Below are 54,160 nucleotides of genomic sequence, written 5' to 3' on the forward strand. Positions count from 1 at the left end.
GGCTGTCGTATCCGGTGTTTCGACCATGCCCTTGATTCGGTTCCACGGCGGCATATTGCGGGTCGGCGATGACGCCGAAGCGGAGGAGAGGCTGTGTGTCTGCGTGCATGGCGCCTCTGCCTAGCGCCGGGCGATGACACTTTGGTGACGGCGGACCAGCCATGTCCAATGCCACCGCAAACGAAAAGACCCGGCGCAAGCGCCGGGTCTCGAAGTCGATTGTTGCGAAGGCTTACTTGGAAGCCGCTTCGTACATTTCGAGCACGTAATCCCAGTTGATCAGGCTATCGACGAACGCTTCGAGGTACTTCGGACGCGCGTTGCGATAGTCGATGTAGTAGGAGTGTTCCCAGACGTCGACGCCGAGGATCGGCGAAGCGCCGTGAACGAGCGGGTTCTCGCCGTTCGGGGTCTTGGAGATTTCGAGCTTGCCGTTCTTGACCGAAAGCCATGCCCAGCCCGAACCGAACTGGCCGGTGCCGGCCGCGATGAAATCGGCACGGAACTTGTCGTAGCTGCCGAGGTCCGACTTGATGGCTGCGTCGAGCTTGCCCGGCAGGCTGGTGCCGCCGCCGCCCTTCTTCATCCACTTCCAGAAGTGGATGTGGTTGTAATGCTGGCCGGCATTGTTGAACAGCGGCTGGTTGGTGCCGTAGGACTTCTTGACGACTTCCTCGAGCGAGAGGTCGGAGAGGCCGGCTTCCTCGGCAAGCTTGTTGCCGTTGGTCACGTAAGCGAGGTGGTGCTTGTCGTGGTGGTATTCGAGCGTCTCGCGCGACATGTAGGGCGCCAGCGCATCGTAGTCATAGGGAAGGTTCGGCAATTCGAAAGCCATGTGGGCATCTCCTCTTGGCATGGGATTTCGTCAGGGAAATCTGTGAGCGGGAACATAGGCACCGGCCTTGAAGGAGGCAACCGATGCAATGCCAATTTTTCCTCAACCCACGGAATATACTTTCAACATCATTTTGAAAGCGCGCGCCCCCCGAGCACATTCGCGCCACGTTTCGCGGGCAGCGTGAAGGTCAATGCAACCGTTTGAGAATAAGGACTGTCCATGCCGCATCGCCCGATCCTGACCCTTGCCCTTGTCGCTGCAACCGGATTTGTCGCGACCGGCGCCCATGCATCCTCCGGCGATGCCTGGGAAGAATTCCGGGCCGACGTTTCGGAGAAATGCATCTCGGCCGCCCCTTCGCTCGATAAGCCGATCGTTGTCGTCGACCCGTTCGGCTCCGAGAGCTTCGGGCTGGCGCTGGTCTCCGGCAAGCCGAAGGGCGCGGAAAATGCCGTGACCCAGATCTGCGTCTACGACAAGCAGAAGAAGACGGTGGAAATCGGCGGCGAGCTGGCGCCCGACACGGTCACGGTTGTGGCACCGGCAACGGACCAGTAGCCCAGCCGCGTGTCGACGATCGCAGATCGTCGACACGCGCGAGCCTTCGCGTACAAACGGTTTCCGGCTCCTGTCATCGAGCAATCGGCCGGAAACCATTCCACCCAGCGCCACAATGGGTTGCGAATCACAGCCGACCTGGGCCGCGACCGTGGCGCGGGCACCATGACCCGCACCGAGCGTTGACCTCCTCAGCCGTCCTGGCTGGAATGTGCCCAATCCATGTAGAGATCGCGCGCCTTGGCGGCGATCGGCCCGGCCTGCAGGTCGCGCTCGTCAAGGCGAGTGACCGGCAAGACCTTGGAGTAGTTGCCGGAGGTGAAGATCTCGTCGGCAGCTTCAAAATCGGCCATCGACAATGTCGCTTCGACAACTTCGAAACCGGCCTCGCGCAACAGCGTCATGACGCGGAAGCGGGTGATGCCGGCCAGGAAGGTGCGGTTAGCCGCCGGCGTGAACACGACGCCATCCTTGACCAGAAAGACGTTGGAGGAGCCGGTTTCGGCGATGTTGCCGAGCATGTCGCGCACCAGCGCATTGTCGAAGCCGCGCGACCGCGCCTCGGTCAGGATGCGGGCGTTGTTGGGATAAAGGCAGCCGGCCTTGGCATCGGTCGGCATGGATTCGAGCGTGGGCCTCCGGAACGGCGACAGCGTCAGCGATGAACCGCCATGGCCGTTGCCCATCGGCGCCTCGAACAGGCACAGCGCGAAGCGGGTCGATTCCGGATCGATCGCAACGACGCCGGCCGCGCCATGCTCGGCCCAGTACATCGGCTTGACGTAGAGTGCCGTCTGGCCGTCGAATTTCTTGGCGCCTTCCCAGCTCAGGGCCTCGATCTCTTCCGGCTTCATGGTCGGCTTCAGCCCGAGCGCCGTTGCCGAGCGGTTGACGCGCTGGCAATGCAGGTCGAGGTCCGGCGCGACGCCGTCGAAGAAGCGGGCACCGTCGAATACGGTCGAACCCAGCCACATGGCATGGGAGGTCGGACCGATCAGCGGCGGATTGCCGGACAGCCATTCGCCGTCGACAAAGGTCCAGGTCACTGAGCGGGGGGATGTATCGACGGCCATCGGCGTCTCCTTCACGTTTTGTCTTCCGTATCTGCCGCCATAGCTCGAAAAAGCAGCATGGGGGTGAATGGGTACATCAAAAAATGTCATGGCGTCCATTCTGGCACCGCAACGGCCTCTCGCGTAGTCTGTCGCGCAAGGGAAAAGGGGCAGACGTGCGCACCATCAGGCATCTTGATCAGGACGACGTGGAAATCTTCCGCCGCATACGGCTGGAGGCGCTGCACCGCGAGCCGCAGGCCTTCGCTTCCACCGCGGCGGATTGGGCGCGGCTTTCGACGGCGGAATGGCAGGCAAGGCTTGCCGCAAACACCGTCTTCGTCGCGCTCGACGGGCATGAGCCTGTCGGCATCATGGGGCTCATGCGGCAGCGCTCCAGCCGGATGGCGCACCGTGCCACCATCATCATGGTCTATGTGCGCCGCGAGGCGCGCGGTTCCGGCGTGGCGCGCGAGCTTCTCGCACATCTGACCGACCATGCCCGCTCGGCCGGCATCCGGATGCTGGAGCTCGTCGCCCGCGCCGACAATGAGACGGCCATCCGTTTCTACGAGCGCGAAGAGTTCCGCGAAATCGGGCGCGTTCCGGGCGGCCTCCTCGACGGCGAGGAAGAGGTCGACGAAATTCTGATGGCGCGGCACATAGACGGCCGCGCCGCACCGGCTCAGACATCGCAAGGAGTGCCCCGATGAAAGCCATGTACTACGACGCCTTCGAGAAGACGCCCGAGATCCGCACGCTTCCCGATCCGACGCCGACCGAAAACGGCGTGGTCGTCAAGGTCGAAGCGACGGGCCTGTGCCGCTCCGACTGGCATGGCTGGATGGGGCACGACGCCGATATTCGCCTGCCGCACGTGCCGGGCCATGAGCTCGCCGGCATCGTGACCGCCACCGGCCGCGGCGTGGTGCGCTACAAGGTCGGCGACCGGGTGACGGTACCCTTCGTTTCCGGATGCGGCCGCTGCGGCGAATGCCGCTCGGGCAACCAGCAGGTCTGCGAGGTGCAGTTCCAGCCGGGCTTCACGCATTGGGGCTCCTTTGCCGAATATGTTGCGCTCGATTTCGCCGACCAGAACCTGGTGCACCTGCCGGAAAACATGGACTTCAAGACGGCCGCCAGCCTCGGTTGCCGGTTTGCCACTTCGTTTCGCGCCGTCGCCGACCAGGCACGGGTCAAGGGCGGCGAGTGGGTCGCCGTCCACGGCTGCGGCGGTGTCGGCCTATCGGCAATCATGATTGCCGCCGCGCTCGGCGCGCATCCGATCGCGATCGACATTGCCGAAGACAAGCTCGCATTCGCCAAAAAACTCGGCGCGGTCGCCACGGTCAACGGCCGCGACACGGACGATGTCGCCGGCGCAGTCAAAGAAATTACCGGCGGCGGCGCCCATGTCTCGATCGATGCGCTCGGCCATCCCGTCACCTGCTTCAACTCGATCAAGAACCTGCGCCGGCGCGGCCGCCACGTGCAGGTCGGCCTGATGCTCGGCGACCATGCCACGCCTGAAATCCCGATGGCACAGGTGATCGGCCATGAGCTCGAAATCTACGGCAGCCACGGCATGCAGGCATGGCGATACGACGCCATGCTGTCGATGATCGCCAACGGCAAGCTGCAACCGCAGCAGTTGATCGGCCGCGAAGTCTCGCTCCAAGAGGCGATCCCTGCCCTTGTCTCAATGGACCGCGCGACCGACCTTGGCATCAGTGTGATTACCCGGTTCTGAACGGGCACGTCTCAAAGGCTGTTTGCTTTTGGTGGCGGATGCGATTTTGCCCTTAAGCCGGAACCGCTTTCAGGGCAAAATCATCACAGGAAGAATCACGACGAGGTCCTGTCATGGCGCTAGCGGCAGCTGCCACCGGGGAAGAACTCTACAGCCCTGCTCTCAATGCCAATCCGGCCCATCCGAACGGCTGGCCCATCCGGATGATCATCAGCTCTCAAACGGAAGCCCGGCACAATCGGGCGCTCTGGGCACCGACGCACCTGATCTCGATGCGGGCGCCGGCGAGCCGGTTGCTGTCGATGATCGAACTGCCACCGGAAAGGCACCTCGAACTCTATTTCGGCGACGCCACCGACCCCGATGCACCCGACGCCGCGCGGCCGGACGCGATCGAGGCAGCCTTCAATTTTGTCGACAGCCTGCCTGAGGACGCACATCTGCTGGTCCATTGTCTGCGCGGCATCGGTCGTGCGACGGCGCTGAGCCTCGGCATTCTTGCCCGATACATGTCGCCCGAAGAGGCGGCCGCCGCGTTGCATGCGCTGCGACCGGAGGCGAAGCCAAACCGGCATGTGGTCGGGCTCTGCGACACGGCCCTTGGGCTCAAGGGAAAGCTTGCCAGGCAGGCCCTGCGCTTCCCCGCGAAGGTCTGGAAACCCGGCAAAGGCTGACGGCTGACAGCGCAATGTCGTTGTGCAATGCACAAATCTTTGCCATGATCACGCAAAAGAACGGTGTTCGCGGCGTGCCTCCGCCGGCACAATGCGGTAAGTCTTTGTTTTCGGCCACGCTTTGACGAGATAAGATATCTTGTCCCGCCGTGCGGCCGGAGATGATGGACGGGAGGAAAGAATGTCCCACGCGGCTTATGTGTTCGATGCCTACGGCACACTTTTCGACGTGCATGCGGCGGTTCGGCGCCATGCTGCCGAGATCGGCCCGGACGGACAGGCCTTCTCCGAGCTCTGGCGGGCCAAGCAGCTCGAATATTCCTGGGTGCGTTCCCTGATGGGCGCCTATCAGGATTTCTGGCAGCTGACCGAGCAGTCGCTAGACTATGCCTTTTCCCGGTTCCCGTCCGCTGACCGCAAGCTGAGGAAACCACTGCTCGATGCCTATTGGACGCTCGATTGCTACCCCGAAGTCCCCGCCGTTCTGAAAGGGCTGAAGGAGCGCGGAGCGCGGCTCGCCATCCTTTCCAACGGTTCTCCTGATATGCTGGCCGCGGCCGTGCACAATGCAGCGCTCGAAATCGTCATTGACGACGTCTTCTCCGTCGACACGGTCAAGACCTACAAGGCGGCACCTGCGGTCTATGATATCGTCACCACCCGCTACCGGCTTTACCCGCATGCGGTTTCCTTCCAGTCGTCAAACCGCTGGGACATTGCAGGCGCGACGAAGTTCGGCTTCCGCACGGTCTGGATCAATCGGGCGGACATGCCCGACGAATATCGCGACCAGGGCCCGGCGTTGATCCTACCTTCGCTCGAAAGTCTGCAATTCGGTATCTGAGGGTTTGTCTCGATGGCTTGGTCGGCGTCGCAATACCTGAAATTCGAAGACGAGCGCACGCGGCCGGCCCGCGACCTGCTGGCGCAGGTTCCGGACCTGCCGTCGGGTCCTGCCTTCGACCTTGGCTGCGGTCCGGGAAATTCGACCGAACTGATCCATCAGCGATTTCCGGACGCGCCGCTTTCCGGCCTCGACAGCGACGAGAACATGCTGCTGGCCGCCGCCAAGCGGCTGCCGGGCCTGACCTTCGAGAAGGCCGATCTGGCGACCTGGGCACCGCCCAAGGGCGCCTCGCTGTTCTTCGCCAATGCCGTCTTCCAGTGGCTGCCCGGTCACCTCGCCGTCCTGGAAAGGCTGACCGCATCCCTTGCCGCCGGCGGCACGCTTGCGGTGCAGTTGCCCGACAATCTCGACCAGCCGACCCATCTGCTGATGGAAGAAACGGCCCGCAGCGCCAAGTTCGCCGACGCCTTCGAAGGCCGGACGATCCGCCGCAATCCGTTGCCGGCGCCGTCAGTCTATGTCGAGCGCCTGTCGCAGCATGCAGCCCAAATCGAGGTCTGGCATACCATCTACTATCACCGGCTGGCGAACGCCGAAGCGATCGTCGAATGGGTGAAGGGTACGGGACTCCGCCCCTATCTCGATGCGCTGCCGCCGGAGCGACGCGACGCCTTTTCCGCGGCCTATACCGACCGGATTCGTGACGCCTATCCGGCCCTGAGCGATGGCCGGGTGCTTTTGCGCTTTCCCAGATTCTTCGTCGTCGCCGTCAAGGCCGACTAAGACAGGTCAGACAGGATAGCGCCAGCGAAATTCGGGAGACAGGCATCAGATCCGTTCGACCAGGAAGTCGATGAAAGCACGGATGCGGGCAGCGAGATGTTCGTGGCCGGCATAGACGGCATAGACCGTTTCGATCTCGTCGGGCCGATAATCCTCCAGCAATGCGACCAGCCGACCCGCGGCCAGATCCGGCTCGGCGTGGAAGCGACCGATCCGGCCGATGCCGACACCGGCGAGACAGAGCTGCTGGACGATCGCGCCGCTCGAGACCTGCAGGTTTCCGAAGACGGACAGAAGCTCGACCGAGGCTTGCCCTGGCGCACGAAAGGCCCACTCGTCGACGCTGCGGCGGAAGTTGAAGCGAATGCAATTGTGATTTTCCAGGTCGGCCGGCGTCTGCGGCACGCCATGTCTGGCGAGATAGGCCGGGGACGCGATCACCACCGGCCGACTTTCCATCAGCTTGCGGGCCTTCAACGACGAATCGCGCAAGGGACCGGTCCGGATCGCCACGTCGGCCCGTTCGCCGACCACGTCGATCAAGCTGTCCGTCAGGGTCAGATCGAGGCGCACCTCCGGATAGCGCTCGAGAAACTCAGGCGCGAGCGGCAGGATGTAGCGTTCGCCGAAGCCGACCGATGCGTTGACGCGCAGAAGCCCGCGGGGAGAGAGCCGGCCACCGGCGGCAACCAGTTGCTCGGTCTCGGCGATCTCGGTCAGGATGCGCTGGGCGCGTTGTAGATAGACTTCGCCCTCCGGCGTCAATTGCAGGGTCCGGGTCGAGCGCACCAGCAGGCGCGTGCCCAGCCGATCCTCGATCCGGGTGACCAGCTTGCTGACGGCGGACGGCGATAGTCTCAGCCGCCGGCCGGCGGCAGAGAAGCTGCGCGTTTCGCAGACAGCAACAAAGACCTCCATCTCACCGGCGCGGTTGTCCATCATTCACCTTTGAATTTGGTTCACAGTCGTTTGTCCGATTATACGGATTATCGCGCAAGCTCTCCACCCTCATATTCCCCTCGAACACATCAACACCAAAACGCCCGGTTGCTCCCAACCAGGCGGGAAAGGGTCTTGTCATGCCCATTGCGCTCTTTGCACTGACGGTCGCGGCCTACGCGATCGGAACCACCGAATTCGTCATCGTCGGCCTTCTGCCGACGGTCGCGAGCGACCTCCACATCACCCTGCCGCTTGCCGGCCTCATCGTCAGCGTCTACGCGCTCGGCGTCACCTTCGGCGCGCCGATCCTGACCGCTCTTACCGGCCGGATCGAACGCAAGCCGCTGCTGGTCGGCCTGATGGCGCTGTTCATCGTCGGCAACGCCGCGGCGGCGCTGTCGCCAAGCTACGAGCCACTGCTGATTGCCCGCGTCATCTCCGCCTTCGCCCACGGCGTCTTCTTCTCCGTCGGCTCGACCATCGCCGCCGACCTCGTGCCCGAGGACCGTCGCGCCTCGGCGATCGCCATGATGTTCATGGGCCTGACGGTGGCGATCGTCACCGGCGTGCCGCTCGGTACCTGGATCGGCCAGACTTTTGGCTGGCGCGCCACCTTCTGGGCCGTCACCGGGCTTGGCGTCATCGCTCTTGCCGCGATTGCAGCTCTGCTGCCGAACACGCTGACCAAGGCGCCGCCGGCACGGCTGATCGACCAGGTGCGCGTTCTCGGCTCCGGCCGGCTGCTGATCGTCTTCGCCATGACCACCCTCGGCTACGGCGGCACCTTCGTCGCCTTCACCTTCCTGGCGCCGATCCTGCAGGAAATCACCGGCTTTTCCGAGGGTGCCGTCAGCCTGATCCTGGTGCTCTACGGCGTCGCGATCGCGATCGGCAACATCGCCGGCGGCAAGATCGCCAACCGCGATCCGGTGAAGGCTCTGGTTGGTCTGTTCCTTGCTCAAGCCATCGTCCTTGTGCTCTTCACCTTCACGGCTACTTCACAAGCCCTGACGCTGGTGACGTTGGCCACCCTCGGCTTCCTGTCCTTTGCCACCGTGCCCGGCCTGCAGCTCTATGTCGTGCAGCTTGCCAAACAGCATCGGCCGGGTGCCGTCGACGTCGCCTCGGCGCTCAACATTGCCGCCTTCAACCTCGGCATTGCCATCGGTGCCTGGCTCGGTGGCGTCATCGTCGCCTCGTCGCTCGGCCTCGGCATGACGCCGGTCGTCGGTTCCGTTCTGGTGGTGGGCGCCCTGCTGCTCACACTTCTGAGCGGCGCACTTGACCGCAAGGCAGAAACCGTCGCCCAACCGGCTTGAAGAAGCGCCTGTCAGGCCCACCTATATCCTCGTCTCTTTCCCGCCCGGCCGATGGCCGGGCGCTCTGCAAAAACAAGGAGTTCCCACATGCATTCGGTCAATTCCAACGGCGCCAACATCCCGGCGCTCGGCTTCGGTACCTTCCGCATGCCCGGTGCCGATGTGCTGCGCGTGCTGCCGGAAGCGTTGAAGCTCGGCTTCCACCACGTTGACACCGCCCAGATCTACGGCAACGAGGCCGAGGTCGGCGAGGCCATCCACAAATCAGGCATCGCGCGCGCGGACATCTTCCTCACCACCAAGGTCTGGGTCGACAAATATGCCCATCGCGACTTTCTCGCCTCGGTCGACGAAAGCCTGACGAAGCTCAAGACCGATCACGTCGACCTGCTCCTCCTGCATTGGCCGGGCGGTAGCGACGTGCCAATGGCCGAGCGCATCGGCGCGTTGAACGAAGTCCATAAGGCCGGCAAGGTTCGCCATATCGGCGTCAGCAACTTCAACACCGCGCAGATGGAAGCGGCGGCGAAGCTCAGCGACGCGCCGATCGCCACGAACCAGGTGGAATATCACCCCTATCTCGACCAGACGAGGGTGCTCGGCACCGCCCGCAAGCACGGCATGTCCATCACCGCCTACTACGCCATGGCCAACGGTAAGATCCCGAACGATCCGTTGCTCAAGGATATCGGCGCGCGCCACGGCAAGACGGCGGCGCAAGTGGCGTTGCGCTGGCTGGTGCAGCAGAAGGATGTGATCACCCTGTCGAAGACAGCGACGATCGAGCGACTGAAGGAAAACTTCGACATCTTCGACTTCGCGCTTGGCGACGGCGAGATGGCAGCGATTCATGCGCTTGCCCGTCCGGACGGCCGCATCGTCAGCCCCGAAGACCTGTCGCCGGTTTGGGACAAGGCCGCCTGACAATAGTTTGCCGATCCGCCGCCGGTCGAGTTCCAAACCGGCGGCGGATAATCTAAGCAGATCCCCAGGGGGATCGATGCCGATCTCCCGAGGGGACGCACTGTCGAAGGGAGGGGTCGATGACGTCGAAAACCGTTGAGGTGGGCGACATCGCTCCGGACTGGCCGGCCATCATTGCCGTCGTGCTTGGCGTTACCGCCTTTTCCGTCGCACAGGGCCTCACCTATCCCTTGATTTCGCTCTCACTCGAGGGCCGCGGCGTCTCGGCCGCCACGATCGGCCTCAACGCCATGGGCTTTGCTGCCGGCCTTGCCGCAGCGACCCTGCTGCTCGGGCACCTGACGCGGTGTGCCACTGCTGACAAGCTGATCATCGCCAGCCTCTGCGGCTGTTCGCTCTGCCTCGCAACGCTTGCAGCCACGTCCTCGCTGCCGATCTGGTTTGTCGCCCGCTTCGCGCTCGGCTTCTTCGTCAGCATGGTCTTCATGCTGGGCGAGGCCTGGCTCAATACCGCCTGTCCGGACCGGCTGCGTGGTAGGGTTTCCGGCCTATACGGCGCCGGCATGTGCGGCGGCTTTGCCGCCGGACCGCTGGCAATCCCGCTTCTCGGCACCAGCGGTGGCCTCGGCTTTGCACTGCTGGCGATCTATATCGCGCTCGTCGCCTTCCTGACCGGTCTTCTGACGATGGGCGCGCGGACCCGGCCGGAGCCATCATCGACGCGCGATCTCTTCGCCTTTTTCCGGCACGCGCCGATCCTGATCCTGATGGTTCTGATGTTCGGCTTTGCCGATATTGCGGCAATCTCGGCGATGCCGGTCTATTTCGTCAAGTCGGGTCATTCCCAGGCCTTTGCAGCGTTGAGCGTCACGGCGCTCGCGGTGCCGACGGCACTGGCGCAGCCCTTTATCGGCGTATTGCTCGACAAATTGCCCCGTCGACGGGTGGCGATCTCGGCAGCGGCGGTGGCGGCAACCGGCTATCTGCCATTCCGCTGGTTATATCGGCGCCGCTGCTGCTGGCGCTGTTCGCGCTGATCGGCGCTGCCAGCTTCGCGCTCTATACAGCGGCGCTGACCATGCTCGGCGAACAATATCGCGGCAGCATGCTGGTGGCTGGAAGTGCCGCCTTCTCGCTCGCCTATGCCGCCGGCAGCGTGGCCGGATCGGGCGCCACCGGGTTTCTCATGGCATTGATCAATCCCACCGCCGGTCCGCTTGGCGTCGGCATGGTGCTGGTCGTCTTCACGCTGATTTTCGCCGTCGCCGGTCGGCGATAGGCGCCGCCGTCAGCGCCCGCAAAGCCGAGCGAGCGCATCGCCAAAAACACGCGCCCAGGCCCGATAGCGCCCTATCGTCGCTCCAGGGCATGACGCCCGGACAACAAAAAACCCACCGGGCACAAGCGCCGGTGGGTTTTCTTTAAACGCGTCCGAAAGCGATCAGACGAACTGGCTGAGGCCCGGGACCGAGGCGACGACTTCGTCGACCACGTCGGCGCCAGCCTTTTCCTTGGCGAAAGCGATGGTTTCCTTGGCGAGCGAGGTGATCTCGCCCATGCCCAGGCCCTGGCTCATAAGCTGCTGACCGAGCGCCATGACACCGCCGCCGCCGATCGCCGCCATCAGGCCGCCGAGCAGACCGCCGCCGCCCGTGCCCTCGCCGTTGTACTGCGCGATCAGGTCGGTTGCGCCCGGGATCGATTCGATCATCTGGGCGACCGGGCCGTCGGCCGCTTCGCGCTGCAGGAAGCCGAGGATCATGCCGACAGCCTTTTCGGCCGTCGCAGGCTCAAGGCCGACATTCTCCGCTACGCGCGTGACCAGTTCATTCATGGAAAACTCCCTCGTTGAATTTTGACGTTGACGTCAAGGTAAATGATCGCTTGCGAAATAACAAGCGACTACGGATGGAATGCCGGGCAATCCACCAGCTTTCGGGCAGCCCGTCGTCCGTCTCATCGCAACCACGGCTCAGAACAATCGTTTCACGCTCGTGACCGGTTGGCAATGCGACCGATCGGCCGCCGCCAGCACCGCTGGTTTCGCGGTTGCGCGCCACAATCGCCTTGTTGCCGGGTGGAGCGGCACCGCCTATAACAGGGTCGAGCCACATTTCGATGGCGGGCCCCGGCAGCCAAGCCGCGAACCGCCCGCTTTCATTGATGAAACGGAGATGAAGCCCACATGGTGGAAGAAGGCAAGCTCTTTATCGGCGCCAGCCGCAAGCCGGACGACTCGATCAACAAAGGCGAATATCTCGAGCTGAAATTCGGCAACCGCCACGGGCTCATCACCGGCGCCACCGGCACCGGCAAGACCATCACCCTGCAGATCCTCGCCGAAGGGTTTTCGAATGCCGGCGTTCCAGTGTTCTGCGCCGACGTCAAGGGCGACCTCTCGGGCATCGGCGCGATCGGCGAGACCAAGGACTTCATCCTCAAGCGCGCCGAACAGATCGGCCTGCCGACCAACCCTTACGAGTTCCAGGAATTTCCCGTGATCTTCTGGGATCTCTACGGGGAAAAGGGCCACCGCGTCCGCACCACCATGTCGGAAATGGGTCCCCTCCTCCTGTCGCGGCTGATGAACGCGACGGATGCCCAGGAAGGCGTGCTCAACATCGCCTTCAAGATTGCCGACCAGGGCGGCCTGCCGTTGCTCGATCTGAAGGACCTGCAGGCGCTGCTCAACTACATGGGCGAGAACGCCACCCAGCTTTCCAACCAGTTCGGTTTCATCTCCAAGGCCTCGGTCGGCTCGATCCAGCGCGAACTGCTGATCCTGGAGCAGCAGGGCGCCGAACATTTCTTCGGCGAACCGGCGCTGAAGATCACCGATATCATGCGCACGACCAATGACGGCCGCGGCGCGATCTCGGTGCTTGCCGCCGACAAGCTGATGATGAACCCGCGCCTCTACGCGACCTTCCTTCTCTGGCTTTTGTCCGAGCTGTTCGAGGAGCTGCCCGAAGTCGGCGACCCCGAGAAGCCGAAGCTGGTGTTCTTCTTCGACGAGGCGCATCTGCTGTTCAACGATGCGCCAAAAGTGCTGACAGAGCGCGTCGAACAGGTCGTGCGCCTCATCCGCTCCAAGGGCGTCGGCGTCTATTTCGTGACACAAAATCCGCTCGACGTGCCGGAAACGATCCTCGGCCAACTTGGCAACCGCGTCCAGCATGCACTGCGCGCCTATACGCCGCGCGACCAGAAGGCGGTGAAGACCGCCGCCGACACCTTCCGTCCGAACCCGGAGTTCGACTGCGCCACCGTCATCACCAATCTCGGCACCGGCGAGGCCCTGGTCTCGACGCTTGAAGGCAAGGGTGCGCCGACGATGGTGGAGCGCACCTTGGTGCGCCCGCCGCAGTCCCGCGTCGGCCCGCTGACGGCGGACGAGCGGCAGAAGGTCATGGATGTCAGTCCCGTTCGTGGCCAGTACGACGAAGATTTCGACCGTGATTCGGCCTATGAAATGCTGACGGCACGGGCCAGGAAAGCGGCGGAAGCGCAGCAGCAAGCCGAGCAGGAACCGGTGGAGGCCAATACTGGCGGGAGCCGCTGGACGCTTCCGGGCTTCGGCGACGACGAGCCGGTGGCGCCTGCCGGAAAGCAGGCCCGTCCACGTTCCTCCGGATATCAACGGGAGACCGTGGTGGAGGCGGCGATGAAATCGGTTGCCCGCACCGTTGCGACCCAGGTTGGTCGCGCTTTGGTTCGCGGCATCCTCGGCAGCCTCAGCAGGCGCTAAAGTATTTCCAGGAAAGGTGCGAAGCGGTTTTCCGTCAGGAAATACGTAAAACCAAGAGATGGAGCGTTTCCGTGAGTCCGTCTAAAGCGGAAACGCTCTAACGCAAAGAGGCGGACTTGATCCGCCAAGACGATACGAATGACGATTTCTGCACGTCCTGATCCACCGGATCGGGGCGTGCCCTGCGTCTTGAAAGGAACAGTCCATGGACGTGAAAGATTCGAACGGCGCCATCCTCAACGACGGCGACAACGTGACCCTGATCAAGGACCTGAAGGTCAAGGGCACGTCGACGACGCTGAAGCGCGGCACGGTGGTCAAGGGCATCCGCCTCACCGACAACCCCGATGAAGTCGAGTGCAGGGTCGAAAAGATCAAGGGCCTGGTGCTTCGTACCGAGTTCTTGAAGAAAGCCTGATGCTGCCGCGGGCAGGCGCAGAAACTGCCTTCGCCGTCAATGGCACTACATCTCACGATGAAGACAAACAAAAGCCCGGCGGGAGCCATCTCGCCGGGCTTTCTTGTTTCCTGAGGAAGATAGGATTTTCAGGCGACCGTCAGCGTGACGTCGATATTGCCCTTGGTCGCATGGCTGTAGGGGCAAACGATATGCGCCTTCTGGACAAGATCTTCGAGAACCGCCTTGTCGACGCCTGGCGACGAGATTTCGAGCGCGGCGTCGATGCCGAAGCCCGTGCCGTCATCACGCGGGCCGATGCCGACCGTGCCCGTCACCTTGGTGTCTTCGGGAAGCTTTACCTTCTCCTTGCCGGCGACGAACTTGAGCGCACCAAGGAAGCAGGCGGAATAGCCAGCTGCGAAAAGCTGCTCGGGATTGGTGCCGCGGGCGCCGTCACCGCCCAGTTCCTTCGGCACGGTCAGCGTGACGTCGAGAACGCCATCGGTGCTCTTGGCCTGGCCTGCGCGGCCACCGGTTGCGGATGCAGTGGTACGATAGAGAATGGGCATTGGCGGGGTCTCCTTTGCGGTTTCGATGTCAATGCAGATTACATATTGCAAAATTAAATTGCATGCAAATTAATTTTGCAAATTGCATTTTCGACCTAAATTTGCAACAATGCCGGAATGACGACCAAAGCGGCACAATTCGACATGCTCCCGGACGAGGCGCTGACGCTCGGCAAACAACTCTGTTTCGCCGTCTACTCTGCTGCGCATGCCTTCAACCGCGCGTACAAGCCGCTGCTCGATCGTTTCGGCCTCACCTACCCGCAATATCTCGTGCTGCTGGCGCTCTGGCAACAGGACGGCATGACGGTCAAGCGTATCGGCGAGGAAATCGGGCTCGATTCGGGAACGCTGTCCCCTCTCTTGAAGCGGTTGGAGGCGGGAGGCTATGTCGGTCGCCAACGCGATCCCGGCGACGAACGGCAGGTGATCGTCAGTCTGACCGCGAAAGGTCGCGACCTCAAGACAGAGGCCTTCGGCATTCTTTCAGATATCGGCAAGGCGTCGGGATGCAGCCTGGAGGAAGCCGGTGAAATCAGGGAAACCCTGCACCAGTTGACGCGACGGCTCTCCTCGGGCGAGAGCGAAAGCTGATCGTCGCCGTCGCACCGACGGCAACGTCGAAACTTCAACACGTGAGAAGCTTGCCGAGCGCGCAGTGACCGCGCCGATTTGCGCGGAACAAGAACCGGGCGCCATGGTGCGGGCACGCGGACTATTTAGACGCGCAAAGGTCGCTGTAACACTTTGAGTTGCTGCATAATTTTGTCCATAAATCGATTCCGATTTAAGGAATTATGCAGTAAGGCAGGTCAGACGACGAGGATCGGCGCCTTGCCGCGCACACGGTCATAGAGATCCATGACATCCTGGTTGAGCATGCGCACGCAACCCGACGAAACAGCCTTGCCGATCGACTTCCACTCGGGCGAGCCATGGACGCGGTAAAGCGTATCCTGCCCGTTCTGGAAGATGTAGAGCGCGCGGGCGCCCAGCGGGTTATCGATACCAGGTGCCATACCGCCATTGCCGGCGGAATACTTCGCCAGTTGCGGCTGACGTGCGATCATCGAATCGGGCGGCGTCCAGCGCGGCCACTTCTTCTTCCACTGAATGACGCCGCGGCCGGACCAGGCAAAGCCCTCGCGGCCGAGACCGACGCCGTAGCGCAGTGCGCTGCCACCGGGCTGGATCAGATAGAGGAACCGGTCGCCGGTATCGACGACGATCGTACCTGGGCGCTCGCCAAAGGGATCGCTGACTTCCTGGCGATAGAAACGCGCGTCGATCTGACGGTAGGGCACCGCCGGAATCTGATAACCGCCATCGTCGATAGCAGCGTAAATGTCGCCGTAATAGGCACTCTGCGGCGGCAGGCCCGTCGGCAGCGGCCCTTCATCAATGGGGCCCTCCAGAATGCCCTCGGCACGCGGATCGACCCAACGCCCTTCAAGAGCAGGATTACGGAAGACCGGCGCGGTTTCCATGCGGAAACGGTCGGTGTTCATCGAGGACGTGCAGCTTGCAAGGCCTGCCGAGGCAAGCGCAATGCCTGATGTGCGCAGGAACTGGCGGCGGGAGAAAATGACTGAAGAGGACATCGAACTCTGAAAGGCTTGAGTGCGGCGACGAACTGGAGTGCTGCACGAAATTGATTAATGAAACGATTCGCGCAGACCCGCTCAATTTGAGAATGCTGGCATCTACGGCTGGAACGAGGCTTGTGCCAATAAACGTCGGATCACATTTCCGACAGCCTGATACTGCATGTTTCCTTAAATCGCATCCGATTTAAGGAAACATGCAGTAATTTAAAGTGCTACATCGACCTTTGCGCGTCTGATAAGACGCGCGGCGCTGTAGCGGATGCGACGGCACAAATCAGATGCCGTCGGCGTTCAGCCCGGGCTGGCGCAACAGCGCAGCGAAATCCGCGGACGCGAGCGGCCGGCTGAAGAAGTAGCCCTGGATCTCGTTGCAACCACTGTGCCGCAGGAATTCCACTTGCGCCTGGGTTTCGACCCCTTCGGCAATCACCCTCAGGCCGAGATTCTGCGCCAGCGATATGATCGCCGCGGTGATGGCCTTATCGTCGACACTGGCCGGAATGTCCTCGACGAAGGAGCGGTCGATCTTCAGGCGACGCACGGGAAACCGCTTCAATGCACTGAGGCTCGAATATCCCGTGCCGAAATCGTCGATCGCCAGGTGCACACCGATCGCCTCCAGCTCGTGCATGGTCGCCAATGCGCCAGGCACATCCTGCATGATCAGGCTCTCCGTCAGCTCCAGCTCCAGGTACTGCGGATCGAGTCCGATCTCCGCGAGAACGGCAGCGACATGCGCTGCCCAGTTTCGCTCACGGAACTGCCGTGCGGAAACATTGACGCTGACGATCAGCAACGGCAGCCCGGCCTCATGCCAGGCCTTGCACTGTCGGCAGGCGGCACGCAGCACCCAGTCGCCGATCGGCACGATCAGCCCGGTCTCCTCGGCCAGCGGAATGAAATCCGCCGGCGAAACCATGCCGCGCTCGGGATGGCGCCAGCGAAGCAGCGCTTCGGCGGCAAAGACCCGGCCGGTTTCAAGATTCATCTGCGCCTGGAAATGCAGCAGGAATTCCTCGCGAGAGATCGCTTCCCGCAACTCCGCCTGTTTCAGCAGCTTTTCGTGTGCCTTGCCGGCCATCTCCTCGGTAAAGACCTGCAGATTGTTGCGACCGAGTTCCTTGGCCCGATACATCGCCATGTCGGCATTGGCGAGCAACTCGCCGACGGTCTTGCCCTGGTTGGGGAAACAGGCAACGCCCATGCTGCAGGATATCTGCAGGCTGCGGCCGTTGATCTGCATGGGAGCAGCGATAGCCGCGCGAATATCCTCGAGACGGGCGAGCACGACATCGCGCTCGCAGGGCAGGCCGTTCAGAAGAAGGATGAATTCGTCGCCGCCGACGCGGACGACCATGTCGGACTTGCGCACCGATGCGCGCATGCGCGTGGCGGTCATCTTGAGCAGTTCGTCGCCCGCCGCATGGCCGAGCGTGTCGTTGACGAGCTTGAAGTTGTCGAGATCGAGGAAAGCGAGCACCGCCCAATGCCCCGTCCCGCGTAACGCCTCCAGGGCTTCGGCGACCTGCTCTTCGAACAGGGCCCGGTTCGGCAGGCCGGTCAGCGGGTCGTGGTGAGCCATGAAGCTGATGCGGTCTTCAGCCTGCTTGCGCTCGATCGCAATGCCCGCCAGATGAGCGGCCATGGCGATCAGTTCTTTCTGGGGCTCGTCAGGAACGCACACCGCCTCGGAATAGAGGGCAAAGGTGCCGAGTACCTTTCGTTCCCGAGAGTGGATCGGCGTCGACCAACAGGCCCTGAACTCGTAGGGCCGAACGATCTCGCGATGATCCTCCCAGAGCGGATCGGTGAAGATATCGGCAACGATCACCTGTTCGCCCCGCCAGGCAGCCGTCCCGCAGGAGCCGGCCTTCGGCCCGATCTCGACGCCATGGATGATACCGCAATAGCTTTCGTCGAGGCTCGGGGCCGCTCCATGCAGCAGGTGACGGCCATCGGCCGACAGCAGCAGGATCGAGCCGCGGATCCGCGGCACCAGCGCCTCGATCAGCAGGATCAGTTCGCGAAAAAACTCTTCGAGTGGCCGGCCGTTGGCGATCATCTCCAGAAGATGCGCCTGCCCTTCAAGCAATCGTTCGGCCGCCTTTCGGTCGGAGATGTCGCGCGACACGCCGACGATGCCGACAATCTTGCCGCACTTGTTGCGCAATGGCACCTTGGATGTCATCAGCCAGCGATCGCGGCCCTTGGTGACCATCGCGCGCTCTTCGATGCCGAAGATCGGTTCGCCCGTCTCGATCACGCGGCGTTCCACGTCGGCGATGACTTTGGCCAGATGCCGTGGATGCAGGTCGAAATCGGTCTTGCCGATGATGTCGCCAAGCGATTCCAGCCCGTTGTCGGCGACAGTGACCTGGTTGGCGATGAGGAAACGGCCCTCGATATCCTTGGCGTAGATATAGTCGGGAACGTGGTTGATGATCGTTTCCAACCAGTAATGCCGGTCGGCAATGTCAGGGTCGGCCGGAAAAATCCGGCTCATCTCTTCGGCCAGACGATTGCTCGCGTCGATCAGGCGGCGCGTATCCTCGTTGCCACCCGCATTGAGGGCCGCATAACGCGGATTGCAGGACGTGTTCTTCGCCAAGCAAGGCCTCCGGAAGCACAGTGTCGAGATCGGTCTGACTTTCCCCAACCCAAGATAGGCGACCAAAAGTTAGCCTTCCCTAAATAAGACAGGGAAAATCGTGCAGAGGTTGCATTTTGGTGTCCAGTATAGCCGGAAAGATGGGGCAGCGCGAGCCGCCCCATGCCAAATCAGGACAGAACCCTGCGCAATGGCGGAACCAGCATCAGTGCCTGGTCCGCGACGATCATCACGACGATCGCGATACCGGTCAGCGGAAAGGCCAGCCCGAACAGCAACGCCATCAGCCACAACCCCGCATAGATGCTGCGGCGCGGCGGCATCGGCGGCACGCCGACGCGTCCGGCCGGACGCCGCTTCCACCACATCACGACCGCCGAAACCGACACGAGCATGATCGCCGCGCAGGTCGCGAGCATCAGGAGCTGGTTGAGCAGCCCCCATTCCTGTCCTTTATGAACGTTGATGCTCCATTCGATCGCCTTGCCGAGCGGCGGGTACTGGCCAAAGGCGATGTCGACCAGCGGCTCGCCGGAATATTGATCGATGTGCATCGTGCGTTCGCGTGAAAGGTCGGCCGGAAAGATCGCCGCGGTGTAGACGCCGGTCGTATCACCGGGCAGTGCCAGCTCATAGCCCGGCAACATGCCGGCCCTGTCGGCAATCGCGACGGCCCTGTCGACCCCTATGGACGGAACCGATCCACCATCCCTGGACGATGTCGGAACCGGCGCGTTCTCCACCAGCCAGCCGGCCTTCGTGAGCACGTCGGTCGACACCTGTGTCGAGGTCGGCACATCGTCCCAGAGTTCGGCCGGGTAGCCCATGCCGGCAGCCGTCAGCTTGCCATTGACGGTCGAACCCCAATAGCCGGACCAAAGCAGGCCGGAAAAGGCGAGAAAGACGATGAGCAGCGCCGAGGCGATGCCTGTAACCGCATGCAGGTCGCGCCAGAACACTCGCCGCGCCGGCGTACCCCGAACCGTGATGACGCCGCCAGTCTGCTGTCGCGGCCACCAGAGATAAATGCCGGTGAAGACGAGCAGGATCGCAAACCCCGCGACGATCTCGATGATCGTTTCGACACGCTTGCCGAAATAGTCGAGGCTGTGCAGGTCCTCGACCACCTGGTTGAACTCCTCATTGGGAGCGACCATGTCGAGAATGTCGGCGGTATAGGGGTCGACGTAGACCATCAGGCGCCCTGCGCCTACGCCCACCGTCACGCGTGCCGATCGATTGGCGCCGGCCGGCGTGCGATAGGCGACTGCCGCGCTGCCCGGCACCGCCTCGACGGCATTGGCAACGATTGCAGAGGGCTGCAGCCGCGCTTCTCCGACTGGAACGATATTGCGGTAGGCAAAGAGCGTGTCGTCGATCTCGTCGTTGAAGAGATAAAGCCCACCGGTCACGGCCAGGCTGATCATGAATGGAATGACCAGAAGCCCGGCGAAGAAGTGCCAGCGCCATATGGCGCGGTAAAGCGAAATGCCGCGCGCGGCGACATCAGGCAGTCGCGCCGCGCCGGAAAGAGATGCAGTCGTCATGGGTGTCCCCCGCGGGAAAAGCCCGGCGATGATCAGCCGGCGGCTTACCCTTGCTTGAAGTCTGGATGTCGTGGTTGTGCCGGGTCTCGAAGTGAACGTGCCGGCCGAGACGCTCTCGTCGGCGGTCTCCCCCGCTCTGGCATTCAACCCTTAGCGGCAGATCAGGCGGCAAGCCGCGGAGGCGCGCGGGGTCCGGAGCCGGTCAAAAGGACCGGGCGGGCAAGCAGGAGCTCCGCTGCGGGCGACGAGAGCGCCAGGAAAGCGGGCGAAGTCTTGGTGTGAACCGCCTGTGGCGCAGGCAGCACTACCGGCCCTGCAAGGCAGCAGGACTGGCATCCATGCGCTTTCGTGCCGCCCTTGCCATCCGGATCGTCATGACCGGTCAGGCAGAGGTCGGAAAGCGAGCCGTCGGGCAGGACATAGGCTGCCATCTCCGGCGAGGCCCGCATCGCGGCGCCGGCAGGCAGTTGCACCAGGGCGAAAACGGCAAATGCCAGCGCGCAAAAAATGCGCACTGCCAGGTCCAGCCTGCTCCGTTCTCGCCGCCGTCGCGCCAATCAAGCCCCCAAATCGATGCTGGGATTGCTAGAGTGCGAAGGCTTGAAAGACAAGCGGCCTTGCCGTCGCAGCGATTGTTTCATCAAAAGATTTCATGCGGGGTATCAACGCGCGCCACTTCTTGTACGCCCCGTGATTGCCTATGACGAGGACACGCAAATCGCAGGAGGAAGCCGGACATGCTGACGATCTATGGCGTCTATCGCTCGCGCGCATCGCGCAATTACTGGATGGCGGGAGAACTCGGCATTCCCTTCACATCCGTACCTGTCATCCAGGCGAGGCGGCTGGCGGATCCGTTGGCAGACGACGCCCCTATCAACACCAAGTCGGCAAGTTTCCTCGCCGTCAATCCGATGGGCTTGATCCCGGCGATCGAAGACGATGGTCTCGTTCTGACGGAATCGCTTGCCAACAATCTCTATCTCGCCCGCAAATATGGCGGACCGCTTGCACCGAGCGACGTCCGCGAAGAGGGCATGATGAGCAATTGGACGATGTGGGCAGCCACGGAAGTCGAGCCGCACGCCGCGCGCATCATTCTCACCTATGACGCCGGCACCGAAAACACCGATGAGGGCAAGGCCAAGATCGCGGCCGCCGTCGCGGCATTGGGCAAGGCCTTTGCCCATCTCGAAAAGCATCTCGCCAGCCGTGACCACATCGTCGGAGATCGTTTCACCGTTGCCGATCTCAACCTGGCGGAAGTTTTCCGCTATGCCATGAGCCAGGCGGAACTGTTCGACCGGCATCAGAAGGTCAAGGCGTGGCTTGCACGCTGCCAGTCGCGTCCGGCTTTCAAGGCGATGATGGAGGTGCGGTCGAAGGAAGCCGAATAGGTTTTTGCCATCGAACGCAGGACCGCCGAGGCGACACTACTGCATAATTCCTTAAATCGGATCCGATTTAGGGACAAAATTATGCAGCAAGTTTAATGCGTTACAGCGTCCTTTGCGCGTCATATTTGACGCGCGGCGCTGTAGTCGCTCGCGAGCGATGGCTTGAAACGGGTGCGTGGCGCTTTGAGGTCGAGCAGCCGCATGCCCTCTTCGACCTCGTCGCGAACCCAACGTTTGAAGGCTGTCGTGGCTTTGCTCTCCCGCCTTGCGGGCGAACTGACGAAGTAGTGGCCGTAGCCGGTTCTTGCACGGATACCGAAGGGTACGACGAGACCGCCCTCGGTCACGGCAAAACCGGCAAGCGTCTGCCAGGCGAGCATCACGCCCTGGCCGGCAATCGCGGCATCGAGCACGAGCGAGGCCTCGTTGAAGGTATGGCGCACGCCCAATTCGGCGCCGGAAAGCCCGACCTCGCGCAGCCAGACCTCCCAGGTGAACATGGAATGGCCGTCGATCACCGCCGGCATCTTTAGAATATCTGCAGGCTCACGCAGGTTTTCAGCCATCGCCGGCGAGCAGACGGGGAAAACCTCCTGCTCCAGCAACAGTTCCGATTTAACGCCCGGCCAACGCCCCTCGCCAACGCGAATGCCGACGTCGACATCCGAAGTATCGAGATTGACGAGCCGGGTGGTCGCGTCGATGCGCAGCCTGATGTCCGGATGGCGCTCGGCGAAACGGTTGAGCCTATAGACCAGCCAGCGGGCGGCAAAGACCGGGGCGACGGAGATCGTCAGGACCGATTCATCCCGCCGGCGCGCCGAGGCAACCGCCTCGGCCAGCTCGCCAAACGCATTGCTCAGCCGCGCCAGGAACAGCCGGCCGAAATCCGTGGCCACCAATCCGCGCGATGTGCGCTCGAACAGGATGCGGCCGAGCTGCGCCTCGGCCTTGGCGATCTGCTGGCTGACCGCGCCAGGTGTCACCCCCAGCTCGCCGGAAGCCGCCGCCAGCGAGCCAAGGCGACCGACCGCCTCAACCGCCCGCAAGCCGTTCAGGTGAATGGCGTTCAAATCTCTCATATAGTTTTTCTAAACCTGCCGTTCGGCAATCTCAATTGAAATCGTGACCAAACAGGCAGATGCTCTCAAGCATCGAAAGGATGGTCCGCCATGCTGAAGATTTTCTCCTTGCTGAAGCCGACACGATCTCTGACAGACGCCCGGCAGGACGCCTCGCTCTCCTGGGCGCGCGACCCGCTGCAGCATCCCGATCTCGAACGGATGGACGGGCGCGAACTCGGCGACCTGCCTTTCCCCGGCTGGCCGTGGCCGAAGGCGGCCGAGTGCGGCTGCGATTGCTTGCCGGCAGGTGGGCGATGAACCACCCGCCGGCCGCACATAGCGACCGCTCAAGCGAAGACCTCGACGGCCGTTTTGCCCGCGTCGTGAAGCTGACTGACGCCGCCGGCCTGCCGGAGGTTTCGCTCGGCACTTCCTATGGTACGCCGGCGCTGCTGGTGAAGGGCAAGAGCTTCGCGCGCATGAAGGATGCCGAAACCCTGGTGGTGATGTGTGCGCTTGAAGAAAAGGAAATGCTGCTGGAACTCGACCCGGCACTCTTCTTCGAAACCGATCACTACAAGGGATGGCCGGCGATGCTGGTGCGTCTTGGCGCGATCGACGACGCCAGCCTGACCCAAAGGCTGATCGCCGCCTGGCGCGAGAAGGCGCCGAGGAAGCTGTCGGCCGGCTTTTCGGTGTAAGGACGCTCGCGATCGGCAACACCGACCTGTGCTGCTCGAACCACGGCGGGCAGTTCAATCAATTGCCGACGCTGTACACGAGACTGACAGTGCCGTCCGGGCGCGACCTCGCTTCGTTGAGTTGGAGACGATGCCGCTGCGCGATCGTTGCAAACAGCGCCTTGCCCTCCCCCACCACCAGGGGGTGGATTGTCAGGCGCAGTTCATCGATGAAACCCCGGTCGAGCAGGCCGGAAACCGTCTGCGCGCCACCGACGATATAGATCGTCTTGCCCGGTCGCTGCCGCAAAGCGTCGACTCCCGCTGCGTCGCGCAGCACCGTCGTATTTGCCCAGCGTACGCCGTCGAGCTTCTTGGACAGCAGATAATGCGGCGTGTTCAGGGCAAAGTCGGCGTATTCGATTTCCTCCGCAGTCGGCAGTTTGCCGCTCAATTCGAGCGGGCTATGCGGGTCGGCCTTGATCGCGCTCCAATATTGCTCGTAGCCCGAATACATGCCGCTTCCGAGCACGCAGGCATCTATTTCGGGCAACAGGTCGAACGTATCCGACCAGGAATCCACCCAGTCGGCATATCCATCGGGACCATCGATCTTGCCATCGATGGACATTTGCATGCCAGCAACAACCTTGCGCATTTCCGTCTCCTCTTCGATCCTCTCATCAAGGACGAGCGGGACGCCCGCGTGCCGACAGGCTGTCTGAAATATTGTCGGGGGCCGGTGCAGCCGCGCCGATCGCGATAACGACGGGCGGCGGGCAGACCACCGACTCCCATGGCCGGTTGTACCGCGGGGGCGGATCAGAACGCTGATCGCCATCGCGCGCTCTTCCAATTTTCGCGCCCCGCCTATACCGATGCTAAATCCTTGCCGCACAGGTAGCCGTCGATGATCGTTCGTGACCGCCCCAGCCTTCTCAAGCTCTTCTTCATCCTGCGCGGCTCGGTCATCCAGCGGATCTTTCCACAAGTGCTGTTCGTCTTCGCCCTGTCTGGAGGCGTCGTCTGGGCCCACCAGGCCTTTCCCGCGATGGTGCCGAGCGTCAACAGCGGGCCGTTCGCGCTGCTGGGCATCGCCCTTTCCGTGTTTCTCGGCTTTCGCAATAACGCCTGCTACGACCGCTGGTGGGAGGCCCGCAAGGATTGGGGACAGCTGATTTTCGTCTCCCGCGATTTTGCCCGCCAGACGTTGATCCTCGGCGCGAGTGGTGCGGAGGGCATGGACAACGCGCGCGCACGCCTGCTCAATCTGGTGATCACCTTTGCACAGACCTTGGTCTGCCACCTGCGGCCGGGCAGTCAGCAAGACAAGGCCTTGCGGAGATTGCCGGTAGATCTTCTGCCGGCCTACAAGGTCAGCCGCAATGCCCCCGACCTGCTGCTGCGCGAAATCGGCGCCACGCTTGCCAGCCTGCGTGCCGCCGACAGGATCAGCGATATTCAGTACATGATGCTGGACGGCACCGTCGGGCGGATGTCGGCGGTGCTTGCCGCCTGCGAGCGCATCCGCAACACGCCGGTTCCGTTCGGCTACACGCTGCTGCTGCACCGCACCGCCTATCTCTTCTGCTTCCTCCTGCCCTTTGGCTTTGCCGACGCGCTGGGGTGGGCGACGCCGTTCGTAACCGCGCTCGTCGCCTACACCTTCTTCGGCCTCGACGCGCTGGGCGACGAACTGGAGGAACCGTTCGGTACCCTGCCGAACGACCTGCCGATCGTGGCGCTCGCCGATACGATCGAGATCAACCTGCGCGAGGCGCTCGGGGAGACGGACCTGCCTCAGCTGCCGCAACCGCAGAACTACATACTGATGTAGCCGCGCGGCTCAGACTTATCGGTGCGGCCGGCGGAGACCCCGGCCGACGACTGCTTGCCTGACGCACGGGCGCTTGAGCCGGTGCCGAACCTAGGCCTTCAGAACCGCCAGAACCCGGGCGACCGCTGGCCGCTGCGCCATGCGGTTGCGGTGGTCCAGAATTCTGGGAAAGCGTGTCGGGTCGACGCCATCGGGCTCGAGCCAGCCAGCGATGGTGAAGAGGTAGGGGTCGGCGATCGAATAGGTATCGCCCGTGACGAAAGGACCGGCGAGCATCCTGGTTTCGATCAGCTCGAAGCAATCCGCCATGTTCGAAGCAACCTTGGCTCTCATTGCCTCGTGTGCGGCCGGGTCGTCAGCCCAACGCGAACCGCGCCGGCCGTGGGCATGGGCGACATGCACGGTCGAGCAGAGGTAGCTCAGAAATGACTGGATCCGTGCAAACTCGAAGGCATCGTCGAGCGGTGCCAACTTGGCCTGCGGAACGCTTTGGGCGATGTAGGTGAGGATCGCCGGCGTCTCCGTAATGGTGCCGCGATCGGTAACGAGTGCCGGGACACGTCCCTTCGGGTTGACCGCGAGATAGTCAGGTTTGGTCTGTTCCGCCTTGGAAAAATCGACCCGTACGGCCGTGTAATCGACGCCTGCCTCCTCCAGCGCGATGTGCGAGGCCAGCGAGCAGGTTCCCGGGGTGTAGAACAATTTCAGCACGTTACTCTCCTTGCCATTCAAGGGCGGCGCTGGCGCCGCCTTTCGGGCCGCAGAAGAAATGAAGTCTCCACGATTGACAAGCCAAATCCATATTCAATACAACGTGAACGTTACGTTATAACATATTTTCGGAGTCACGCATGAAAACCTTCATTTCCTCCCTGCTTGCCGCCGGTCTGCTGGCCACCGCAGCCACGCCGGCATCTGCGCATGGCGCCTGGATCGGCGAGCGCTGGGGCGACCTTGCCGTGATCTACGGCCATGGCCCCGCCGACGAGGCCTATGATCCGGCAAAGGTGAAATCCGTTTCGGCACTCGGCGAGGATGGTAAGGCACTGCCTGTCACGATCAAACCGGCCGGCACCCATGCGCTGCTGAAGCTTGATGGTGAGCCGGCGCTGCTCGCGCTCGAATTCGACAATGGCTACTGGACCGAAGGCGCCGACGGCAAATGGGTGAACAAGCCGAAGAGCGAGGTCCCCGATGCCAAGCAGGCGAGCCACTCGGTGAAGTACAGCATCGCGCTTGTCCATGTGCATGGCGACATGCCTGCTTTTCCGGCCCAGCCACTGCAGATCGTGCCACTCGACAATCCGATCGGGCTGAAGCCCGGCGAGAAGTTTCGCGTCCGCGTGCTGCTTGATGGAAAGCCGCTCGAAGGCAAGGAAATCACCATCGACTACACCGGACTGCCGGAACTCATTTCCGAAAAAACGGACGCGAAGGGCGAAGCCGAAGTGACCCTGCGCAATGCCGGCGTCAACATTCTTGCCGTCAGCCATGCAATTCCGCTCGAGAACGACACCGCTGCCGACAAGAAGGGCCTGACGGCAACGCTGACCTTCGTCGCCGAGCCGCACGTGCACGAGTAAGGTCACGCCTTTTCGCGCAGCGGAACGGGCATGACCAAGGTGTACAGAGGCATGCTTCGCGGCATGCCGCCAGCGATCGACAGCCCCGGCGGACCATACCCGCCGGGGCTGCTTTGGCTCAGGCGACCCGCGCCTGGCCGCAGCCGGGCACATCTTCGAGGTTGTAATAGACCGGTATGCCGCGCTCCCGGGCGATGCGCACATCGTTGTCCGCTCCCTTGCTGTCGCCCGGCAGCCGCAGCACGGCGTCGCAAAGCGCCAGCAAGCGGCCGGCGACGGGATGGAAGATCTCCTCGTAGAGCTCGTCGCCGATCTTGGCGCCGCCGGCCGCATGCCAGACCGGTAGCGCCACCCACTCCCCAATCATCGGCACATGACCTGCCCTGAACAGGGCATAGGACGGCTCTTCCAACCGCTTCAGATTTGCTGCCATCTTGGCTGGATCGTCGCCAGTACCCGAGCGATAGGGACCCGCAATCAGGATCAGCATGATTCTCTCCTTATTATTGCACGATATATCCAGATTATACTGGAGTACTCACGATATTTCGTGCAATATCTTGAAGAGTCAAGGAGCAAAATTATGCTGACCACACAGAGACGGGCGTTGATCTCGGCACGGCTAAGCCGCGATGGCGAGATCATCGCCAAGCGTCTGGCGGGTGAATTGGAGCTTTCCGAAGACACGATCCGCCGAGATCTCAGGGAAATGGCGGCCGAGGGTCTGCTGCAGCGGGTGCATGGCGGTGCGCTGCCGCTCGTGCCTCCTCTACCGGATTTTGCCGCACGGCAGGAGATTGCCGGTGACGTCAAGCGCAGGCTCGGACGCAAGGCGGCCGGGCTTGTCATTCCCGGGCAGACGATCTTTCTCGACGGCGGCACAAGCAACGCCGAAATCGCCAGAGCGCTTCCGCGCGAAATGCGGCTGACGATCGTGACCCACAGCCCGACCATTGCGGCGGAACTCGAAAGGCATGAGGCGGATGTGATCCTGATCGGCGGTCGACTTTACAAGCACTCGATGGTGGCAACGGGCTCCGCTGCAGTGGCGGCCATTGCAGGCATCCGCGTCGACATCTTCTTCCTTGGCGTCACCGCAATCCATCCGGTTCACGGATTTTCGACCGGCGACTACGAGGAGGCTGCCGTCAAGCGGGCGATCCTCGGCCAGGCGGCGGACACTTTCGTCGTCGCCACGGCCGAAAAGTTCGGTGCCACCTCGCCGCATCACGTCGCCGACGCCGACGACATTGCCGGCCTCATCGTGCCCGAGGACATGAACGGCTATGCTCTCGGCCCCTATCGCGATAAGGGCATGACGCTCCTCTCCGCCTGAGGAAGCGGAACCGATCGATGCAAGCGTCTTCAAAAGCGCGGGCCGGATTCCGGCCCGCGCGTTCTTCCGATGATATCAGGCGGTGAAGGCTTCCGTCACCCTGATGTCGCCGACCGGGATGCCGTTCCAGTTCTTCATCGTGTGGTTCGCCTGTGCCATCAGGGCCGCGTGCACATCAGGCTCGTCCCGGAAGAAGCGGGCAAGTGTGGCGGTGACCATCGCCTCGGCGGCACGGGTGGCGCCATCTTCGCACTTGACGGCAATGGCGATGCCCTTTTCCGGGATCGCCGCGCAGAACACGCCTTCGGCGCCGGTCTTGGCAAAGATCCGGCCAGGTGCCGTTTCCATCAGCCGGGTGCAGCCGCGCTTCGTGCCGGCGACGTAAAAGGGCTCGGCCATGCAGGCCTCGACCAGCCGCTTCGACGCCCGGGCGCGCTCCGGCGCGAGACCGACGCCGGTCGCCATTTTGGCAAAGCCATGTGCCAAGCCCTTGAGCGGCACCGCATAGGTCGGGATCGAGCAGCCATCGACGCCGCAATTGTCGCGGCCGAGGATCGCGCCGGTGAGGCTCTCCATGGCACCGCGGATTTCCTGCTGCAGCGGGTGGTCATAGCCGACATAGCCCTTCACCTCGGTGCCGGAATGGCAGCAGGCGCAAATGAAGCCGGAATGCTTGCCGGAACAATTGTTGTGAAGCGCGCTCGGCGCCTCCATCGACCGGGCCTGAGCGATCAGCGTCTTCTGGTCGGACGACCAGTGGGCGCCGCATTCGAGCGCCGAAACGTCGCGGCCGGCAGCAGCCAGCATCTTTGTGGCAAGCGCGACATGCTCCGGCTCGCCCGAATGGGAGGAGCAGGCGAGCGCCAGTTCCTTGTTGCCGAAGCCGTAAGCATCGGCCGCGCCGCTTTCCATCAGCGGCAGCGCCTGCATCGCCTTGCAGGCCGATCGCGGGAACACACCGCTGTCGGTATCGCCCAACGAAAAGATCGTCCGGCCTTCGCCGTCGACGGCAACAACCATGCCGCGGTGACGGCTTTCGACCAGATTGCCGCGCGTGACTTCGACGAGAACGGGATTCGACATGCCTTGCCCTCAAATTTCCTAGATTGGTGCATGCATTTAGCAGGAATCGGACAACAGGAAACCGGCACTTTCATGAAATTCATCCGCAGGCTCGTTGCCGCCTTTCTGGTCATCTACCTCTTGCCGGCTCTGGCCTCTGCCGGATGGTGGTACGTGAAGGAGCGCCCCGAGAGCTGGCGCGATGCCGATTGGTCATCGGCGGGCATCCTGCCAAAGCCGGCGCAAAGCCCGGATGCGGCCGTCTACATCTTTTCCGCCACGACGGGCGGCATGAAAGGTGCCGTCGCGAGCCACGCCTGGATCGTCACCAAGGAAAAGGGCGCCCAGGCCTATAATCGCTACGACAAGGTCGGCTGGGGCAAGCCGATCCGCAGGAACGCCTATCAGGCGGACGCCCGCTGGTATTCGAACGAGCCGCGGCTGGTCGCGACCGTCAGCGGTGCTGAGGCAAGCAGACTGATCCCGAAGATCGAAGCGGCGATCGCTGCCTATCCCTATTCCGCGGCCGGCGGCTACCGGATCTGGCCGGGGCCGAACTCCAATACTTTCGTTGCCCATGTGCTGCGCTCGGTGCCGGAACTCGATGCGGTGTTGCCGCCGGATGCGGTCGGGCGTGACTATCTGCCGGAGGGAAAACTGTTTCAGGTCGACGCTGATGGGCGCGACCTGCATGCGACGCTCTATGGCCTGGCGGGCATTTCCGCAGGGGTGCGCAGCGGCCTGGAGCTGCATTTCTTCGGCCTCGTCGCCGGTTTCGATATCGCCAATCCGGGCATCAAGATTCCGGCGATCGGGCGTTTCGGTATTTGACGTGAGCCAGTCATCATGGAGCGACAGCGAACGCTAATGCATAATTTAAAGTGTTACAGCGACCTTGGCGCGTCTTAAAAGACGCGCGGCGCTGTAGAAAATCAGGCGGGGTAAAAATCGAAAAGGGCCGCACGAGGCGACCCTTCCCATGAGTTCTAGCCAAGTGGCCGGCCCGGGCTTGGGACCCGAAGGAAGGCGGGGATCAGGCCGAAGGTTGCCTCGACGTGTTCACCTCTCCCATGCCTGTCACGACGACCGAAATCTCATTAGACATTGGATCACCTTCCTTCCTGTTCGTTACCGATCGTTCGAAGGTAGGTGTTTTTCCTGATATTGCAAGGCCGACGAAGGTCGTAGCTCACGCCATCTTCACGATGAATTTCGCGTGGTCACGACGATCTTGCCGATGTGGTCGCCCTCTTCCATCATCCGATGTCCGTCTGCCACCCGCTCGAACGGCAGCACCGCGTGGATGACCGGAGCCACTTTTCCCGCCTCGAGCAAGGGCCAGGCAGTTGCCAGCAGCCCGTCACGGATGGCCTGCTTCTCCGCCGCGGTGCGCGGGCGGAGTGCCGAACCCATGACATGCAGGCGCTTCGACAGGATCGGGGCGATGTTGGCTGCCTCGACCCTGGTACCGCCGAGAAAGGCGATGATCGAGAGCCGGCCATCCTTGGCAAGCGAACCGATATTGCGGTCGAAGTAGCGGCCGCCAACCATGTCGAGGATGACGTCAACGCCACGGCCGCCGGTTTCCTCAAGCACGACCGACTTGAAGTCCTCGTCGCGATAGTTGATCGCCCGTTTCGCGCCGAGCGCCTCGCAGGCCCAGCACTTCTCAGTGCTGCCGGCGGTAACGAATACCTCTGCGCCCAGCGCTTTTGCCAGCTGGATTGCCGTCGTGCCGATGCCGCTCGATCCGCCGTGGATGAGGATCGTCTCCCCGGTCTTCAGCCCCGCCATGTCGAAGACATTGGCCCAGACGGTAAAAAACGTCTCCGGCAGCGCTGCCGCTTTCACCGCGTCATAACCTTTCGGCCAGCCAAGCGCCTGCGTCGCCGGCACTGCCGCATACTCGGCATAACCGCCGCCGTTGGCGAGCGCGCAGACCTTGTCGCCGATCGAAAAACCTTGCGCCCCTTCGCCGAGCGCCACCACTTCGCCGGCAACCTCCAGCCCGAGAATGGGGCTGGCACCGGGCGGCGGCGGGTAGTCCCCCTTGCGCTGGAGCACATCGGGCCGATTGATGCCTGCCGCTTCGACGCGCACCAGAATGTCGCCCGGCTTGAGCGTCGGCAACGGCCCCTTCGACAGCACCATATTTTCCGCACCGCCCGGGGACGGAAGATCGATGAAGGTCATTTCAACGGGAAGGGACATGGCTTTACCTCAAGGACTCTCAAGCGCCATACCTAGCGCCGTACCCGTTCCTCGAAAAGACCATTCTAGAGCCTGGCTGCGTCGCGCCGCCCGTCAGCGACTGGGCGCCGGGCGGTCAGACGCCCAGTGCCTCCAGAACAAGGCCGCTGGCGCTGGTCTTGGCACGAGACTTGATCTCGGCGATGCGGGCGCTGACGGCCTGGGTATCGGAGAAGACGAAGCCTTCCGGCAACCCGAGAACGGCGATCGAGCAGCGCATCAGCGGAAAATCCTTGGCCGTGCCATCGCGGCCATGACCGCTGATGCGCCCCTCTGCCTGATGCTCCGGCAGATAGAGCTGGCGGACATCGGAGGCGAAATCGTCAAGCAGACGGTGAAGAACGATCTGCAGCTCATCGACGGTGCAGCCGCTGATGCCGACAAAAAAATCGTCGCCGCCGACATGACCGAGGAACTTCTCTTCGCCGATGAAATGCCGCCGCAGCAATGCCGCGAAAAGCGAGATCGCCAGATCGCCTTTCTGGAAACCGTAGGTATCGTTGAACGGCTTGAAATTGTCGAAGTCGCAGTAGCAGAAATAACGCGGCTGGTCGCCGTCGAGGATGGCGTCCTGAACGTAGTCGCGGATGGCGCGATTGCCGGGCAGCCCGGTCAACGGGTTCTGCTCCTGCGCCGTCTTCAGCTGCTTCTCGTTGATGATCTTTAGGAGGGAGGATGCCGACAGGATGCCGGCGTAACGCATATTCTCGGTCAGGATCACGCAGTCGCTGCCGTCCATGCCGGCAAAGATCTTCAACATCTCGTCGGCCGGCGTATCGAGATCGGCGATCGGTGCCGGGCTTGCGAAATGCGAGATGCGGCGCTGGTAGAGCCGGTTCTTGAGCAGATCGCGGCCGAAGGGATGATAGATCATCTCCTTGAGGTGGTATTCGTGCAGAATGCCGCGCGGCTCACCATTGGCGTTGAGCACCGGAAAGAAGGCCTGGCGTGGGTTGAGCCGGAAGAGATCGAACACGGATTCGAGCTCGTCGCTTTCGCGCACCGCCGGCAACTGTTCGATCTGCTTGCGGATAAGAATGCTGTCGAGCGTCGCTGAAGACCGGTGACCGCCGCTATTCACGGCCAGGTGCGGATAGGCCGGCTGCAACTCGCTCAGATGCGTCGTCGGCCGGGCGATGAAATAGCCCTGCACGAGGTCACAGCCGAGATCGCGACAGGTCTGGAACTCCGCCTCGGTCTCGACGCCTTCGGCGATGACCCGGGTGCCGAGCACATGGGCGGTGTTGACGGTATGGCGAACGAGGTGGCGCTTGCGCGCATCGGCGTCGATGCCGGAAATGAAGTGCCGGTCGATCTTCACATAATCGACGGGCTGATCGCAGAGCAGCTTGAGGCCGTTGAAGCCGGCGCCGAAATCATCGATGGCCAGCTTGAAGCCGGCCAGCCGGAGTTCGCGGACGAGCGCAGAGAAATCCGGCATCTTGCCGCTGTCGAAGCGCTCGGACAGCTCGAAACACAGCGAGGACGGCGCGATGTTGGCGCGTTTCAGGTGGTTGACGAGGCGCTCGACGATCGTGTTTTCGCCGCCGACGAGGCGGGAATCGAAATTCAGGAACAGCGTGCGGGTGGAGAACTCCGGCAACGTCGCGAATGCGGCGACGGCGCGGCTGTTGACCATATGCTCGAGCGCCAGAAGCTGGCCGGCCTCCTCGGCCTTGTCGAGCAATTCCAGCGGTGAGGCAAAGCCCAGCTTTTGAAAGCCGCGCATCAGCGACTCGTAGCCGAAGACGGCACCGGTTGCCGCTTCGACGATCGGCTGGAAGGCGCTTTCGATCACAAGCTTTGCAAGCGTTACGATCTGGTCGTCGCCGAACCGGCGAAGCGAGAGAATTTCGGCGGGGGCGGCGGACATGCCGGGCTCCAGAAACTTGAGAACGGACGATCGGACGGCCACAGGATGGCGGCCAAGAGTCAACGAAGTCTTTCCCCTGTATGAAGCTTTGATGAAAGCTATATGACAGCTCCGCCCGCGCTGATCACTGTCGAACTTTCTAATAAAATCAGCAGTTTCATCTAATTTTTCGAAACTGCGGATAATGTGTCGCTGCAGGTTCAGGCGAGAGCAAGAACGAGGACATAGCCGATACCGATAACCAGGCACAAAGGCCCATAGAAACGCCGGTCGAGAGTGGCGAAAGGCTGCTGCGGATGGCGGCCACGGAAAATCGGTGTGAACGCAAGGACGCCGCGGACAAGAAAGATAGCGGCGAGCAGCACCATTCCCATCCACACCAAGCTCGCCGGCAAGATCGATGGCACACCAGAAACGAATATCAGTGGCAACAGGCCTGCAACGAAGATCAGGATTGCGACCAACACCGTCAAGCCGGCGGGCGGCATGGTTTCCAAGCCGGAGGCGCCGACGACGGTTTTCGCCAGGGACGCTTCATCGTGACCCGGCCAGAGGCCACCCCAAGCCCAATAGGCGTGAAGGACGGCAATCACCGAAAGAACAAGGCAAATTGCCGAAGCAGACACAAGTGATACCAACTTATCCTCCGTCGCAAGGTTCTGGCCGCTGCGCTCACGCGGCCAACTTGCGCAGCTTCAAAGGCGTTGAACGCGACCCCACCAGAGCCAGAGCGGAGATCAGCAGGAACACGATCCATTGCGGCGTCTGCCAGAGGGTGCCGACATAGACGAGCCCGTAGCCGATAAAGAGGCCGGCATAGGCGAGATACTGCGCCACCACGGCACCGACGAGCGCCTGCCGATGCCGGTGGGCGGCCGATGCCCAAAGCAAGGCGACGCTGTAGACGGCAAGGACGGCGGTCGTCGCATGCCAAAGCAGCGACACATAGACCTTGAGGACGGGCGAAATGTCAGCCGCAAGCAACGGATCGTGCACGTCGGGCCCACCTGCCAGCACATGAATGCCTGTGGTCAAAAATGAAAGTGCCGCTGCCGAAAGGAGCCAAAGGTTCATGGTCTCATCTCCAAAACTCACCATACGGTAGCGTATGTACGCACACCTGTTGCGTGAGTCAATACGGTGGCGTATGGATGCGACATGGCGACGAAAACCTCACTTTCGAGTGATGACTGGATCAAGGCGGCCTTCCGTGCGCTGTCGAGCGGAGGCGTGCAGGCAATCAGGGCCGAAGCGATCGCGCGCGACCTGAAGGTCAGCAAGGGGTCGTTCTACTGGCATTTCAAGGATGTGCCGGATCTCAAGGCGCAGATGCTCGCGCATTGGTCCAGCCAAGCCACGGATGCGATCATCGCGGCTATCGAAGCGAACGACGGGTCGGGGCGCGAACAGCTGAGGCTGCTGGTTGAGGCTGCCACCGACGATCGCAACCTCGCCTATGGTGGCGTCCGTACGGAAGGTGCAATCCGCGAATGGGCGCGTTACGACAGCGCCGCTGCAGCGGCGCTCAAGGCGGTCGACCAGCGGCGGCTCGCCTATGTCGCCGAACTGTTTGAGCGATGCGGCTTTTGCACCGCCTTTAGCCGAAGCGGCGCAAACATTCTCTATGGCGCCCTGATCGGGCTGGAGGCGCTCGCCTCAGGCGAGCTCGCCGATCTGCGCGCTGACATGCTTGCGCTGCTGGCAGCACTTCTCCAGGGTGGCGACAGCTCACAAGCCTAGCGGCTCAGCCCTTCGCCAAAACCCCGAAGGCGATCAGCGACAGTCCCTGCATCACCAGATCGACCGCCAGGAACAGGCCGAGGATCCACAGGCTGTTGACCGGCCAACCGGCAGCAATGATCAGGCCGGCGGCGAGCGTGACCAGACCGCCGAGCGCGACCCATCCCCAGCCCTGGATCGGCCGCAGCTTGAAGCTGACCCAGATGCGGAAGCAACCGGCAACGATCAGCGCGATGGCCATCAGGAAGGTGAGGACGGACGAGGCCAGCACCGGATTGATGAAGGCGAAAAGCCCGGCAACGGCGTAGCAGGCGCCGCTCAGCACCCAATAGAGCACGCTATCCCAGCCTTTGACCTGGAAGGCATGGGCAAGATTGAACAGGCCGCCGATCAGCATGATCAGCCCGACATAATAGACCGAGGCCACCGTCGCCATCAGCAGGTTGCCGAAGGCAAGACCGCCGCACATGATCAAGAGCACGCCGAGCGCGACGAACCATCCCCATTTGCCGGCAACCGCCGCCTTGCCAGCCGGATCGAATGCATCGGTCATTTCAACCTCCAGTCCTTCGAGTATCCAGAACGCTACCAGCGGATTGAGCCGGATTTCTCTGCAAAAAGAAAGAGAAAACATCGCATATTTTTATTGATTGATGAGTCAATCAAAAATAAACTGATCATCGTCAAGGGAGAGACGGATGCCCAAGGTCGGAATGGAACCCGTGCGTCGCAAGGCGCTGGTGGATGCGGCGCTGCGCGTGATCGGCGATCAGGGCACGCTGGCCGTCACCATGTCCGAGATTGCCCGCAGTGCCGGCGTCTCCCCGGCGCTTGCCCATCACTATTTCGGCAGCAAGGAGCAATTGCTGATCGAGACAGTCCGCAGCCTTCTAAGACAGCTGCGCGACGACACGGTGACGGCGCTGAGCGTAGCGGCAACACCGCGCGAGAAGCTTAGCGCATTGATCCGCGTCTCGTTCCAGGCAAGCCAGTTTGCGCCCGATACCATCGCCGCGTGGCTTGCCTTCTATTCCGAAGCGCAGCGCTCAGAAGACGTGCGCCGCTTCCTCGTCGTCTATGCCCGCCGGCTACGCTCCAACCTGATGGCGAGCCTCAAGGCGCTTTGCCCTGTCGATGACGCGGAACGCATCGCGGAAGGCGCAGCTGCGATGATCGACGGGCTCTACATCCGCCAGAGTCTGCGCTCCGCGCCGATCGGCATCGAGGCCTCGATCGCGTTGACGGAAGACTACGTCACCTCGCATCTTGACCAGCTCCACCGCCAAGGACGGGCCATATGACCGCCAGACCGAATATCCTGATCATCATGGTCGATCAGCTGAACGGAAAGCTCTTTCCCGACGGCCCGGCGGAATTCCTGCATGCGCCGAACCTGAAGAACCTTGCCGCCCGCTCCGCCCGCTTTCGCAACAACTACACCTCGTCGCCGCTCTGCGCGCCGGCCCGCGCCTCGTTCATGGCCGGTCAGTTGCCGAGCCGCACCCGCGTCTACGACAATGCCGCCGAATACCAGTCCTCGATCCCGACTTACGCGCACCATCTGCGCCGCGCCGGCTATTACACGGCGCTGTCGGGCAAGATGCATTTCGTCGGCCCGGACCAATTGCACGGCTTCGAGGAGCGCCTGACCACCGACATCTATCCCGCCGATTTCGGCTGGACGCCGGATTATCGCAAGCCGGGCGAGCGCATCGACTGGTGGTACCACAATCTCGGATCGGTCACAGGCGCCGGCGTTGCCGAGATCACCAACCAGATGGAGTATGACGACGAGGTCGCCTTCCTCGCCAACCAGAAGCTCTACCAGCTGTCGCGCGAGAACGACGATGACAGCCGCCGCCCCTGGTGCCTGACCGTGTCCTTCACTCACCCGCACGACCCCTATGTCGCACGCAAGATATTTTGGGACCTGTACGAAAATTGCGAGCATCTGCTCCCCGAAGTCGGCATGTTGCCGGACGAAGAGCAGGACCCGCATTCCAAACGCATCATGCATTCCTGTGACTACGTCAATTTCGACCTCACGGAAGACAACATCCGCCGCTCGCGTCGCGCCTATTTCGCCAATATTTCCTACCTCGACGAGAAGGTCGGCGAACTCATTGACACGCTGACGCGCACCCGGATGCTCGACAACACGCTGATCCTCTTCTGCTCAGACCATGGCGACATGCTCGGCGAGCGCGGCCTGTGGTTCAAGATGAACTTCTTCGAAGGCTCGGCGCGCGTGCCCCTGATGGTCGCCGGCCCCGGCGTCGCGCCCGGCCTGCACTTGGCACCGACATCGAACCTCGACGTGACGCCGTCGCTTTGCGACCTTGCCGGCATCTCGATGGACGAGGTGAAGCCCTGGACGGACGGCATCAGCCTCGTGCCTGTCATCAACGGCGAGGAGCGCTCGGAACCGGTGTTGATGGAGTATGCGGCGGAAGCCTCCTACGCGCCACTGGTCGCCATTCGCGAGGGGAAATGGAAATTTATCCACTGCGCGCTCGACCCGGATCAGCTCTATGATCTCGAAACCGATCCGCTGGAGCTGAAGAACCTGGCCGCTAGCCCAGAAACGCCGGTGCTGGCGGCGACGCTCAATGCGTTTCGCGACATGTGCGCCGCCCACTGGGACATGGAGGCCTTCGATGCCGCCGTGCGTGAAAACCAGGCACGGCGCTGGGTGGTCTACGAGGCGCTGCGGAACGGCGCCTACTATCCGTGGGACCACCAGCCGCTGCAAAAGGCATCCGAGCGCTACATGCGCAACCACATGAACCTCGACAATCTCGAGGAATCGAAACGCTATCCGCGGGGAGAATGACATGAGAGCCCAACCGCAAGCCTCGCACTTCATCGACGGCGAGTATGTCGAGGACATCGCCGGCACCGTCATCGAGAGCATCTATCCGGCAACCGGCGAGGTGATCGCCCGGCTGCACGCGGCAACGCCCGCCATCGTCGAAAGGGCGATCGCCGCTGCCAAGCGCGCACAGCCGGAGTGGGCCGCCATGAGCCCGACCGCCCGTGGTCGCATCTTGAAGCGTGCCGCCGAGATCATGCGCGAGCGCAACCGCGAGCTTTCCGAGCTTGAGACGCTCGACACCGGCAAGCCGATCCAGGAGACCATCGTCGCCGACCCAACCTCAGGCGCCGACTCGTTCGAGTTCTTCGGCGGCGTCATCGCCACCGCGCTCAACGGCGACTACATCCCGCTCGGCGGCGACTTCGCCTATACCAAGCGGGTGGCCCTCGGCGTCTGCGTCGGTATCGGCGCCTGGAACTATCCGCAGCAGATCGCCTGCTGGAAGGGCGCACCGGCGCTTGCTGCCGGCAATGCCATGGTCTTCAAGCCATCGGAAAACACCCCGCTCGGCGCCCTGAAGATCGCCGAGATCCTGATCGAGGCCGGTCTTCCCAAGGGTCTCTACAACGTCATCCAGGGCGATCGGACGACCGGTCCGCTGCTCGTCAATCACCCTGACGTCGCCAAGGTCTCGCTTACCGGCTCGGTGCCGACCGGCCGCAAGGTCTACGAGGCCGCCGCTGCCGGCCTTCGCCACGTGACGATGGAGCTTGGCGGCAAGTCGCCGCTGATCGTCTTCGACGACGCCGACCTCGAAAGCGCCATCGGCGGCGCCATGCTCGGTAACTTCTATTCCACCGGCCAGGTCTGCTCGAATGGCACCCGCGTTTTCGTGCAGAAGGGCATCAAGGATCAATTCCTTGATCGCCTTAAGGCGCGCACCGAAGCGATCGTCATCGGCGATCCGATGGACGAGGCAACCCAGCTCGGTCCGATGGTGTCAGGAGCGCAACGCGACAAGGTCTTCTCCTATATCGAAAAGGGCAAGTCAGAGGGTGCGCGTCTCGTCACCGGCGGCGGCATTCCGAATGCGGTCAGCGCCGACGGCACCTATATCCAGCCGACGGTCTTTGCCGACGTCACCGACGACATGACCATCGCGCGCGAAGAAATCTTCGGCCCCGTCATGTGCGTACTCGACTTCGAAGACGAGGCGGACGTCGTCGCGCGCGCCAATGCCACCGAGTTCGGCCTGTCGGCCGGCGTCTTCACCGCCGACATCACCCGCGCCCACCGTGTGGTCGACCAACTCGAAGCCGGCACGCTGTGGATCAATACCTATAACCTCGCTCCTGTCGAAATTCCCTTTGGCGGCTCGAAGCAATCCGGCTTCGGACGCGAGAATTCCGTGGCTGCGCTCAACCACTATAGCGAATTGAAGACCGTCTATGTCGGCATGAGCCCGGTGCAGGCGCCGTATTGAGACAGGGCTGCCCCTCACCCTAGCCCTCTCCCCGCGCGCGGGGAGAGGGGACGTGGCCGATCGATACGCCCGGCCGGGACGCCAGAGAGGGAACGGGCGTGACTACAAAGTCCCTTCTCCCCGCACGCGGGGAGAAGGTGGCGGCAGCCGGATGAGGGGCATGCCGAGGGCATTCAGCTAGAAGAAAGACCACGCTTATGCAGGCAGATTACATCATCATCGGCTCCGGCTCCGCCGGTTCGGCGCTCGCCTACCGCCTCTCCGAAGACGGCAAGCACACGGTGCTGGTGCTGGAGTTCGGTGGATCGGATATCGGCCCCTTCATCCAGATGCCGGCGGCACTTGCCTGGCCGATGAGCATGAAGCGTTACAACTGGGGCTATCTGTCCGAACCAGAGGCGAACCTCAACAACCGGCGCATCACCGCGCCGCGCGGCAAGGTGATCGGCGGCTCGTCGTCGATCAACGGCCTCGTCTATGTGCGCGGCCATGCGGAAGACTTCAACCGCTGGGAGGAACTCGGCGCGCGCGGCTGGGCCTATGCGGACGTCCTTCCCTATTTCAAGCGCATGGAACATTCGCATGGCGGCGAGGCCGGCTGGCGCGGCACTGACGGGCCGCTGCACGTCAAGCGCGGCCCGGTTCACAACCCGCTGTTCCACGCCTTCATCGAAGCGGGCAAGCAGGCGGGCTTCGAACTTACCGACGACTACAACGGTTCGAAGCAGGAAGGCTTCGGGCTGATGGAGCAGACCGTCTGGCAGGGCCGGCGCTGGTCGGCGGCCAACGCCTATCTGAAGCCGGCGCTCAAACGCCGGAACGTCTCGCTCACGCGCTGTTTCGCCCGCCGCATCATCATCGAGAACGGCCGGGCGACCGGCGTCGAGATCGAGCGCGGCGGCAAGATCGAGATCGTCAAGGCGAATCGCGAGGTGATCGTCTCGGCTTCGTCGTTCAACTCGCCGAAGCTCCTGATGCTCTCCGGCATCGGCCCGGCCCAGCACTTGAAGGACATGGGTATAGAGGTCAAGGTCGACCGACCGGGCGTCGGGCAGAACCTGCAGGACCATATGGAATTCTACTTCCAGCAGATCTCGACCAAGCCCGTCTCGCTCTATTCCTGGCTGCCCTGGTTCTGGCAGGGGGTCGCCGGCGCGCAGTGGCTGATCTTCAAGAAGGGCCTCGGCATCTCCAACCAGTTCGAGGCCTGCGCCTTCCTGCGCTCCGCACCCGGCGTCAAGCAACCGGATATCCAGTACCATTTCCTGCCGGTGGCGATCAGCTATGACGGCAAGGCGGCCGCCAACACGCACGGTTTCCAGGTGCATGTCGGCTACAATCTCTCGAAGTCGCGCGGCAACGTCACGCTGCGCTCCTCCGACCCGATGGTCGATCCGGCCATCCGCTTCAACTATATGAGCCACCCGGAGGACTGGGAGAAGTTCCGTCACTGCGTGCGCCTCACCCGCGAGATCTTCGGCCAGAAGGCCTTCGATCACTATCGCGGCCCGGAAATCCAGCCGGGTGAAAATGTCCAGAGCGACGACCAGATCGACGAATTCCTGCGCGAGCATCTCGAAAGCGCCTACCATCCCTGCGGCACCTGCAAGATGGGCGCGAAGGACGATCCGATGGCGGTCGTCGATCCGGAAACCCGTGTCATCGGCGTCGACGGCCTTCGCGTCGCCGATAGCTCGATCTTCCCGCACGTGACCTACGGCAACTTGAACAGCCCCTCGATCATGACCGGCGAAAAGGCGGCCGACCACATTCTCGGCAAGCAACCCCTCGCCCGATCGAACCAGGAACCGTGGATCAACCCGCGCTGGCAGGTCAGCGACAGATAGAGTCGCCTGATAGCCCCGCCAGCTTGACGACGATCGGAAGACGCCGGGCTGCCGTTGGTACATGGTGGGACCGGCAGAGCAAGGACGCGTGATTGCAGAACATCGAGGTGCAGACGACGGCCAGCGGCAGTTTCAGAGGAAGCCGATCCAGCGCCCGGCCAGAACCGCGCTCGGCCACACGATGAGGGAGACGCCGGCTGACAGCCGGACAGAGTTTGCCACCGGGCCGCCGCGCGCGACGGCCCGCCAGGCGCCGCCCATATGCACACTGGCGGCGTTGGCGGCGCCGATCCCAAGCAGACCAATCTTTGCGAGGAAGGCAGCATTCGTGACATAGGCCGACGGCCGCACGCTGAAGAGGCAGAAACCGGTCACGATCGCCAGGGCCAGACCGACCGCGGCTGCGCGCGAAAGAAACGGCGCGAGCACCTCAAGCGACGTGTTGCCGAAGAAACCGAGCAGCCGCAGATCCAGAGGCACGATCGCGCCAACCAGAAGGCCAATCGCCAGAATATGGGTCGCGTTGACGACGAGGTAGAAGGTCGCAGATCGCCGCATGGCCGAAGCTACGGGCCAGGCGGCGAGCCACTCCAGCAGCTCCGCCGCGCTCATCCACCGGTCCGGATACGGTCCGGATAGATGTCGAATGTCTTGCCGGCCACCGTGACGCGAACCGCCTTCATGCGCTTCTCGTTCGGATCGAGCGAGCGATTGCCGAGAGCCACGATCCGATCGCCGACCTTGGCGACACCTTCGACAAAGCCGGACCGCTCCGTCTGTCTGGGATTGCCCAGCTCGACGCGCCAGAGCCCGTCCTTTTCGGTTTCGACCTGAAGCGTTGGATGTGGCGGCGCCATCGAAATCTCGCGGATCGTGCCGGCAAGTTCGATCTGGTCCGCCTCGGCCCAGGACCACCCGTGATGGGCATAGGCGCCAGTGACCAGAAGCATTGCAACCATGCTTCCGGCAAAAGCGCGGCGAGGAAAGGACGCGAACATCTTCCACTCCTTCATTTGCCTTGGAGCCCGCAGATTGAACTCGAAGCGCCGGATGGGAAAGCGTCTGCCATTCAACAATTCTTGAGCAACCCCGGTCATCAGACAATTGACGCGCCGTCATTTTCCGCAGCTCTCGAACTGAAGGTTGCATTATTCTTGTTCAGCAGCTTAAAATTTAGCCATTTTTAATCTCCGGTTGTTATGTCTATATGAGACGGAGCGAACGCTTGGCGAATGTGCCATGACGGCAATTTGCTGCATGTTTTTGCGTGCTCCATCGGACCATCGTCATCTCCCTTGCCAAGGCAAGCACGCCAACTGATGTCCTCGCGGCGCGTCCGCAGTCATCGGACGCGGACGAATTTGCCTTGCGGGCAACCGAAGAGCGTTCCCATGACAATCAAATCGCGCCTGCTCGTGTGTTTGTCGCTGCTCGCCGTGGCCATGCTGGTCATGATCGTCACGGCATTCAATGCGATGACTTCGATTTCCAAACGCACGGAATCCATCGTTGCCGATCGGTTGGTACCGGTCGACCAGTTGAAGACGGTGTCGGACATGTATGCCGTCGAAATCGTCGATTCGACCCACAAGGTGCGAAGCGCCGCCCTCGGTTGGGCGGCGGGCAAGGAGGCGATCACTGCTGCGCTTTCCACTATAGACACGCAATGGCGCGCCTACGAGGCGACCAGATTGACGCCTGAGGAGAAGGAGCTCGCGGAGAGCTTCGACAGCGCTCGCGCGGCCAGCGATGCTTCGATCCGCGATCTCATGCAGATCCTGGATCGCCAGGACAAGGCGGAACTCGAGCGCTTCGTCGATACCCGGCTCTACGCCGCGGTCGATCCCCTCGCCGTACCGATCAGCGAGTTGATCAAGCTGCAGCTTTCCGAAGCGAACAACGAACTCAAGGCTGCCAAGGCCGAAAAGGACAATCTGACCCTCTGGCAAACCGTCATCGCCGGATTCGCACTGGCAATACTCGCGGCAACGGTGTGGTTCGTCATCTCGGGCCTTTTCCGGCCGTTGACAAACCTGCGCGAGGCCATGCGCCAGCTGGCCGCCGGCAATCTCAAGGCGGCGATATCAGGTGAAGGGCGCCGGGACGAGATCGGCCAGATGGCCGGCGCCGTCGCCGTCTTCCGCGACAACGGGCTTGAACGGCAAAGACTGGAGCAGGAAGCGGAGGCAAACCGCTTGCTTTCGGAGCGCGAACGCGAACAGCGCGAGGCACAAAAGGCCCGGGAAACAGCAGAAGTCCAGGCGGCCGTCGAAGCGCTGGCCTTCGGCCTAGGTCGCCTTGCCGAAGGCGACCTTACCTATCGCATCGGCGCAGCACTTGCCGATCGGCTGGACGCGCTTCGCACCAACTTCAACAGTTCGGTCGCCAATCTCGAGGATGCCCTGCGCTCCGTCGGCGACAACGCCCGCAGCATCAATGCCGGCGCCGGCGAGATCCGCTCGGCGGCAGGCGACCTGTCGAAACGGACCGAACAGCAGGCGGCCTCCGTCGAAGAGACGGCCGCAGCACTCGACCAGATCGCAACGACCGTGGCGGATGCCAGCCGGCGCGCGCAGGAGGCCGGAAGCCTGGTGGCCAGAACCCGCGGCGCGGCGGAAAAATCCGGCGAAATCGTCGGCAATGCCGTCACCGCCATGAGCGGGATCGAGGCCTCCTCCCGTGAGATCTCCGGCATCATCGGCGTCATCGACGACATTGCCTTCCAGACCAACCTGCTGGCGCTCAATGCCGGCGTCGAAGCGGCCCGCGCCGGTGAGGCCGGCAAAGGGTTTGCCGTTGTTGCGCAGGAGGTGCGCGAACTCGCCCAACGCTCCGCGCAGGCCGCCAAGGAGATCAAGGTCCTCATTGCCACCTCCGGCGCCCAGGTCAAATCCGGCGTCAGCCTGGTTCGCGAGACCGGAGCGGCGCTTGAGGGCATCATTGCCGAGGTGCAGGAAATCAGCGCGCATGTGACGGCCATCGTCGAAAGCGCCCGCGAACAGGCGGCCGGCATCCAGCAGATCAACACGGCCGTCAATTCGATCGACCAGGGCACCCAGCAGAATGCGGCGATGGTGGAGCAGTCGACGGCGGCAAGCCACAGCCTCGCCCGCGAGGCCGGTGCGCTCAACGATCTGCTGATGCGCTTCAAGACCGGCAGCGAGCGCCAGGCACCCACGTCTGTCACAGCCACCACGACCATGCGGGAGGCCGCGCACTCCCCTGTCCATGCTCTCGGCCGTAAACTGGCGGGCACCTTCGGCGGCAAGGTGCAGCAGGCCGCCAACTGGACCGAATTCTGAGTGCTACCCCGGGGGCGCCGAGCAAGCGCGTCCCCGGGGTAGAGCTGCAAATGACAGCGGATGCGGCTCAAAGGCTGGACATCAGCGACCGCGAATTGAAGTATAAAATCTAGTATTTTACTAGCTTATCTTGTGTTTTTCACCGCTTTTCGATCTGAGAGGCAGATTTGCTCCAAACGCGCAGCATTAGAAACCGCTATTTCTGTTCCTTGTCACACGCGGCTGCGATATTCCGGTGAAGTTGGAACAGGACGCAGCCATGACCACGTCACCCCTCGACGCCACCGCAAAAGCTCTGAACGAAGCGCTTGAACGCCTGGATCTCGCAGGGCGTCTGGCGCTCGTTGCCGGCCTTGAAGGTCGCACCGTCTTTACGACGTCGCTCGGCATCGAAGATCAGGTGATCACGGCCGTCATCGGCAAGAACAAGCTGGCGGTCGATGTTGCCACGCTTCAAACCGGTCGCCTCTTCAATGAGACCGTGGCGCTGATCGACGAGACGGAAGAGACCTACGGCATCCTGATCAAGCGTTACCATCCGGAAAAGGCCGACGTCGACGCCTATGCGGCGCAGTATGGCCTCAACGGCTTTTACGACAGCGTCGAGGCCAGGCATGCCTGTTGTGACGTGCGCAAGCTGAAGCCGCTTGCGCGCGCACTCGAGGGTGCCAGCTACTGGGTGACGGGACTTCGCCGCGGCCAGTCCGGCAACCGGGCAGCGACCCCCTTTGCCGAAGCGGATACTGAGCGCGGCCTGATCAAGATCAATCCGCTGGCCGACTGGGACATCGAAACCATTCGCACCTACGTCGCCGCCAACGCGGTCCCGGTAAACCCGCTGCATGCGCGCGGTTACCCCTCGATCGGCTGCGAGCCCTGTACCCGCGCCATCAAGCCGGGCGAGCCCGAACGGGCCGGCCGCTGGTGGTGGGAAAACGACGAGAAGCGCGAATGCGGGCTTCACGTCCCGGAGACTGCCAGCTCCACCATCCCGACTTCGAGCAGCGCCGCCTGAGGGCTGGCGCGCTCCTCCCAAGACAAAGATCCTCCCGGAGACTGAAATGCCTCATACCCATCCGGAAACGGAACTGCACAATCCGCAGAGCACCAAGCCGCCGCTTGACCCGCATCTGAAGGCGCTCGAAAACGAAGCGATCCACATCTTCCGCGAAGTGGCCGCCGAGTTCGAGAGGCCGGTGATGCTTTATTCGATCGGCAAGGATTCCTCGGTGCTGCTGCATCTGGCACGCAAGGCCTTCTATCCCGGCCGCGTCCCCTTTCCGCTGCTGCACGTCAACACCGGCTGGAAATTTGCCGAGATGATCGCGTTTCGCGACGAGATCGTGAAGCGCTACGACCTCGACCTGATCGAGCACGTCAACCCGCGCGGTGCCGCCGAGAGCGTCACGCCATTCAGCCACGGTTCGGCGCTCTATACCGACATCATGAAGACCGAGGCGCTGCGCCAGGCGCTCGACGCCGGCCAGTACGACGCTGCCTTCGGCGGCGCGCGCCGCGACGAAGAGGCCTCGCGCGCCAAGGAGCGCATCTACTCCTTCCGCACCCCCGACCATCGCTGGGATCCGCGCAACCAGCGCCCGGAGCTTTGGAACGTCTATAACGGCATGGTGCGCAAGGGCGAGAGCGTGCGCGCCTTCCCGCTGTCGAACTGGACCGAAGTCGACATCTGGCGTTACATCCAGGCCGAAGACATTCCGATCGTGCCGCTTTATTTCGCCAAGAAGCGCCCGGTCGTCGAGCGCGACGGCATGATGATCCTTGCCGAAGATCAGCGTCTCGAACTGCTGCCGGGTGAAACCAAGCGCGACGAAGTGATCCGCTTCCGCACGCTCGGATGCTTCCCGCTGACCGGCGCCATCCGCTCCGGCGCCACGTCGCTCGACGACATCATCTCCGAACTTGAAACCGCGACCGTATCCGAACGCCAGGGCCGCGCCATCGACCGCGACCAATCCGGCTCGATGGAAAAGAAGAAACGCGAAGGATATTTCTGATGACCGCACCAGCAACCGCGAATGCCGTTCAGGATGACGCAGCCGGCCAGCTTCTGGCGTTTCCGGCCCCCGAAACGGCACGCGCAACGCGCGACAGCCGCCCCCTTCGCCTCATCACCTGCGGTTCGGTCGACGACGGGAAATCGACGCTGATCGGCCGGCTGCTTTGGGACACCAAGGCGGTCAAGGAAGACCAGGCGGCCACGCTGCGGCGTGATTCCAGCGGCAAGCAGAACGATCTGGGTCTGCCGGATTTTGCACTTCTGCTCGACGGCCTCCAGGCCGAGCGCGAACAGGGCATCACCATCGACGTCGCCTATCGCTATTTCTCCACTGACAAGCGCTCCTTCATCGTCGCCGACACGCCCGGCCACGAGCAGTACACGCGCAACATGGCAACCGGCGCCTCAACGGCCGACCTCGCGGTGTTGCTGGTCGACGCCCGCGTCGGCCTGCTCGAACAGACCCGGCGGCACGCCACGATCGCGACCCTGATGGGCATCAAGCAGTTCGTTCTGGCGGTCAACAAGATCGATCTGACGGACTACGACCGCGCCCGGTTCGAGCAGATCAGTCACGAGTTTCGCGAACTGGCGCTGTCGCTCGGCGTGCGCCAGGTGACGGCAATTCCGCTTTCGGCGCTGAAGGGCGAGAACGTCGTTTATGACGGCCGCGCTTCGATGCCCTGGTACGATGGCCCGACACTGGTCGAGGTGCTTGAGCTGGCGACGACACGCTCCGCCCAGACCGTCGGCTTCCGCCTGCCGGTGCAGCGCGTCTCGCGCCCGGGCGAAAGCTTCCGCGGCTACCAGGGAACGGTTGCCGGCGGCTCGGTCAAGCCGGGCGACAGCGTGGTGATCCTGCCCTCGGGCATGGTCGCCAACGTCACCAAGATCGTTACCTTCGACCTCGTGCGCAACGCGGCGGTTGCCGGCGATGCCATCACGCTGGTGCTCGACCGCCAGGTCGACGTTTCGCGCGGCGACATGATCGTCGCCATCGACAGCCAGCCGCTGACGGGCCTTGCCTTCGACGCGCAGATCGTTGCGCTGCAGCCGGACGGCATCCAGCCGGGCAAGCGCTACTGGCTGAAGAGCGGCAGCCGCCGCCAGCGTGTCCAGGTGCAGCCGGCAAGCCAGCTGGACCTGAAGACGGGCAAATGGGAACACGCCGAGCAGTTGTCGATGAACGCGATCGGCAAGGTTCACCTTGCCTTCGACGAACAGGCGATTTTCGATCCCTACGAGCAGAACCGGACGACGGGCGCCTTCATCCTGATCGACCCCGACACCAACAACACGGTGGCCGGCGGCATGATCACGGCCAAGCGCTCAGCGCTCGGCGGCATCCATACGGAAGACGCCCGCGTGATCCTGTCGCTGCCGGCCGATCTCGCCGATCAGCTGATGGCGACCGAACTGTTTGCAGGTCGTCGCGAGGACGCCGAAGTGCGTCGCGTCAGCGCCGGCAAGGCGAGCGAGATCATCGACACGATCGACGGCTGACCCCCGGTCAACCAAGATCAGAAAAGGGCCCCTTCGGGCCCTTTTCCGTTTCTGCATCTCTATTCGACCCCTCGCCAAATTACTCCGACGCATCTTTCCGAAACAGCCTGCCGCGCTATTTCGCAAGGACCGGGAAGGAGGAGCAGCCACGATGCTGGACCATGAACGGGAAGAGGTGCCGCGCCGAGGCTTTCTTGGGCGCGCCGTGACGATCGAGGCCTTCGCACGAAAGTATCGGCTCGACGCGGAGGAGACAGAACGGCTTCAGAGCCAGTTTGGCCCCACGGCCGGCGAGATCGAGTTGCTGCAGGCCGCGCGGCGTAACGGAATGCCGGAGGAGTAACATCACCTGCGCCGAAATGCCTTTACAGTGCTGCGCGCCAGATATGACGCGCAGCACTGTAGAACTTTGATCTTGCTGCATAATTTTCCGCTTAAATCGATTTCGATTTAAGGAATAATGCAGTAAATCACGACCGCTGCTCGATGCTCGGAAGCACCATCGTCAGCGGAGCGGGATCTGCGTGCTGCCAAAGCTGGTAGCCGACCACGCTGCCAAGGATAGCAGACCATATGGCGATCTCGCGAAATGTGAATATCGGTTCCTTCAACATCTGAGCCTCACGGGGAGAACGATTGTTGAATGCAATATCGCCTTTATTGTTCACCCCGATAAGACATCACCCAGTGAACAGGCCGTTTCAAATTGAACAATAACGGAGCGTAACGCGTTGGGCGCACATGCGCTTCCCCTACGCCGCCGTCGCGTCACCGGCTACAGCCTCGATACCCCGAACGCGCGGCTTGAATTTGTCGATCTGCATCCGCAGGGATCAGACGCCGGCACGGCGAGCGCTTCGGATGCAGGGATGGAGACTGCCCCTCACCCAAGGCTTCCGCCGCCGCGATAACGATCGGGAGATCGCAGTCCTCGCGATGACGAAAGCGGGATTGTCCCGAAATGGGACGCCTCCCGAAATTGCTTCACCTTGATCGGTGGTCGCGAAATACGTGCCTTCAAATTCGCGGACGTATTTGTAAGTTGGCGCGTCGATCATGATGATCGATAGGGCTGTTTCATCGTTTCCGAACGTCTGGGACAGTCCGCCTGACCATAAATCCGCCCAGGCTCCGGCTACAGCGCCGCGCGTCTTTAAGACGCGCCAAGGTCGCTGTAACACTTTGAATTGCTGGATATTTTTGTCCTTAAATCGATTCCGATTTAAGGAATTATGCATTAGGCAACAAGAAAGGGCCCTTGCGAGCCCTCTCCTGCCATCTACTGTACAATTCTCGATCAGCGCGTACTGACGCCGGCTCGGCGCCTTGGCCTGCCGCATCGACATGCCCAAAAAGCGGCCGGATGTCCCGAACTTGTGCCGGTCAAGCCATCACAAACCAGATGCATATGGACATCAGCCGCATCATGCGGATATCAGGCAGTTCTCACGCGACGACGCGCAGCATCTCAGGGAGACGAAGATGACCACGGACAAAAAACCGGAAACGACCGTGACCGTCGAGAAACGACTGAACGGCAAATGGTGCTTTGTCGTCAAGTATCGCGGCGTCACACACCCGGCACAGGGAAACTTTTCCTCGATGCTGCAGGCGCAGGCAATCGGCCAATCCTTCCTGAAGGCTCTGGAAAAACAGGGCTGAGAATGCCGGCCGGTCGAGGCGGCCACATACAGCGCCGCGCGTCAAACGTGACGCGCTAAGGACGCTGTAACGCTTTAAACTTGCTGCATAATTTATCCTTGAATCGATTCCGATTTAAGGAATTATGCAATAGCCGCGCTGACCGGGGCCCTTCGCTTGCCGCCCCATCAGGTTGCACGACGGCAGCGAGCCGTCCACCGTGCAATTCTGCCTCCACCATCTCGAATGAATTTGAGGACCATTTCGCAATCGGGCAGCCAGCGATACTGCCTGACGACTATTCCGTCGCCGAGCGGATGATGTTGCAGAGACCGTCGCGCACGATGTCCTTGGAGGTCATTTGCCCGGCCTGGATATCAAAGATGGCATCGACGCGCGTGCTGGAGCCGCGCTCGCGGGCGACGACGCGCAACGTCTGGATCCGGCCCGAACCCGTCGTTTCCTGAAATGCGTCAACTGTGCCGAGCGACTTGTTGACCTTGATGCCCGAGAACCCTTCGGCGGCAACGCCCTGGGCAAGTCGCTGCAACGCGGTTTCAGGTTTCAGCATGGCGAATTCCTGCCAGGTCTTGTAGCTGATGGCGCGCTGGAGGGAATTGGACGACCACTATGGGACTTGAAGAAGACGTTGAACCAGAGAGCGATCGGCGGCCTGTCCCGAATCTGGAGCAAGCCTATCGGCGTGAGAGACGGGCTTTTTACAAAGCACGGCCTGCGTGCGCTGAAAACGTCCGCAATCGGTCCGCATCAAGATACGGGCCGAACAGAATATGAATTAAGGGATTGATTTAGCTGGTCGGAGTGAGAGGATTCGAACCTCCGACCCCCACGTCCCGAACGTGGTGCGCTACCAGACTGCGCTACACTCCGTGACCAGCGGCGCCTCTATAGAACAGGCTTTTGGATTGCACAAGCGCCTATTGCGAAAAACTTCTCGGCCTCGCCAAAAAAACTGGAGCAGTGGAAAACCAAGGCAGGAATCGGGGCCGGCTCCCTCGCCTGCACAGTTGTCGGCAGCACAAGCAACCAGCCTCGTCGACGCCGTTGCCAACGGCCGTCCCTCGACAGAACGATTCGCATCGATATGTGGAACGGTTTCCCATGCCCGTAGCGGCGGCTGATCAGATCGAAATCCGCCCCAACGGATCACGTTGCGGTGAGCTTGCCGGGCCAAATAGGGACTTTCTGCAACGCTTCGCATTTTCCTGAAACAGAATGCAGACGGCGGATTTTCTTTGCCGGCTTTTGGCGCTAGAGGCTCAACGGAAAGCGCGCAAACCCAGGGGATTGGGGCCGGCGCGCCACGCCTATTTCAGAACGAGAGCCAAAGGGACGAAAACATGAACTTCCGCATGATGACGGTGGCAGGCCTCGCGCTTGCGCTCGCAGGCTGCACCACGACGACGGCGATTTCCAGAAACGCGGTTGAATCGCGTTGGCTCGGCCAGCCGGCCGGCGGCTTCTTCGCCCAGTATGGTCCCCCGCTTTCCGACGTCGAAAGCGGCAGCTCCACCGTCTACAACTGGAAGGGCGGCTACAAAACCCGCAAGGTTGCGGCCCAATACGAAACCGGCAAGGACGGCAAGCGCGGCAAGCGTATCTCCCCGGCCCGCACGGAATATCTGAGCTGCTCGGTGCAGCTGACCGTCTCTTCCGACTACGTCATCCGCTCGATCCGCCTGGTCGGCGACCACAAGCGCGCCAACGGCCCGAGCTGGTGCGAAGAATTCCTCGGCAGCGCCAAGGCGGAGAAGCCGGCAGCACAGGCAAGCTGACAACCGGCGCATCGCGAGACACTCCAGACCCCGCCAATATCAATTGGCGGGGTCTTCGTTTGCGCGCCGGCCAGACGCGAAGCGAGCGGCGTCCGCCACAGCAGCCCGCGCGCGGATGGAGACGGCCCAAAAAGCTCGTGGCCCGATTGATCGATACTGACGCCAACTGGCGGCTACCTGCCCCGAGAACTTCAACAAGCACCAGGGGCCCAGATCATGCGCGGATAGCGCCGACATCCATCGTTACGGGCAAGTCCCGACGGGGTATTCCGAGACGAGACAGGAGACAGAAAGTTTCCGAAGGGAAAAATGTGGCTGGGGCGCCTGGATTCGAACCAGGGGATGGCGGTACCAAAAACCGCTGCCTTACCGCTTGGCTACGCCCCAACGGAGCTGGCGGGAAATAATCTCGCCAAATCGAGCGCCTGATTAGCAAAGCTCGTGCCGCGTCACAATGATTAAGTTTGCGGTTTGAGCGGTTTTGCCGGGTTTGTTCACCCGCATTCGCTTTGCCCCCGGCCAAACGCCGGTGCCTGGCACCACGCCGCCCTTCCCTTCGCGACTGTCACCTCCTATTCTCCGGCGCGAATGGAGACCCCCATGAGCCAGTTTCGTGCCCGTCCGCCCGCAGTGCCCAGCATTCTTGTTGACGATGCGGTGGTGCGCATTACCCGATGGGACTTCGAGCCCGGCGCCGATACCGGCCATCATGTCCATGGCCTCGGCTATGTGGTCGTGCCGATGACCGATTGCCAGTTCCTGCTGGAGGAAGAAGGCGGCAGCCGGCGGGTGGACATCGCCAAGGGGGCGGCCTACCGGCGCGAGGCCGGCATGGCGCACAATGTCGTCAATGCCGGCAGCCGGCCGATGTCGTTCATCGAGATCGAATACAAGTGAAGGCCAGGAAAAGACGCATGCAAAGCCCCGACTTCGACCTCGATTTCAAGCCGGCGTATGGCGAGGCCGTGACGGTTGCCGACGGCGTTCAGCGCATCACGGTCAACAATCCCGGCCCTTTCACCTTTCACGGCACCAACAGCTACATCGTCGGCAATCGCTCGGTGGCGGTGATCGATCCAGGCCCGGACGATGAAGCGCATTTTCAGGCGTTGATGGCGGCGCTCAAAGGCCGGGAGGTAACCCACATCGCCGTCAGCCACACCCACCGCGATCACTCGCCACTGGCGCGGCGGCTGAAGGCCGCGACTGGGGCACCGATCGTCGGCGAAGGGCCACACCGCGCCGCCAGACCTTTGCATGAAGGCGAGATCAACCCCTTCGCCGAGAGTTCCGATATGGAATTTTCGCCCGACATCGTTCTTGCCGATGGCGGGCGGATCGAAGGTGACGGCTGGGCGCTGACGGGGCTTGCCACCCCCGGCCACACCGCCAACCATATGGCGTTTGCGCTCGATGGCACCGGCACCGTGTTTTCCGCCGATCACGTCATGGCCTGGGCGACGACGATCGTCGCTCCGCCGGATGGCGCCATGGCGGACTACATGGCCTCGCTGGAGAAGCTGCTAACGCGCGACGACCGGCTGTATCTGCCCGGTCATGGCGGGCCTGTCATCGAGCCGGCATCGTTTCTCCGGGGGCTGCGCGCTCATCGCCGCATGCGGGAGCGCGCCGTGCTCGAACGCGTCCGGGCCGGCGACAGCAAGATCCCCGACATGGTCAAGGTGATCTATGCCTCGACCGACATCCGGCTGCATGGCGCGGCGGCCCTCTCCGTGCTCGCGCATCTTGAGGACCTGCTCGAACAGGGGCGCGTTGAGACCGATGGGCCGCCTTCCCTTTTCGGCGACTATCGCCTGGCGCCGGGAGGAGCCGGCTGAACATGCGGCAGCGAGCCCACAGCTACCGCGACGACCCGACGGTGCCGCACTTTCCCGACGACCGCCCGGTGATCGTCTTTGACGGCGAATGCATCTTCTGCTCGGGCTGGGTGCGTTTCATGCTGCAGCATGACCGGCAGGCGCGCTATCGCTACCTGACGGCGCAGTCGCCGCTCGGCCGGGCGCTCTACAGGCATTACGGCCTCGATACGGACAACTATGAAAGCAACATCCTGATCGAGAACGGCATTGCGCGTTTCAAGTCGGACGGATCGATCCGCACGCTTGCAGGGTTAGGCCTGCCATGGTCGCTGGTGAATATCTGCCGCATCCTGCCTGCAGCCCTTCGCGACCCGCTCTACGATCTCGTCGCGAAAAACCGCTATCGCATCGCCGGACGCCGCCAGACCTGCATGGTGCCGACCGCGGAAGAACGCGGGCGCTTCATCGCCTGAGACGCACGGCGCCTTGCTCGATCAATCGCCCGCGATGCCGAGCAGCTCCGCATCGAGCGCCCGCAGAAACTGATCGGCGAAGGCGGCGCCGATACCGAGATCGTGCCGACCGTAGCGAGACGCGACACGCAGGTCGACGAAAGTCGTTTCCGCTTCTTCGCGCAGACGGATCAGCACATCGAAACGAAAACCGGCAATCAGCGTGCGCCACTCTCCCTGAAGCACGACATCGCTGGAACGCCGCCCAGGGATTGCTCCCTCGAGCGCCATTTCCGGCCGGGATTCCGGCACGGGTATATTCTCCGGCTCGGTGGCGGCATCCGCCCCGGCATTCGGCCGGACCGCCAGATCCTCGAGATCGGCGCGCGTATTTTCAACGCCGAGTTCCTGCGTGATGCCGACGCGCGTCTTCTCGACAACATTGCGCACCCCCTGGAACACGCGGTCGAGCGCGCCGTCGTAACGGCGCCCGGTC

At 62.5% G+C, this 54,160-nt stretch carries 58 protein-coding genes, 2 tRNA genes and 1 pseudogene (1 of these 61 cut by a window edge); 35 read left to right on the forward strand and 26 right to left on the reverse strand.

The features are described 5' to 3' along the window. Positions 1–232: 232 nt before the first annotated feature. Complete coding sequence (locus BC360_RS12095) at positions 233–835, reverse strand: superoxide dismutase (RefSeq protein ID WP_065795355.1); 603 nt, start codon at positions 833–835, stop codon at positions 233–235. Between the two features lie 222 nt (positions 836–1,057). On the opposite strand from BC360_RS12095, the gene BC360_RS12100 reads away from it, so the two are divergent. Then, entirely contained in the window at positions 1,058–1,396 is a 339-nt protein-coding gene (locus tag BC360_RS12100; protein ID WP_065782296.1) for a hypothetical protein, read from the forward strand. 191 nt (positions 1,397–1,587) lie between these two features. Here BC360_RS12100 and BC360_RS12105 read toward each other — a convergent pair whose 3' ends face one another. Then, positions 1,588–2,469, reverse strand: coding sequence for a branched-chain amino acid aminotransferase (locus BC360_RS12105; RefSeq protein ID WP_065782428.1), 882 nt, complete (start codon positions 2,467–2,469; stop codon positions 1,588–1,590). An 83-nt stretch (positions 2,470–2,552) separates the two neighbouring features. On the opposite strand from BC360_RS12105, the gene BC360_RS12110 reads away from it, so the two are divergent. From BC360_RS12110 to tam, 5 genes are all read left to right on the forward strand, one after another. Beyond that, entirely contained in the window at positions 2,553–3,161 is a 609-nt protein-coding gene (locus BC360_RS12110; RefSeq protein ID WP_083222524.1) for a GNAT family N-acetyltransferase, read from the forward strand. Then, a complete protein-coding gene (locus tag BC360_RS12115; protein ID WP_065795357.1) occupies positions 3,158–4,198 on the forward strand; it encodes a zinc-dependent alcohol dehydrogenase family protein in 1,041 nt (346 codons plus the stop codon). The genes BC360_RS12110 and BC360_RS12115 overlap by 4 nt, the downstream gene beginning before the upstream one ends. 113 nt (positions 4,199–4,311) lie before the next feature. Continuing rightward, on the forward strand, positions 4,312–4,872 hold the full coding sequence (locus BC360_RS12120; RefSeq protein ID WP_065795358.1) for a phosphatase: 561 nt from the start codon (positions 4,312–4,314) through the stop codon (positions 4,870–4,872). A gap of 181 nt (positions 4,873–5,053) precedes the next feature. After that, positions 5,054–5,716, forward strand: coding sequence for a haloacid dehalogenase type II (locus BC360_RS12125; protein WP_065782306.1), 663 nt, complete (start codon positions 5,054–5,056; stop codon positions 5,714–5,716). Between the two features lie 12 nt (positions 5,717–5,728). Beyond that, positions 5,729–6,502 carry a trans-aconitate 2-methyltransferase gene (gene tam / locus BC360_RS12130; protein WP_065795359.1) on the forward strand — a complete coding sequence of 258 codons (774 nt, stop codon included), beginning with the start codon at positions 5,729–5,731 and terminating at the stop codon, positions 6,500–6,502. A gap of 45 nt (positions 6,503–6,547) precedes the next feature. Here tam and BC360_RS12135 read toward each other — a convergent pair whose 3' ends face one another. Beyond that, on the reverse strand, positions 6,548–7,441 hold the full coding sequence (locus BC360_RS12135) for a LysR family transcriptional regulator (RefSeq protein WP_065795581.1): 894 nt from the start codon (positions 7,439–7,441) through the stop codon (positions 6,548–6,550). A gap of 140 nt (positions 7,442–7,581) precedes the next feature. Here BC360_RS12135 and BC360_RS12140 point away from each other — a divergent pair, with 140 nt between their 5' ends. The 4 genes from BC360_RS12140 (at position 7,582) to BC360_RS32710 (ending at position 10,966) form a co-directional block, all read left to right on the forward strand. Next, positions 7,582–8,763 carry an MFS transporter gene (locus BC360_RS12140; RefSeq protein WP_065795360.1) on the forward strand — a complete coding sequence of 394 codons (1,182 nt, stop codon included), beginning with the start codon at positions 7,582–7,584 and terminating at the stop codon, positions 8,761–8,763. A gap of 87 nt (positions 8,764–8,850) precedes the next feature. Then, the gene (locus BC360_RS12145; RefSeq protein ID WP_065782313.1) at positions 8,851–9,687 is read left to right on the forward strand and encodes an aldo/keto reductase; all 837 of its coding nucleotides are present in this window, start codon (positions 8,851–8,853) and stop codon (positions 9,685–9,687) included. Positions 9,688–9,806: 119 nt separating this feature from the next. Next, complete coding sequence (locus tag BC360_RS12150; protein ID WP_244512714.1) at positions 9,807–10,724, forward strand: MFS transporter; 918 nt, start codon at positions 9,807–9,809, stop codon at positions 10,722–10,724. Between the two features lie 41 nt (positions 10,725–10,765). Continuing rightward, positions 10,766–10,966, forward strand: coding sequence for a hypothetical protein (locus BC360_RS32710; protein WP_244512715.1), 201 nt, complete (start codon positions 10,766–10,768; stop codon positions 10,964–10,966). Between the two features lie 162 nt (positions 10,967–11,128). Here the strand turns inward: BC360_RS32710 and BC360_RS12155 are convergent, their stop codons facing one another. Next, the gene (locus BC360_RS12155) at positions 11,129–11,521 is read right to left on the reverse strand and encodes a hypothetical protein (protein WP_065782317.1); all 393 of its coding nucleotides are present in this window, start codon (positions 11,519–11,521) and stop codon (positions 11,129–11,131) included. Then, entirely contained in the window at positions 11,514–11,801 is a 288-nt protein-coding gene (locus BC360_RS31510; protein ID WP_139110005.1) for a hypothetical protein, read from the reverse strand. The genes BC360_RS12155 and BC360_RS31510 overlap by 8 nt, the downstream gene beginning before the upstream one ends. A gap of 71 nt (positions 11,802–11,872) precedes the next feature. Here BC360_RS31510 and BC360_RS12160 point away from each other — a divergent pair, with 71 nt between their 5' ends. Together BC360_RS12160 and BC360_RS12165 are read left to right on the forward strand one after the other, a co-directional pair. Next, on the forward strand, positions 11,873–13,435 hold the full coding sequence (locus BC360_RS12160) for a helicase HerA-like C-terminal domain-containing protein (protein WP_065795361.1): 1,563 nt from the start codon (positions 11,873–11,875) through the stop codon (positions 13,433–13,435). A gap of 205 nt (positions 13,436–13,640) precedes the next feature. Next, positions 13,641–13,853 (forward strand): alkylphosphonate utilization protein, encoded by a 213-nt coding sequence (locus BC360_RS12165; RefSeq protein WP_025426258.1) that lies wholly within the window; start codon positions 13,641–13,643, stop codon positions 13,851–13,853. A gap of 128 nt (positions 13,854–13,981) precedes the next feature. Here the strand turns inward: BC360_RS12165 and BC360_RS12170 are convergent, their stop codons facing one another. Next, on the reverse strand, positions 13,982–14,404 hold the full coding sequence (locus BC360_RS12170) for an organic hydroperoxide resistance protein (protein WP_065782321.1): 423 nt from the start codon (positions 14,402–14,404) through the stop codon (positions 13,982–13,984). 117 nt (positions 14,405–14,521) lie between these two features. Between BC360_RS12170 and BC360_RS12175 the strand changes: the two genes are divergently transcribed. Then, the gene (locus BC360_RS12175) at positions 14,522–14,998 is read left to right on the forward strand and encodes a MarR family winged helix-turn-helix transcriptional regulator (protein ID WP_065782322.1); all 477 of its coding nucleotides are present in this window, start codon (positions 14,522–14,524) and stop codon (positions 14,996–14,998) included. Between the two features lie 218 nt (positions 14,999–15,216). Here the strand turns inward: BC360_RS12175 and BC360_RS12180 are convergent, their stop codons facing one another. The 4 genes from BC360_RS12180 to BC360_RS12195 all read right to left on the reverse strand — a co-directional run bounded on the left by BC360_RS12180 (position 15,217) and on the right by BC360_RS12195 (position 20,681). Further along, positions 15,217–16,005 (reverse strand): L,D-transpeptidase family protein, encoded by a 789-nt coding sequence (locus BC360_RS12180; RefSeq protein WP_065795362.1) that lies wholly within the window; start codon positions 16,003–16,005, stop codon positions 15,217–15,219. A 280-nt stretch (positions 16,006–16,285) separates the two neighbouring features. Further along, positions 16,286–18,619: an EAL domain-containing protein gene (locus BC360_RS12185; RefSeq protein WP_065795363.1), complete on the reverse strand. Its 2,334-nt coding sequence runs from the start codon at positions 18,617–18,619 to the stop codon at positions 16,286–16,288. A gap of 170 nt (positions 18,620–18,789) precedes the next feature. After that, the gene (locus tag BC360_RS12190; RefSeq protein ID WP_065795364.1) at positions 18,790–20,166 is read right to left on the reverse strand and encodes a PepSY-associated TM helix domain-containing protein; all 1,377 of its coding nucleotides are present in this window, start codon (positions 20,164–20,166) and stop codon (positions 18,790–18,792) included. 161 nt (positions 20,167–20,327) lie between these two features. Beyond that, positions 20,328–20,681 (reverse strand): hypothetical protein, encoded by a 354-nt coding sequence (locus BC360_RS12195; RefSeq protein WP_065795365.1) that lies wholly within the window; start codon positions 20,679–20,681, stop codon positions 20,328–20,330. 222 nt (positions 20,682–20,903) lie between these two features. Between BC360_RS12195 and BC360_RS12200 the strand changes: the two genes are divergently transcribed. Continuing rightward, positions 20,904–21,563, forward strand: a complete 660-nt coding sequence (locus BC360_RS12200; RefSeq protein WP_065795366.1) for a glutathione S-transferase family protein — start codon at positions 20,904–20,906, stop codon at positions 21,561–21,563. Positions 21,564–21,682: 119 nt separating this feature from the next. On the opposite strand, the gene BC360_RS12205 is transcribed toward BC360_RS12200, so the two are convergent. Then, the gene (locus BC360_RS12205) at positions 21,683–22,645 is read right to left on the reverse strand and encodes a LysR substrate-binding domain-containing protein (protein WP_065795367.1); all 963 of its coding nucleotides are present in this window, start codon (positions 22,643–22,645) and stop codon (positions 21,683–21,685) included. Between the two features lie 90 nt (positions 22,646–22,735). On the opposite strand from BC360_RS12205, the gene BC360_RS12210 reads away from it, so the two are divergent. Then, the gene (locus BC360_RS12210; protein WP_065782328.1) at positions 22,736–22,945 is read left to right on the forward strand and encodes a hypothetical protein; all 210 of its coding nucleotides are present in this window, start codon (positions 22,736–22,738) and stop codon (positions 22,943–22,945) included. Then, positions 22,942–23,328, forward strand: coding sequence for an MmcQ/YjbR family DNA-binding protein (locus BC360_RS12215; RefSeq protein WP_065795368.1), 387 nt, complete (start codon positions 22,942–22,944; stop codon positions 23,326–23,328). The genes BC360_RS12210 and BC360_RS12215 overlap by 4 nt, the downstream gene beginning before the upstream one ends. Before the next feature lie 58 nt (positions 23,329–23,386). Here the strand turns inward: BC360_RS12215 and BC360_RS12220 are convergent, their stop codons facing one another. Then, on the reverse strand, positions 23,387–24,148 hold the full coding sequence (locus BC360_RS12220) for a dihydrofolate reductase family protein (protein ID WP_244512716.1): 762 nt from the start codon (positions 24,146–24,148) through the stop codon (positions 23,387–23,389). A 69-nt stretch (positions 24,149–24,217) separates the two neighbouring features. Between BC360_RS12220 and BC360_RS12225 the strand changes: the two genes are divergently transcribed. Then, positions 24,218–25,144: a bestrophin family protein gene (locus BC360_RS12225; protein WP_065795369.1), complete on the forward strand. Its 927-nt coding sequence runs from the start codon at positions 24,218–24,220 to the stop codon at positions 25,142–25,144. Positions 25,145–25,234: 90 nt separating this feature from the next. Here the strand turns inward: BC360_RS12225 and BC360_RS12230 are convergent, their stop codons facing one another. After that, positions 25,235–25,855, reverse strand: a complete 621-nt coding sequence (locus tag BC360_RS12230; protein ID WP_065795370.1) for a glutathione S-transferase family protein — start codon at positions 25,853–25,855, stop codon at positions 25,235–25,237. A gap of 140 nt (positions 25,856–25,995) precedes the next feature. On the opposite strand from BC360_RS12230, the gene BC360_RS12235 reads away from it, so the two are divergent. Beyond that, a complete protein-coding gene (locus BC360_RS12235) occupies positions 25,996–26,727 on the forward strand; it encodes a DUF4198 domain-containing protein (RefSeq protein ID WP_065795371.1) in 732 nt (243 codons plus the stop codon). A 118-nt stretch (positions 26,728–26,845) separates the two neighbouring features. Here the strand turns inward: BC360_RS12235 and BC360_RS12240 are convergent, their stop codons facing one another. Then, positions 26,846–27,217: a DUF4406 domain-containing protein gene (locus tag BC360_RS12240; protein WP_065795372.1), complete on the reverse strand. Its 372-nt coding sequence runs from the start codon at positions 27,215–27,217 to the stop codon at positions 26,846–26,848. A 93-nt stretch (positions 27,218–27,310) separates the two neighbouring features. Between BC360_RS12240 and BC360_RS12245 the strand changes: the two genes are divergently transcribed. Continuing rightward, on the forward strand, positions 27,311–28,063 hold the full coding sequence (locus tag BC360_RS12245) for a DeoR/GlpR family DNA-binding transcription regulator (RefSeq protein ID WP_065795373.1): 753 nt from the start codon (positions 27,311–27,313) through the stop codon (positions 28,061–28,063). A gap of 75 nt (positions 28,064–28,138) precedes the next feature. On the opposite strand, the gene BC360_RS12250 is transcribed toward BC360_RS12245, so the two are convergent. Further along, the gene (locus BC360_RS12250) at positions 28,139–29,146 is read right to left on the reverse strand and encodes an asparaginase (RefSeq protein ID WP_065782345.1); all 1,008 of its coding nucleotides are present in this window, start codon (positions 29,144–29,146) and stop codon (positions 28,139–28,141) included. Positions 29,147–29,218: 72 nt separating this feature from the next. On the opposite strand from BC360_RS12250, the gene BC360_RS12255 reads away from it, so the two are divergent. Next, complete coding sequence (locus BC360_RS12255) at positions 29,219–29,956, forward strand: DUF3750 domain-containing protein (RefSeq protein WP_065782347.1); 738 nt, start codon at positions 29,219–29,221, stop codon at positions 29,954–29,956. 369 nt (positions 29,957–30,325) lie between these two features. Here BC360_RS12255 and BC360_RS12260 read toward each other — a convergent pair whose 3' ends face one another. From BC360_RS12260 to BC360_RS12275, 4 genes are all read right to left on the reverse strand, one after another. After that, complete coding sequence (locus BC360_RS12260; RefSeq protein ID WP_065795374.1) at positions 30,326–31,336, reverse strand: NAD(P)H-quinone oxidoreductase; 1,011 nt, start codon at positions 31,334–31,336, stop codon at positions 30,326–30,328. Positions 31,337–31,451: 115 nt separating this feature from the next. After that, positions 31,452–33,248 carry a GGDEF domain-containing protein gene (locus BC360_RS12265; RefSeq protein WP_065795582.1) on the reverse strand — a complete coding sequence of 599 codons (1,797 nt, stop codon included), beginning with the start codon at positions 33,246–33,248 and terminating at the stop codon, positions 31,452–31,454. A gap of 200 nt (positions 33,249–33,448) precedes the next feature. Next, positions 33,449–33,886: a DUF3995 domain-containing protein gene (locus tag BC360_RS12270; RefSeq protein ID WP_065795375.1), complete on the reverse strand. Its 438-nt coding sequence runs from the start codon at positions 33,884–33,886 to the stop codon at positions 33,449–33,451. Between the two features lie 34 nt (positions 33,887–33,920). Further along, complete coding sequence (locus tag BC360_RS12275; RefSeq protein ID WP_065795376.1) at positions 33,921–34,322, reverse strand: hypothetical protein; 402 nt, start codon at positions 34,320–34,322, stop codon at positions 33,921–33,923. A gap of 84 nt (positions 34,323–34,406) precedes the next feature. On the opposite strand from BC360_RS12275, the gene BC360_RS12280 reads away from it, so the two are divergent. Then, positions 34,407–34,988 carry a TetR/AcrR family transcriptional regulator gene (locus BC360_RS12280; RefSeq protein WP_065795377.1) on the forward strand — a complete coding sequence of 194 codons (582 nt, stop codon included), beginning with the start codon at positions 34,407–34,409 and terminating at the stop codon, positions 34,986–34,988. A gap of 4 nt (positions 34,989–34,992) precedes the next feature. Here the strand turns inward: BC360_RS12280 and BC360_RS12285 are convergent, their stop codons facing one another. Next, positions 34,993–35,541: an HdeD family acid-resistance protein gene (locus BC360_RS12285; protein ID WP_065782357.1), complete on the reverse strand. Its 549-nt coding sequence runs from the start codon at positions 35,539–35,541 to the stop codon at positions 34,993–34,995. A 145-nt stretch (positions 35,542–35,686) separates the two neighbouring features. Here BC360_RS12285 and betI point away from each other — a divergent pair, with 145 nt between their 5' ends. The 4 genes from betI to betA all read left to right on the forward strand — a co-directional run bounded on the left by betI (position 35,687) and on the right by betA (position 41,133). Beyond that, a complete protein-coding gene (gene betI, locus BC360_RS12290) occupies positions 35,687–36,289 on the forward strand; it encodes a transcriptional regulator BetI (protein WP_065795378.1) in 603 nt (200 codons plus the stop codon). Continuing rightward, positions 36,286–37,821, forward strand: a complete 1,536-nt coding sequence (gene betC, locus BC360_RS12295) for a choline-sulfatase (protein ID WP_065795379.1) — start codon at positions 36,286–36,288, stop codon at positions 37,819–37,821. Before betI ends, betC begins: the two co-directional genes overlap by 4 nt. Before the next feature lies 1 nt (position 37,822). Next, positions 37,823–39,286 carry a betaine-aldehyde dehydrogenase gene (gene betB / locus BC360_RS12300; RefSeq protein ID WP_065795380.1) on the forward strand — a complete coding sequence of 488 codons (1,464 nt, stop codon included), beginning with the start codon at positions 37,823–37,825 and terminating at the stop codon, positions 39,284–39,286. A 197-nt stretch (positions 39,287–39,483) separates the two neighbouring features. After that, positions 39,484–41,133 carry a choline dehydrogenase gene (betA, locus tag BC360_RS12305; RefSeq protein WP_065795381.1) on the forward strand — a complete coding sequence of 550 codons (1,650 nt, stop codon included), beginning with the start codon at positions 39,484–39,486 and terminating at the stop codon, positions 41,131–41,133. Positions 41,134–41,265: 132 nt separating this feature from the next. On the opposite strand, the gene BC360_RS12310 is transcribed toward betA, so the two are convergent. Then, a complete protein-coding gene (locus BC360_RS12310; protein ID WP_065795382.1) occupies positions 41,266–41,745 on the reverse strand; it encodes a DUF2214 domain-containing protein in 480 nt (159 codons plus the stop codon). Further along, the gene (locus BC360_RS12315; protein ID WP_065782433.1) at positions 41,742–42,131 is read right to left on the reverse strand and encodes a DUF6152 family protein; all 390 of its coding nucleotides are present in this window, start codon (positions 42,129–42,131) and stop codon (positions 41,742–41,744) included. The genes BC360_RS12310 and BC360_RS12315 overlap by 4 nt, the downstream gene beginning before the upstream one ends. A gap of 393 nt (positions 42,132–42,524) precedes the next feature. Here BC360_RS12315 and BC360_RS30735 point away from each other — a divergent pair, with 393 nt between their 5' ends. The 6 genes from BC360_RS30735 (at position 42,525) to BC360_RS12345 (ending at position 49,617) form a co-directional block, all read left to right on the forward strand. After that, complete coding sequence (locus BC360_RS30735) at positions 42,525–44,435, forward strand: methyl-accepting chemotaxis protein (RefSeq protein WP_083222525.1); 1,911 nt, start codon at positions 42,525–42,527, stop codon at positions 44,433–44,435. 259 nt (positions 44,436–44,694) lie between these two features. Beyond that, positions 44,695–45,450, forward strand: a complete 756-nt coding sequence (locus BC360_RS12325) for a phosphoadenylyl-sulfate reductase (RefSeq protein WP_065795383.1) — start codon at positions 44,695–44,697, stop codon at positions 45,448–45,450. A 46-nt stretch (positions 45,451–45,496) separates the two neighbouring features. Further along, positions 45,497–46,450, forward strand: a complete 954-nt coding sequence (gene cysD, locus BC360_RS12330; RefSeq protein WP_065795384.1) for a sulfate adenylyltransferase subunit CysD — start codon at positions 45,497–45,499, stop codon at positions 46,448–46,450. After that, positions 46,450–47,955: a sulfate adenylyltransferase subunit CysN gene (cysN, locus tag BC360_RS12335; RefSeq protein WP_065782369.1), complete on the forward strand. Its 1,506-nt coding sequence runs from the start codon at positions 46,450–46,452 to the stop codon at positions 47,953–47,955. Before cysD ends, cysN begins: the two co-directional genes overlap by 1 nt. 151 nt (positions 47,956–48,106) lie before the next feature. Beyond that, positions 48,107–48,298, forward strand: a complete 192-nt coding sequence (locus tag BC360_RS12340; RefSeq protein WP_065782371.1) for a hypothetical protein — start codon at positions 48,107–48,109, stop codon at positions 48,296–48,298. Positions 48,299–49,437: 1,139 nt separating this feature from the next. Further along, positions 49,438–49,617, forward strand: a complete 180-nt coding sequence (locus BC360_RS12345) for a hypothetical protein (RefSeq protein WP_065782435.1) — start codon at positions 49,438–49,440, stop codon at positions 49,615–49,617. Positions 49,618–49,894: 277 nt separating this feature from the next. On the opposite strand, the pseudogene BC360_RS12350 reads toward BC360_RS12345, so the two are convergent. Together BC360_RS12350 and BC360_RS12355 are read right to left on the reverse strand one after the other, a co-directional pair. Next, positions 49,895–50,200: pseudogene (locus tag BC360_RS12350) on the reverse strand (hypothetical protein); the annotation flags it as partial. A 210-nt stretch (positions 50,201–50,410) separates the two neighbouring features. Then, positions 50,411–50,487, reverse strand: a tRNA-Pro gene (locus BC360_RS12355). A gap of 470 nt (positions 50,488–50,957) precedes the next feature. Here BC360_RS12355 and BC360_RS12360 point away from each other — a divergent pair. Continuing rightward, positions 50,958–51,392 (forward strand): hypothetical protein, encoded by a 435-nt coding sequence (locus BC360_RS12360; RefSeq protein WP_065782373.1) that lies wholly within the window; start codon positions 50,958–50,960, stop codon positions 51,390–51,392. A gap of 312 nt (positions 51,393–51,704) precedes the next feature. On the opposite strand, the gene BC360_RS12365 is transcribed toward BC360_RS12360, so the two are convergent. Next, positions 51,705–51,779: transfer RNA gene (locus BC360_RS12365), tRNA-Gln, on the reverse strand. 213 nt (positions 51,780–51,992) lie between these two features. On the opposite strand from BC360_RS12365, the gene BC360_RS12370 reads away from it, so the two are divergent. Genes BC360_RS12370 through BC360_RS12380 form a run of 3 tightly spaced genes read left to right on the forward strand, consistent with a single transcriptional unit; the run spans position 51,993 to position 53,685 of the window. Then, the gene (locus tag BC360_RS12370) at positions 51,993–52,289 is read left to right on the forward strand and encodes a cupin domain-containing protein (protein ID WP_065782375.1); all 297 of its coding nucleotides are present in this window, start codon (positions 51,993–51,995) and stop codon (positions 52,287–52,289) included. Between the two features lie 17 nt (positions 52,290–52,306). Further along, positions 52,307–53,230: an MBL fold metallo-hydrolase gene (locus BC360_RS12375; protein WP_065782377.1), complete on the forward strand. Its 924-nt coding sequence runs from the start codon at positions 52,307–52,309 to the stop codon at positions 53,228–53,230. Between the two features lie 2 nt (positions 53,231–53,232). Continuing rightward, entirely contained in the window at positions 53,233–53,685 is a 453-nt protein-coding gene (locus BC360_RS12380; protein WP_065795385.1) for a thiol-disulfide oxidoreductase DCC family protein, read from the forward strand. Between the two features lie 21 nt (positions 53,686–53,706). Here the strand turns inward: BC360_RS12380 and BC360_RS12385 are convergent, their stop codons facing one another. Further along, positions 53,707–54,160: the final stretch of a DUF1499 domain-containing protein gene (locus tag BC360_RS12385; protein ID WP_065795386.1), read on the reverse strand. Its footprint extends 455 nt past the window's final position; 454 of the gene's 909 nt are visible here — the last part of the coding sequence; the start codon falls outside the window, past its right edge; it ends in the stop codon at positions 53,707–53,709.

The sequence above is a fragment of the Ensifer sp. LC163 genome (assembly GCF_001695855.1).
Lineage (GTDB): Bacteria > Pseudomonadota > Alphaproteobacteria > Rhizobiales > Rhizobiaceae > Ensifer.

What these genes read in the sequence shown, in the direction of transcription:
- BC360_RS12095 (WP_065795355.1), bottom strand. Translation starts at nt 835, where the DNA reads ATGGCTTTCGAATTGCCGAACCTTCCCTATGACTACGATGCGCTGGCG.
- BC360_RS12100 (WP_065782296.1), top strand. Translation starts at nt 1,058, where the DNA reads ATGCCGCATCGCCCGATCCTGACCCTTGCCCTTGTCGCTGCAACCGGA.
- BC360_RS12105 (WP_065782428.1), bottom strand. Translation starts at nt 2,469, where the DNA reads ATGGCCGTCGATACATCCCCCCGCTCAGTGACCTGGACCTTTGTCGAC.
- BC360_RS12110 (WP_083222524.1), top strand. Translation starts at nt 2,553, where the DNA reads ATGTCATGGCGTCCATTCTGGCACCGCAACGGCCTCTCGCGTAGTCTG.
- BC360_RS12115 (WP_065795357.1), top strand. Translation starts at nt 3,158, where the DNA reads ATGAAAGCCATGTACTACGACGCCTTCGAGAAGACGCCCGAGATCCGC.
- BC360_RS12120 (WP_065795358.1), top strand. Translation starts at nt 4,312, where the DNA reads ATGGCGCTAGCGGCAGCTGCCACCGGGGAAGAACTCTACAGCCCTGCT.
- BC360_RS12125 (WP_065782306.1), top strand. Translation starts at nt 5,054, where the DNA reads ATGTCCCACGCGGCTTATGTGTTCGATGCCTACGGCACACTTTTCGAC.
- tam (WP_065795359.1), top strand. Translation starts at nt 5,729, where the DNA reads ATGGCTTGGTCGGCGTCGCAATACCTGAAATTCGAAGACGAGCGCACG.
- BC360_RS12135 (WP_065795581.1), bottom strand. Translation starts at nt 7,441, where the DNA reads ATGGACAACCGCGCCGGTGAGATGGAGGTCTTTGTTGCTGTCTGCGAA.
- BC360_RS12140 (WP_065795360.1), top strand. Translation starts at nt 7,582, where the DNA reads ATGCCCATTGCGCTCTTTGCACTGACGGTCGCGGCCTACGCGATCGGA.
- BC360_RS12145 (WP_065782313.1), top strand. Translation starts at nt 8,851, where the DNA reads ATGCATTCGGTCAATTCCAACGGCGCCAACATCCCGGCGCTCGGCTTC.
- BC360_RS12150 (WP_244512714.1), top strand. Translation starts at nt 9,807, where the DNA reads ATGACGTCGAAAACCGTTGAGGTGGGCGACATCGCTCCGGACTGGCCG.
- BC360_RS32710 (WP_244512715.1), top strand. Translation starts at nt 10,766, where the DNA reads ATGCTCGGCGAACAATATCGCGGCAGCATGCTGGTGGCTGGAAGTGCC.
- BC360_RS12155 (WP_065782317.1), bottom strand. Translation starts at nt 11,521, where the DNA reads ATGAATGAACTGGTCACGCGCGTAGCGGAGAATGTCGGCCTTGAGCCT.
- BC360_RS31510 (WP_139110005.1), bottom strand. Translation starts at nt 11,801, where the DNA reads ATGTGGCTCGACCCTGTTATAGGCGGTGCCGCTCCACCCGGCAACAAG.
- BC360_RS12160 (WP_065795361.1), top strand. Translation starts at nt 11,873, where the DNA reads ATGGTGGAAGAAGGCAAGCTCTTTATCGGCGCCAGCCGCAAGCCGGAC.
- BC360_RS12165 (WP_025426258.1), top strand. Translation starts at nt 13,641, where the DNA reads ATGGACGTGAAAGATTCGAACGGCGCCATCCTCAACGACGGCGACAAC.
- BC360_RS12170 (WP_065782321.1), bottom strand. Translation starts at nt 14,404, where the DNA reads ATGCCCATTCTCTATCGTACCACTGCATCCGCAACCGGTGGCCGCGCA.
- BC360_RS12175 (WP_065782322.1), top strand. Translation starts at nt 14,522, where the DNA reads ATGACGACCAAAGCGGCACAATTCGACATGCTCCCGGACGAGGCGCTG.
- BC360_RS12180 (WP_065795362.1), bottom strand. Translation starts at nt 16,005, where the DNA reads ATGTCCTCTTCAGTCATTTTCTCCCGCCGCCAGTTCCTGCGCACATCA.
- BC360_RS12190 (WP_065795364.1), bottom strand. Translation starts at nt 20,166, where the DNA reads ATGACGACTGCATCTCTTTCCGGCGCGGCGCGACTGCCTGATGTCGCC.
- BC360_RS12200 (WP_065795366.1), top strand. Translation starts at nt 20,904, where the DNA reads ATGCTGACGATCTATGGCGTCTATCGCTCGCGCGCATCGCGCAATTAC.
- BC360_RS12205 (WP_065795367.1), bottom strand. Translation starts at nt 22,645, where the DNA reads ATGAGAGATTTGAACGCCATTCACCTGAACGGCTTGCGGGCGGTTGAG.
- BC360_RS12210 (WP_065782328.1), top strand. Translation starts at nt 22,736, where the DNA reads ATGCTGAAGATTTTCTCCTTGCTGAAGCCGACACGATCTCTGACAGAC.
- BC360_RS12215 (WP_065795368.1), top strand. Translation starts at nt 22,942, where the DNA reads ATGAACCACCCGCCGGCCGCACATAGCGACCGCTCAAGCGAAGACCTC.
- BC360_RS12220 (WP_244512716.1), bottom strand. Translation starts at nt 24,148, where the DNA reads ATGGCGATCAGCGTTCTGATCCGCCCCCGCGGTACAACCGGCCATGGG.
- BC360_RS12225 (WP_065795369.1), top strand. Translation starts at nt 24,218, where the DNA reads ATGATCGTTCGTGACCGCCCCAGCCTTCTCAAGCTCTTCTTCATCCTG.
- BC360_RS12235 (WP_065795371.1), top strand. Translation starts at nt 25,996, where the DNA reads ATGAAAACCTTCATTTCCTCCCTGCTTGCCGCCGGTCTGCTGGCCACC.
- BC360_RS12240 (WP_065795372.1), bottom strand. Translation starts at nt 27,217, where the DNA reads ATGCTGATCCTGATTGCGGGTCCCTATCGCTCGGGTACTGGCGACGAT.
- BC360_RS12245 (WP_065795373.1), top strand. Translation starts at nt 27,311, where the DNA reads ATGCTGACCACACAGAGACGGGCGTTGATCTCGGCACGGCTAAGCCGC.
- BC360_RS12250 (WP_065782345.1), bottom strand. Translation starts at nt 29,146, where the DNA reads ATGTCGAATCCCGTTCTCGTCGAAGTCACGCGCGGCAATCTGGTCGAA.
- BC360_RS12255 (WP_065782347.1), top strand. Translation starts at nt 29,219, where the DNA reads ATGAAATTCATCCGCAGGCTCGTTGCCGCCTTTCTGGTCATCTACCTC.
- BC360_RS12260 (WP_065795374.1), bottom strand. Translation starts at nt 31,336, where the DNA reads ATGTCCCTTCCCGTTGAAATGACCTTCATCGATCTTCCGTCCCCGGGC.
- BC360_RS12265 (WP_065795582.1), bottom strand. Translation starts at nt 33,248, where the DNA reads ATGTCCGCCGCCCCCGCCGAAATTCTCTCGCTTCGCCGGTTCGGCGAC.
- BC360_RS12275 (WP_065795376.1), bottom strand. Translation starts at nt 34,322, where the DNA reads ATGAACCTTTGGCTCCTTTCGGCAGCGGCACTTTCATTTTTGACCACA.
- BC360_RS12280 (WP_065795377.1), top strand. Translation starts at nt 34,407, where the DNA reads ATGGCGACGAAAACCTCACTTTCGAGTGATGACTGGATCAAGGCGGCC.
- BC360_RS12285 (WP_065782357.1), bottom strand. Translation starts at nt 35,541, where the DNA reads ATGACCGATGCATTCGATCCGGCTGGCAAGGCGGCGGTTGCCGGCAAA.
- betI (WP_065795378.1), top strand. Translation starts at nt 35,687, where the DNA reads ATGCCCAAGGTCGGAATGGAACCCGTGCGTCGCAAGGCGCTGGTGGAT.
- betC (WP_065795379.1), top strand. Translation starts at nt 36,286, where the DNA reads ATGACCGCCAGACCGAATATCCTGATCATCATGGTCGATCAGCTGAAC.
- betB (WP_065795380.1), top strand. Translation starts at nt 37,823, where the DNA reads ATGAGAGCCCAACCGCAAGCCTCGCACTTCATCGACGGCGAGTATGTC.
- betA (WP_065795381.1), top strand. Translation starts at nt 39,484, where the DNA reads ATGCAGGCAGATTACATCATCATCGGCTCCGGCTCCGCCGGTTCGGCG.
- BC360_RS12310 (WP_065795382.1), bottom strand. Translation starts at nt 41,745, where the DNA reads ATGAGCGCGGCGGAGCTGCTGGAGTGGCTCGCCGCCTGGCCCGTAGCT.
- BC360_RS12315 (WP_065782433.1), bottom strand. Translation starts at nt 42,131, where the DNA reads ATGTTCGCGTCCTTTCCTCGCCGCGCTTTTGCCGGAAGCATGGTTGCA.
- BC360_RS30735 (WP_083222525.1), top strand. Translation starts at nt 42,525, where the DNA reads ATGACAATCAAATCGCGCCTGCTCGTGTGTTTGTCGCTGCTCGCCGTG.
- BC360_RS12325 (WP_065795383.1), top strand. Translation starts at nt 44,695, where the DNA reads ATGACCACGTCACCCCTCGACGCCACCGCAAAAGCTCTGAACGAAGCG.
- cysD (WP_065795384.1), top strand. Translation starts at nt 45,497, where the DNA reads ATGCCTCATACCCATCCGGAAACGGAACTGCACAATCCGCAGAGCACC.
- cysN (WP_065782369.1), top strand. Translation starts at nt 46,450, where the DNA reads ATGACCGCACCAGCAACCGCGAATGCCGTTCAGGATGACGCAGCCGGC.
- BC360_RS12340 (WP_065782371.1), top strand. Translation starts at nt 48,107, where the DNA reads ATGCTGGACCATGAACGGGAAGAGGTGCCGCGCCGAGGCTTTCTTGGG.
- BC360_RS12345 (WP_065782435.1), top strand. Translation starts at nt 49,438, where the DNA reads ATGACCACGGACAAAAAACCGGAAACGACCGTGACCGTCGAGAAACGA.
- BC360_RS12360 (WP_065782373.1), top strand. Translation starts at nt 50,958, where the DNA reads ATGAACTTCCGCATGATGACGGTGGCAGGCCTCGCGCTTGCGCTCGCA.
- BC360_RS12370 (WP_065782375.1), top strand. Translation starts at nt 51,993, where the DNA reads ATGAGCCAGTTTCGTGCCCGTCCGCCCGCAGTGCCCAGCATTCTTGTT.
- BC360_RS12375 (WP_065782377.1), top strand. Translation starts at nt 52,307, where the DNA reads ATGCAAAGCCCCGACTTCGACCTCGATTTCAAGCCGGCGTATGGCGAG.
- BC360_RS12380 (WP_065795385.1), top strand. Translation starts at nt 53,233, where the DNA reads ATGCGGCAGCGAGCCCACAGCTACCGCGACGACCCGACGGTGCCGCAC.